Below are 57,671 nucleotides of genomic sequence, written 5' to 3'. Positions count from 1 at the left end.
TACGCCTTGTCGGCGGGGTGGTCATTGCTCGGGAAGACGCGGTGTGCGGCGTCGGCCTGGTTGGCCATGGCGAGGCCGTCGGAGGTACGGACCCAGCCGCCGTTGTTCTGGTCGCCGTTGGGATCGCTGGTGTGCCGGACCGTGATGTTCAGGGGCACTCCGGCCGGGAGACGGCCCGGTGCCCGGACGACCAGGTCCTCGTCCTTCATACCGAAGTCGGAGGTCAGGCCGTTGACCTCGACGCCGCGGACGGTGCCGTGCGTGAAGTCGAGGTTGATCCGCTCCAGTGGCGCGGTGGTCCGTGCCCTGATCCTGGTGACGGCGTCCAGGGGTTCGGTGTTGCTGCCGTGGTAGGTGAACGCGATGTCGTACGACAGGACGTCATAGCCGGGGTTGCCGAGCTCGGGAAAGAGCCGGTCGCCGATGCCGAGCGGCACGGGCGCGGGAAGAGTGGCGGCAACGAGGGTGACCGACGCGGTGGCCAGCAGGGCGGCGCGCAGTCGGCGGGAGGTGAGCGGCATGGACTACGGCTACCAGCGACCGCCGGTCGCGCGGGTACGGCGCGCGCCGCACCACCCGAACGAGGTCGGCCGGTCGAGGGCCGGAACCGGCGGGGCGCCTCCCGTCAGCCGGTGGGAGCCGGCTGCTGGGCACGGCTCACGTCGTACACCCCGGCGACATCGCGCATGGCACGCATGAGGGCGGGAAGACCCGCGGCATCCGGGAGCTGGAGGGTGTAGGTGTGCCGGACCCGCTGCTCGCTGGGGGGTTCGACGGTGGCGGAGACGATCGCCGCGTCGGCCGTCGCGATCGCCTCGGTGAGGTCGGCGAGCAGCCGGGGCCGGCCGAAGGACTCGGCGATCAGGGTGACCCGGCATTCCGAGGCGTCGCTCCAGTCGCCGCTCTCGTCCCAGCCCGCCGCCACCGGTGCGCGGCCGATCTCCCGCATATGGGCCGCGGCGGGGCACTCCTGGCGGTGCACGGTGACGGCGCCGCCGCGTACCAGGAACCCGACGATGGCGTCGGGCGGCACCGGGGTGCAGCAGCCCGCCAGGCGTACGGGTCCGCCCGGCCGGTCCAGCACGACACCGGCCGTACGGGCGTCCGTCCTGGCGCGCCCCGTCGGCGCGCCCTCCGGGGTGCCGGTCGCGGGGTCCGCCGGCTGCGGTCCCGGCCCTTTCGGACGTGCGGCGTCCGGGGTCCGGTCGTCATCCGGATGGGCGTCGAGCCAGCCGGTGATGGCGATCCGGGCGGCCGGGGTGCGGGCGTGGTCGAGCCAGTCGGGCGAGGGGCCGGACGCGGTGTCCTCGGTGAGCAGCGGCTGTACGGTGTCGCCGTCGCCGAGGACGGTGCTGAGGGTGGCGAGGCGGCCGTTGACGCGGGCCCCGATACAGCCGTGGGCCTCTTCGCCGTACTGCGCGTAAGCGGCGTCGACGCAGGTGGCTCCGGCGGGGAGTCCGAGCGTTCCCCCGTCGGTGCGGAACACCGTGATCTCGCCGTCCTGGGCCAGGTCGGCGCGCAGGGTCGTCCAGAAGGTGTCGGGGTCCGGGGCGGACTCCTGCCAGTCGAGGAGCCGGGAGAGCCAGCCCGGCCGGGTCGGGTCGGCGCGCTCGCCGTCGGCCGGTTCGGCCTGCAGCGGTGCGGTCGCGTTGTCCTGGGTGTACGGATTGCCGAGTGCGACGACGCCCGCCTCGGCGACCTTGTGCATCCGGTGCGTACGGATGAGGACTTCGGCGACCGCTCCGTCCGGGCCGACGACCGCGGTGTGGAGCGACTGGTACAGGTTGAATTTGGGGGCCGCGATGAAGTCCTTGAACTCGGAGATCACCGGGGTGAAGCAGGTGTGCAGTTCACCGAGGACGGCGTAGCAGTCGGCGTCCTCGCCGACCAGGACGAGCAGCCGCCCGAAGTCGGTGCCCCGCAGTTCGCCGCGTTTGGTCCCGGCGCGGTGCAGGGAGACCAAGTGACGGGGTCTGATCAGGACTTCGGCGGTGATGTCGGCCTCCCGCAGCGTGGCCCTGACGCTGTCGGCCATGGTGCCGAGCAGGTCGTCCTTGCCGCCCGCGGTGGCGATCACGGCCAGGGTACGTGCGTACTCCTCGGGGTTCAGGATCGCGAACACGAGGTCTTCGAGCTCGGTCTTGAGCGCCTGTACGCCGAGGCGTTCGGCGAGCGGGATGAGCACGTCGCGGGTGACCTTGGCGATCCTGGCCTGTTTCTCGGGTCTCATCACGCCGAGCGTGCGCATGTTGTGCAGCCGGTCGGCGAGTTTGATCGACATGACCCGGACGTCGTTGCCGGTGGCGACGAGCATCTTGCGGAAGGTCTCGGGTTCGGCGGCAGCCCCGTAGTCGACCTTTTCGAGTTTGGTGACGCCGTCCACGAGGTAGCGGACCTCTTCGCCGAACTGCTCGCCCACCTGATCAAGGGTCACCTCGGTGTCCTCCACGGTGTCGTGGAGGAGGGAGGCGGTCAGCGTGGTGGTCTCCGCGCCGAGTTCGGCGAGGATCAGTGTCACCGCGAGCGGGTGGGTGATGTACGGCTCGCCGCTCTTGCGCATCTGTCCCCGGTGCGACGACTCCGCCAGGACATAGGCCTTGTGCAGGATGGAGAGGTCGGCGTCCGGATGGTGGGCGCGGTGGGCCTCGGCGACATGTCCGATGGCGTCGGACAGCCGGTCGCGGGAGGCCGGCCCGAGCAGTGCCACACGTCCGAGTCTGCGCAGATCGATCCGGGGACGACCCCGTTTGCGAAGGGGAGCACCTGGGTTGGCGGCCTCTGCACTCATGGGGCACCTCCGGCAACGTCGACCGGCGGTGGGGAGAGGCGGATGCGCCTCCGGGCCGGTGCTTGATGCTACCGACCCCACCACGTGGCACAGTCCGGCTCTCGCCCAGCGTGAAACGGATCACCCATTCGAGCGAAGTTCCCGGCGTGTCCGTGAGGTCCCGTCGTACGCCCGAACGAGCAGCTCATGGGAAGGTCCCGCCAGGCACCCGGAGGGCACCGCGACGGTGTCCTAACCGATGGCCGTTTCGAGCCAGACCGGATCGATGAAGCCCTCGGCGACGATCACTGCGGGGCCGGTCATCTCGATCCCGCCGTCCGGGTTCTCGGTGATCACCAGCGTGCCGCCGGGCAGGTCCACCCGGTAGGTGACGGGGAGGCCGGTCCGCGCGGGGTCCACGCCGTCGCGGCGGGCGGCGGCGACCGCGACGGCGCAGGCGCCGGTGCCGCAGGAGCGGGTCTCGCCCGAGCCCCGCTCGTGGACGCGCATCGCGACATGGCCGGGGCCTCGGTCCACGACGAACTCGATGTTGACCCCGTCGGGGTAGACGTCCGCCGGGCTGAACGGCGGTGTGGAGCGCAGTTCACCGGCGTGCGCGAGGTCGTCGACGAATGCGACCGCGTGCGGGTTGCCCATGTTGACGTTGCGGGCGGGCCAGCCGCGTCCGTCGAGGGTGACCGTGACGCCCTCGTCCGGAAGCAGGGCGCGTCCCATGGAGACCGTGATGTCGCCGCCCTTGGCGAGGTGGACCCGCTTGACGCCGCCACGGGTCGCGACGGTGAGGTCGCCCTCCTCCACGAGGCCGGCGCGCCGGAGATGGGCGGCGAAGACGCGGACTCCGTTGCCGCACATCTCGGCGATCGAGCCGTCCGCGTTGCGGTAGTCCATGAACCACTCGGCCTCGGCCGCCATGGGCAGCGCCTCGGGGTGCGCGGCGGACCGTACGACGTGCAGCAGACCGTCGCCGCCGATACCGGCCCGGCGGTCGCAGAGCCGGGCGACGACGGCTGCGGGCAGGTCGATGGCGTTGTCCGGGTCGGGAACGATCACGAAGTCGTTCTCGGTGCCGTGACCCTTGAGGAAGGCGATCTGCGAGGTGCTCACAGGGCAACTGTACGAGGCCGCGCCGACAGCCCGCGAACCCGGAGCCGGGGTGGAACCGATACGAATTGCCGATCGGGTTCCGGTACCGGTGCTGGTGCTGGGGCCAGCGCTGGGGCCGGTGCTGGAAAGCGCCCGGCAGGTGAGCAATGGGGGCGGTCGGTCGTACGTCGGTCGTGCGTCGGCCGTCGCGTCGGCCGGTAGCGGTGCTGTCGGCCGACAGCACCGGTTCTCAGGAGCGGAGGCGGGCCACGCGCCAGACGGCCAGCGCGACCAGTCCGGCGCAGACGGCGACGTACAGGGCGATCACGCGCCAGTCGGGACGCTCTCCGGTGCCCCTGGCGGGCAGGCCGGGCCAGGTGTGGCCGACGCGGCGGGCCGCCATCATGCCCCAGCCGGCCGCGCAGCAGCTGATCAGAAGCCCCAGCATGGCGACGACCGCGCCGCCGCCGCCGAACTCGAAGGCGAGCGGGAAGGCGAACATCAGGGAGCCGACCGCGGCCAGCATGACGATCGGTGCGAGCTGCCAGATACGCAGTCGGCGCGCCGGGCGGAGCTCGACCTCCACCTCGGGGGTGACGTGCTCGTCGGGCCCGTCGGGGCTCAGGCTGCCCGCCGTGTGCCCCGTATCCGGTGCGTCTTGTTCTGTGTCGCGAGGGCCGGCCTCCATCGCCACGCGCCCTCCCAACTCGGACTGGTCGATCGATGCTCGATGATGGCACGATCACGGGTGCCGAAATGACGGCCGGAGCTTCCCGATGCCATCACGTGATCAGGCTGTAACCGCTCGTTCGACCAACGTCAGCGCCCGGTGCGGGAGTTCCCGGCGCTGGTCCTCCGTGCCACTGAGCCATTGCACACGCGGGTCGCGGCGAAACCAGGAGTCCTGACGGCGCGCGAAGCGTTTGGTGGCGCGCACCGTCTCGGCTCGCGCCTCGTCCTCGGTGCACTCCCCCGCGAGGGCCGCGAGCACCTGCTGATAGCCGAGCGCGCGGGAGGCGGTGAGCCCCTCCCGCAGCCCTTCGGCCTCCAGGGCGCGCACTTCGTCCACGAGGCCGGCCTCCCACATCCGGTCGACCCGCAGGGCGATGCGCTCGTCCAGTTCGGGACGGCCGACATCGACGCCGATCTGCACGGCGTCGTAGACCGCCTCGTCCCCGGGGAGATTCGCGGTGAAGGGCTTGCCGGTGATCTCGATGACTTCGAGGGCGCGGACGATGCGGCGTCCGTTGCTGGGCAGGATGGCGCGGGCGGCGTCCGGGTCGGAGGCGGCGAGCCGTGCGTGCAGTGCGCCGGGGCCGCTGTCGGCCAGTTCCCGCTCCAGCCGGGCCCGCACCTCGGGGTCCGTACCGGGGAACTCCAGGGCGTCGATGGCGCCCTTCACATAGAGGCCGGAGCCGCCGACGAGGACGGGGGTACGGCCTTCGGCGAGCAGCCGGTCGATCTCCAGCCTGGCCAGCCGCTGGTACTCGGCGACGCTGGCGGCCTCGGTCACGTCCCAGATGTCCAGCAGTCGGTGCACCACACCACCGCGCTCGGGGAGCGTCAGTTTGGCGGTGCCGATATCCATCCCACGGTAGAGCTGCATGGAGTCGGCGTTGACCACTTCGCCGTCGAGCTGCTGGGCAAGAAATACGCCCAGATCAGACTTTCCGGCTGCGGTGGGGCCGACGACAGTGATGACGCGGGGGGGTGAAGCGGGACTTGTCACCGGCACAGTCTCGCAAATCTCCGGCCTCTTCCCGAACGTGCCGAACGGCCCTCGGAGCAGCGCGACCGCCTGCCCCGCCGAGTAAAATCGGCGGTAACGGACAATGGGGTGGGAGAGAGCGCTCGTACACAGTCCCCTCTGCACGGAAGGTGCCCCATGGGTTTCCTGGACAACCTGAAAGCCAAACTGGCGCCGGCCAAGGACAAGGTCGGTGACCTCGCGCATCAGCACGGGGGCAAGATCGAACAGGGCCTCGACAAGGCCGCACGCACGGTGGATCAGAAGACCAAGGGCAAGTACAGCGACAAGATCGTGTCCGGTACGCAGAAGGCGAAGGACGCCGTGGACCGTCTGGGCCACAAGGACGAGGGTGGTAAGCCGCCCACTACCTGATCCGGACCTGATGTCGCCGTGATCGCGCACAGGGGACGGCCGTGGAGCGATGAACTCCCGGCCGTCCTCCGTGTGCGCTCGTTCCCCGCCGGTCCGGCAGGGGGCACGGCTGCCTACCGGCCCGGCCGTTTCACGACCAGGCGGCGACGGTGTAGCCCACGCCGTACGGGGCGTCCTCGTACAGCAGTTGCCCGCCCAGGCCCGCACCCTCGGCGGCGCCCGCGAGCACCTGCCACGGCGCGCGGCCCGCCACCTTCAGTTCGTACGCGAGGGACTCGTCGAGCCCCCGGAGCGCGGCGAGATCCGCGGACCCCAGGGCACGGGTCGCCCGCGCGTCGAAGTCCATGGCCCGCTCGTCCAGATATCCCGGCGCCTTCAGCGTGCGGCAGGCGCTGCCGTCGCCCATCACCAGGAGCGCGACGCGGTCGGCCCTGACGGCCAGCTCCCGCCCCGCCCGCGCGCAGCGGTCGCCGTCGAGGGGCTCACCCACGCCGAGTCCCTCGACCGGGGCGTCGGCCCATCGTGCCCGGTCCAGCAGCCACGCGCCCACGGCGAGCGAGGGCGGCAGCGGGCGGGCGGGCGCGATCGAGGTCTCCCCGGCCGCGCGACCGGGCGAAGACTCCGCGCCCAGGCGCACTTCGAGGTCGACGCCGAACCCCCTGAAGGACCCGGTGGCGCCTGCGGGATGCGCTCCACGGGACTCCTGCTCGGCGGGACCGACCACCACGAGCAGATCGGGCCGGGAGGCGGCGAGCACGCCCAGAGCGTCGAGGCACGCGGTCCTCGCGGCATCGAGCTCGGGTGCGGCTCCCGCCGCGACCTCGGGCACGAGGAGAGGCGGACAGGGGCACACGGCAGCGGCGACAAGCATGCCGATCAGCGTACTGCGGGGCGCCCCGACTCCTGGTGCACCGTCAGCCGAAGCCGAAGCCAGGGCCGAAGCCGGGGGCGGGGGCGGGGGCGGGGCCGGGGTCGCAGGTCCGGGCCGGGAGACGGAGGCCGGGGAAACCGGGGCAGGAAGCCGGGGCCCGGAGCCGCCCGGCCTCCCCGGTGTCGGTCTCAGCCGCAGCCGGGAGCCGCCGCGGCCGGCAGCGGCGCCGGGGCGCCGATGCCCGGCAGCCCGAGCATCACACCGGCGGGCTTGGCGGCCGCCGCCGAGGTGCGCCGCTCCCAGGCGTCCCCGGCACGTGTGCTCCGTACGCCCAGTGGCGCGCCCTCGGCCAGCAGGTGGTGCGGGGCGGCGTAGGTGATCTCGACGGTCACCACATCGCCGGGGCGGACCTCCTGCGAGGGCTTGGTGAAGTGGACGAGACGGTTGTCGGGGGCGCGGCCGGAGAGGCGGTGCGTGGCGCCGTCCTTGCGCCCCTCCCCCTCGGCGACCATGACCTCCAGGGTGCGGCCGACCTGCTTCTTGTTCTCCTCCCAGGAGATCTCCTCCTGGAGTGCGGACAGGCGCATGTACCGCTCCTGCACGACCTCCTTGGGGATCTGCCCCTCCATGTCGGCTGCCGGGGTGCCGGGCCGCTTGGAGTACTGGAAGGTGAAGGCGTTCGCGAAGCGCGCCTCACGCACCGCGTGCATCGTCTGCTGGAAGTCCTCCTCGGTCTCGCCGGGGAAGCCCACGATGATGTCGGTGGAGATGGCGGCGTCCGGCATCGCGGCACGCACCTTCTCGATGATCCCGAGGAAGCGTTCCTGCCGGTAGGAGCGTCGCATCGCCTTCAGGACGGTGTCCGAGCCCGACTGCATCGGCATGTGGAGCTGCGGCATCACGTTCGGGGTCTCGGCCATCGCCGCGATGACGTCGTCGGTGAAGTCGCGGGGGTGCGGCGAGGTGAAGCGGACGCGCTCCAGGCCCTCGATCCTTCCGCACGCGCGCAGCAGCTTGGAGAACGCCTCGCGGTCGCCGATGTCGGAACCGTACGCGTTCACGTTCTGGCCGAGCAGGGTGATCTCGGACACGCCCTCGGCGACCAGCGCCTCGATCTCGGCCAGGATGTCGCCGGTGCGACGGTCCTTCTCCTTGCCGCGCAGCGCGGGGACGATGCAGAAGGTGCAGGTGTTGTTGCAGCCCACGGAGATGGAGACCCACGCGGCGTAGGCGGACTCGCGGCGGGTGGGGAGCGTGGAGGGGAACGCCTCCAGGGATTCGGCGATCTCGATCTGTGCCTCCTCCTGGATACGGGCGCGCTCCAGCAGCACGGGCAGCTTGCCGATGTTGTGCGTACCGAAGACGACGTCCACCCAGGGCGCCCGCTTGACGATCGTGTCGCGGTCCTTCTGCGCGAGGCAGCCGCCCACGGCGATCTGCATCCCGGGCCGCTTGGTCTTCATCGGGGCGAGGCGGCCGAGGTTGCCGTAGAGCTTGTTGTCGGCGTTCTCCCGTACCGCACAGGTGTTGAAGACGACGACATCGGCGTCACCGTCGGCGCCTTCGGGTGCGCGTACGTAACCGGCGTCCTCCAGGAGACCCGACAGCCGTTCGGAGTCGTGAACGTTCATCTGGCACCCGTAGGTGCGCACCTCGTAGCTTTTCTTGACGTCCACTGCTTCGCTCCGGTTGCCGCTGCTCATGCGACAAGGGTAGGCGGTAGTCGCGCACCTCCCGGCGTCCCTCCCCTTCGCCCCTGTCCTCCCGCCCTCCGCGGAGCCCGTGTCCTCCCTCCGCCCGGCGGCGGCCGGGCCTGGCCACCACGGGTGTGAGCTGGCAGGATCGCGGCCATGCTCCACGCACTGTCCCGATTCGGCCGACGACGCACCCTTCAGGGGGGCGCCGCCGTCGTGGTCGTTCTCGGGCTGCTGCTGTGGTGGGTACTCCCCCTGGGGGAAAGGACGCCCACCGGCTCGCTGACCTTCTCCACCGGCGTACACAGCGGGGTCTACCAGCGGTACGGCGAGCGGCTCGAAGGAGCCCTGGCCAAGGACATGCCCGAGGTGTCCGTGCGGCTCCAGACCAGCGAGGGCTCGCAGCAGAATCTCGAACGGGTCGCGACGGGGAAGGCCGACTTCACGATCGCCACCGCTGATGCCGTCGCCACCTACCTGCGCGACGGCAAGCCCGGCGCACAGCGGCTGCGCGGCTGTGTACGGCTGTACGACGACTACGTACAGCTGGTCGTGCCCCGGGACTCCGGGATACGCAAGGTCTCCGACCTGCGGGGCAAACGGGTGGGCGTGGGGCAGCAGGGGTCCGGCGTCCGGCTGGTCGCCGACCGGCTGATGAACGCGGGGGGCATCGATCCGAGGACCGGGATCACTCCGGTGTCGGCGGGCATCGACACGATGCCGACCCGGCTGGCCAACGGACTGCTCGACGCGTTCTTCTGGTCGGGCGGTCTGCCGACCGGCGCGGTGCAGGAGCTGTCGGACCGGTTCGCCATCCGGCTGGTGCCGCTGGAGGATCCGCTGATCGCACAGTTGCAGGCGGCGGGCGGATCCACCCGCTACTACCGCTCTGCCGTGATGCCGGCCGACGCCTACCTGGACGCGCAGCAGGGACAGTCCGTGCCCACCGTTGCTGTCGCCAATCTGCTGGTCACCACGGACCGTACGGATCCGGCGATGACCGAGGCGTTCACCCGGACCGTGATCAACAGCAGGGACCGGATCGGGCGCGAGGTGCACGCGGCGCAGCTGGTGGACCTGCGGACGGCGATCTACACCGACCCGCTCCCGCTGCACGAAGGAGCGGGGCGCTACTACCGCTCGGTCAAGCCCTGAGCGCCCGGTCCTGCCATTCGGTCAAGCCCTGAGCACCCGGTCCCCCTAGGCGGCCCACCCGGTCAGCTGTGCGGAGTGTTCCGTGGCGCCGACACGGTCACCCGCAGCCCGTGCGGCTCGTGCGGGGCGTACGCGATCGAACCGCCGCCCGCCGCGAGCAGCACCCGTGAGATGGACAGCCCCAGGCCCGACCCCTTGACGTTCTGGTGCCGGTTGCTGCGCCAGAAGCGGTCGCCGATACGTTCCAGTTCCTGTTCGGTGAGCCCCGGTCCGCGATCGGCGACCACGACCGTGGCCCGGTCGGCCTCGGCGGCGACCGTGACGCGTACGTCCTGGTCCGGCGGCGTGAACTTCAGGGCGTTGTCGATCACGGCGTCGAGGGCGCTGGAGAGGGCGATGGGGTCGGCCCACGCGGTGACCGCCGCCGCGCCGTCCAGCGTCAGGATCACGCCCTTCTCCTCCGCGAGCGGGCGCCAGGAAGCGACCCGCTCGGCGGTGAGCGCGCCGATGTCGGTGAGCTGGAGGTCGGCCTCGGTGTGCTCGGCCAGCGCGAGGTCGAGGAGATCGTCGAGGACCTGGCCCAGGCGCTTGCCCTCCGTACGCACCGAGGCGATCTCCTCGTTCCCCTCGGGGAGTTCGAGGGCGAGGAGCTCGATGCGCAGGAGCAGCGCGGCCAGGGGGTTGCGCAGTTGGTGCGAGGCGTCGGCGACGAAGGCGCGCTGCTGCTCCAGCACGTCCTCCACATTGTCGGCCATCTCGTTGAACGAGCGGGCCAGGCGCCTGAGTTCCGGCGGCCCGCCGGAGGCCGCGACCCGTGACCGCATACGGCCGCTGGCGATGTCGTGGGTCGCCGCGTCCAGGATCCGTACGGGCAGCAGCACCCAGCCCGTGAGCCGGAACGCCGCGCCGACCGCCACCAGCATCGCGAGGGCCTCGCCGAGGGCGATCAGCAGCCAGCCGTTCAGCGTCCGGGACCTCATCTCACCGGTAGGTGAGTCGATGACGACGACGGCGACGACGTCACCGTCCCGTACGACGGGCGAGGCGACGACGACACGGCCGTTCTGCCACGGCCAGACCTGGGGCGGATCGTGGGAACGGCGGCCGAGCAGTGCTTCCTTGAACGCCGCACGCCCCTCCCCCTCGACGGGCAGGAGCCAGTCGGAGGGAGCCTTGGCCAGCGGTCTGTCGTCGCGGAAGAAGACGCCCACCCGTATCCCGTACACGGAGTCGTACGCCTCCAGCTCCGCCTGGAGGGTGCGTCTGCGTTCGTCGTTGTCAGGGATGGGCTCGCTGACAAACTGCGCCAGCGCGGCGAAGCGCGCCGTGTCATCGATCCGGTCGATGACGACGCGCTGCTGTTCGGCGGCGGCCACGCTCACGGCGAGCGGGAAGCCCAGGGCGAGCAGAACGGCTGCCATGAGGACGATGAGCAGCGGAAGCAGGCGGGTGCGCACCGGGAACGTACGCCCTTACGCGGACGGCGAGACGAGCCGGTAGCCGACGCCCCGCACGGTCTCGATCAGTGCGGGCAGCCGCAATTTGGAGCGCAGGGAGGCGACATGCACTTCCAGTGTGCGCCCCGTTCCCTCCCAGCTGGTGCGCCACACCTCGCTGATGATCTGCTCCCGGCGGAAGACCACACCGGGCCGCTGGGCCAGCAGCGCGAGGAGGTCGAACTCCTTGCGGGTGAGCTGGACTTCCTCGCCGTCGACGCTGACCCGGCGGGTCGGCAGCTCGATGTGGACCGGTCCGAGCCGCAGGGCGGCGACGGGTGTCGGCGCGGTGTCCTCGCCGGATGTGGTGCGCCGGGCGACGGCATGGATACGGGCGAGCAGCTCACCGGTGTCGTAGGGCTTGACGACATAGTCGTCGGCGCCGAGGTTGAGGCCATGGATGCGCGAGCGCACGTCGGCGCGGGCGGTCACCATGATCACCGGGGTCGCGGTCCGCTTGCGGATCTTGCCGCACACCTCGTACCCGTCCTGGTCGGGCAGCCCGAGGTCGAGGAGGATGACTCCGAAGGGCTCCTTCTCCGCGGGCAGCAGGGCGCGCAGGGCCTCCTCGCCGTTGCGGGCGTGCACCACCTGGAAGCCGTGCCGGGCGAGCACGGCGGACAGGGCCGCCGCGACGTGGTCGTCGTCCTCGACGAGCAGCAGTCTCATGGCCCTCCTTTCCGTCTCCCCAGGCTTTACGGGCCTCCGGGCTACTTGCTGATGTCGCGTGGCGTTACGTGCTGTTACGTACCGATACATGGCGTTTCACTCCGCGTGGCCTCTGTGAGGCTTCCCGTTCAGCGGCGTTTCACGTCCGATCTCTTCAAGGCATCCACTCCGATGACGGGCACGTCAGTCAAGGGCCTGCCGGTTACAGCAGGGTTTCCGTTATGCACCCGGTACGCCCCGGCGCTGCTCCAGGCGTCCCGTTCACGCGGAGTGTCCGGTTGCCGCCGGATCGTTATGCTCAATTTCCGCTCAGATGTAATGACTCTGGTCGCACTGCGTCACTAGTGTCCTTGCCAACCGAGGAGGACGGAGCAAGAAGCCGATGAGCGGAGTTTCAGTGACCAAGGCCGCCGAGGATGCCGCGCCTGCGGCGAACGACCTTGTCGTACTGAGCAACGTCAACAAGCACTTCGGCGCGCTGCATGTGCTCCAGGACATCGACCTGACCATCGCCCGTGGCGAGGTCGTGGTCGTCATCGGGCCTTCCGGGTCCGGCAAGTCCACGCTGTGCCGCACCATCAACCGCTTGGAGACGATCGACTCGGGCGCGATCTCGATCGACGGCAAGCCGCTGCCCCAGGAGGGCAAGGAGCTCGCCCGGCTGCGCGCCGACGTGGGCATGGTCTTCCAGTCGTTCAATCTCTTCGCGCACAAGACCGTGCTGGAGAACGTCATGCTGGGCCAGACCAAGGTCCGTAAGACGGAAAAGAAGGCCGCGGAGGAGAAGGCCCGGGCCCTGCTCGACCGGGTGGGCGTCGGGGTGCAGGCCGACAAGTACCCGGCGCAGCTCTCGGGCGGTCAGCAGCAACGCGTCGCCATCGCGCGGGCGTTGGCGATGGACCCCAAGGTCATGCTCTTCGACGAGCCCACTTCGGCGCTCGACCCCGAGATGATCAACGAGGTCCTCGAAGTCATGCAGCAGCTGGCCCGGGACGGGATGACGATGGTCGTCGTCACCCATGAGATGGGCTTCGCCCGTTCGGCCGCCAACCGTGTCGTCTTCATGGCGGACGGGAAGATCATCGAAGAGGCCGTGCCCGACCAGTTCTTCAGCAATCCGCGCAGCGACCGGGCCAAGGACTTCCTGTCGAAGATCCTTCACCACTGACGACAACGACCTACGACATAAGGAATGTTCACATGAAGCTCCGCAAGTCGGCCGCTGTCGCGGCCATCGCTGTGCTCGCCCTGACCGCGACCGCCTGTGGTGGCAAGGAGGGTTCGGCCGGCGACAAGCCGTCCGGGACCAAGCCCGGTTCCTCCGAGGCCCCGAAGCTGCCGACGTACACCGTCGCGACGGGTGTCGACCTGGACTCTCCGGCCTTCAAGGAGGCGAAGAAGCGGGGCAAGCTGGTCATCGGCGCCAAGGCCGACCAGCCGTACCTGGGCTTCGAGGACCAGTCGACGAAGGAGCGTTCCGGCTTCGACATCGAGATCGCCAAGATGATCGCCGCCGACCTCGGCTTCTCCGACAAGCAGATCGAGTGGAAGACCGTCGACTCCGGCATCCGCGAGACGGCGATCTCCAAGGGCCAGGTCGACTACTTCGTCGGTACGTACACGATCAACGACGAGCGCAAGAAGCAGGTCGGCTTCGCGGGCCCGTACTACAAGGCGGGCGCCGACCTGCTGGTGCGCAAGGGCGACACCTCCATCACCGGCAAGGAGTCGGTGAAGGGCAAGAAGGTCTGCTCGATCGTCGGCTCCACTCCCCTCCAGGAGATCAAGAAGCCCGAGTACGGTGCGAGCGTCGTCGAGCTCGCCAAGTACTCGGACTGCGTGCAGCAGCTGCTGACGAAGCAGATCGACGCCGTCACCACCGATGACTCGATCCTCAAGGGCTACGCCGCCGCGAACTCCGGCAAGCTCCAGGTCGTCGGCAAGCCGTTCACCGACGAGCCCTACGGCGTCGGCATGAACAAGGACGACAAGGCGCTGCGCGAGGCGATCAACAAGTCGCTGGAGAAGCACGTCACGGACGGCACGTACAAGAAGATCTACGAGGCCACGCTGGGCCTGTCCGGCTCGGACTACACCGAGCCGCCGGCCATCGAGCGCTACTGACCGCTGCCTCGTCGCCGAAAGCGTCCTGCCCCATCGCCGGTTCCGCGCTGCTGACGTCTCGTCACCGATGCGGCACGTGTGACCGGCCCTGACGCCGTACGCGTGATCGAAGCGTCCCGTACGCCACCGCTGCCGCCCCTCGCGGACGCGGTGTGCGTACGGGGCGCCCCTTCCCCTGCCCTGATGCCGCTGACCGCCGACGCGGAGACCTCATGAACGTACTGCTCGACAATTTCCCAGAGTTCCGCGACGGCTTCATAGGAACAGTGTCGATCACCGCCGTCAGCTCGGTTATCGCCCTGGTCCTCGGTGTCGCCATCGCCGGTTTCCGGGTCTCGCCCGTGCCGCCGCTGCGGATCTTCGGCACCGCCTGGGTGACGCTGCTGCGCAACACCCCGCTGACCCTGCTCTTCCTGATCTTCTACTTCGTCGTCCCGGAGATCCTCTTCCCGGGCATGAGCCCGTTCCTGCTCGGATCGCTGGCGCTCGGCTTCTACACCTCCTCGTTCGTCTGCGAGGCGGTCCGTTCGGGCATCAACACCGTTCCGCTGGGACAGGCCGAGGCCGCGCGCTCGATCGGCATGACGTTCGCCCAGACACTGCGGATCGTGGTGCTCCCGCAGGCCACCCGGACCGTGATCCCGCCGCTGAGCAGCATCTTCATCGCCCTCACCAAGAACTCGGCGATCGCGGGCGCCTTCAGCGTCACCGAACTCTTCGGCTGGCAGAAGCTGATGAGCGACAGGGGTTACGAGATCACTCCCGTCTTCATCTGGGTGGCCCTGGGCTACCTGGTCGTCACCTTTGTCATCAGCGGCCTCTTCCGGCTGCTGGAGCGTCGCATGGAGGTCGCCCGATGAGCGCCAGCGTTCTCTACGACGCACCGGGACCCAAGGCCGCCGCCCGCAACCGGATCTACGCGGTCCTCGGCAGCCTCGCCATCCTGGCGCTGCTCGCCGTCAGCATCATGCGGCTGTCCGACAAGGGCCACCTCGCCCCCGAGATGTGGGACATCTTCAACTACTCGGGCATCCGGCAGAACATCGCCGACGCCCTGGTCGCCACCCTCAAGGCCTTCGGCCTGGCCGCGATCGGCTCGCTGATCCTGGGTGTGGTGCTCGCCGTCGGACGGCTTTCCGACCACAAGCCGGTCCGCTGGGTGTCCGCCACGTTCATCGAGCTGTTCCGCTCGATCCCGCTGCTGATCACCATCTACGCCATCTGGGTCGGCTTCCTCACCGACTACTCGATGTGGGCCCTGGCGCTCGGACTGTCCGTCTACAACGGCTGTGTGCAGGCCGAAGTGCTGCGGGCCGGCATCAACTCGGTGCCCAAGGGACAGAGCGAAGCGGCGTACGCCCTGGGCATGAGCAAGACCCAGGTCATGGTCAGCGTGCTGATCCCGCAGGCCGTCCGGGTCATGCTGCCGACGATCATCAGCCAGCTCGTGGTGACCCTCAAGGACACCTCGCTGGGCTTCATCATCCTGTACCCGGAGCTGCTTCAGACGGCCCGTCTGATCGCCTCCAACACTCAGGTCAACGGCCAGTACCCGTACGTCTCGACGATCGCGGTCATCGGCACCATCTACGTCGCGATGTGTCTGCTGCTGTCGGCGCTCGCGACCTGGATCGAGAAGCGCGGGCGGCGCGCCAAGACCGGCATCCCGGTGGCCGCCGCCACCGGGACCACGGACGTGCTCGACGCACCCGGCGGCCCGTCCGCCCCCGGCACGGGGGGCATCGGAACGGGCACGGGGGGCGCAGGGGGCGCAGGCATCGCGAAGACCACCGCAACGGATGGTACGGACGGGATCGGTGGTGGTGACGGGGCCGGAGTGGGCAAGGACTGACCCTTCCCACCAGGAGCATTCGAGGCAGCGGCGCACGCGCCGCTGCCTCGGTCACTTGACGCAAGCACCCCCAGTGGGTTGCATACGTTCTGTGATCACGCACCCGGCTTCGACCGCCACGTTCCGCACGACCGTACGGGCCGGAGGGCACGCGCCGTGGACCCGGTGATCGTCGTCGGCGCCGGACCCGTCGGTCTGACCCTGTCGCTCGCCCTCGCCGCGCAGGGCGTCCCCTCCGTCCTCCTGGACGAAGGTCCGGGCAAGGAGGAGCCGCGCCCCGCACGCACCGTCGTGCTGCGCGAGGACACCGCCGACCTGGTGGAACGGCTCGGTTGCACCAACCTGGACGAGTCGGGCCTGCGGTGGACCGGCTGGCGTTCGATGCGGCGCAAGCAGCTGGTGCGTGACGTACCGCTCGGCGGGGAAGAGGGCGGAGCGCAACCGTCCGCCCCGGTCCATCTGCCGCAGCACGCCCTCACCGCCGGCCTGCGGGACGCGATCCGCGCGCAGGATCTGGTGCGGCTGGTGCCGTTCAGCCGGATCGACACCCTTGAGCAGGACCCCGGCGGGGTCACGGTGCACACCAGGGAGCCCGGTTCGACGTGGTGGCGCGGGAGCTATCTGGTCGGCTGCGACGGCGCCCGTTCCACCGTACGCAAACTGCTCGACATCAGGTTTCCCGGCCGTACGGCGGTGGAACGGCACGCTGTCGCCGCGCTGCGCGCCGAACTTCCGTGGCCGGACCACGCCGTACTGCACCGGATGCCGCCCTGGCGCAACGGCGGCGCCGAAGTGACCGCGCGACCGCTGCCGGACGGCGTCTGGCGGCTGGACTGGCTCCTTCCGCCACGCGGCGAACTGGTCACCCCCGATGCTCTGATCACCCGGATCCGGGACACCCTGGCGGGGTGGTGCGGCGAGACACCGGCGTACGAACTGCTGGACACCGGGGTGTACACGCTGCATCACCGGCTCGCCCGGCGCTGGCGGGCGAAGCGCGCCTTCCTGGCGGGCGATGCCGCCCACCTGCTGGGGGCGCTGGGCACCCAGGGTCTTGACGAAGGGCTCCGGGACGCCGAGAACCTCGCCTGGAAGCTGGCCCAGTCCTGGCACCAGGGCGCCGGTGACCTGCTGCTGGACAGCTACCAGGCCGAGCGCAGGGCCGCGGTCGCCGCACGGCTGCGCGCCGCCGACCAGTCGCTGCCGATACTGCGCGGCGGTGGCGGGCTGCGGACACTGGTGCCGGGCGGTGCGCGAGGACACGACACCCTGCTCGCCGACGGTCATCTGGGGTGCGGACCGCTGGGCGCACCCCCTTCGTACACGCACTCCCCCCTTTCTCCGCAGCGCGACGAGGCGCACACCCCCGTGGGTACGCCCCCTGGTGCGCCGGTCACCGATGTCGGGGTGACGGCGCCCGACGGGAAGACGGTGCGCTTGCGCGAACGGCAGGGGCGCGGGCACTTCCTGGTGATCCTGATCGCACCGGGCACCGGGGTGTGGGACCGGCGCCACTGGCTGACCGCGGGTGTCATGCCGCGGCTCGTGGAGGCCGTCGACGCGCTGCCGGTCAGGAGTGAGCTGCTGGTGGCCGAGAGCTATCCGGGGGCGTCGGCCCACACGGTGCTGCTGGTCAGGCCGGACGGGTACCTGGTGGCGGCCTTCGGCGGTGTGCGGCCCGCGGAGCTGTACGCGGCGGCGGACGCGGCACGCGGCGGCGGGCACTCCGAGGACGGGACCGGCGACGACACGGAGACGGCGCACTCGGTACGTGCCTCCGTCGGCTCCGACCGGACCGCCGACATCAATTGACCCTCGCAGGCGCACATGGTGTACTCCAGATCATGACCGACACCGATGTGCGCCTGTGGCGGAGGGTCCATATGGACCTCGTCCGTTACGCGGGCTGCGTGTGTCGCCCGTCCTGCTGAATCGCCTTCCCCTGCCGGCCCGTGCCGCTTTCCGCACGGCTGTGCCTTCGCGCGAACTCTCAGGACGGTCCCTGTGTCTGCACCCTCCCCTTCCGTAACCACGGCTGCCTCCGATTCCTCCTCCGGTGCCGGTTCCTCCTCCGGTGCCGATTCTCCCTCCGGTGCCGGTTCGCCCTCCGGTGCCGGTTCCCCCTCCGGTGCGGGCTCCTCGCACGTCTCCGATTCCTCCTCCGGTTCCGCCGGCTTCTCCGGTTCCGCTTCCGGAACCCCCGCCGGGCCGGGCGTCACAGAGCTGCTCGACTTCGTCCGCCGTACCGCTCAGGACACGGCCCTCATCGGCTCCCTGCCCCTCGACCCCGAGGGCCGTACCTGGGTCCGGCTCGCCGGTCCCGGCGGCAGCGAGGCATGGCTGATCGGCTGGCCCCCCGGCACCGGCACCGGCTGGCACGATCACGCCGACTCGATCGGCGCCTTCACCACCGCGGCGGGCACCCTCAGGGAACACTCGCTGGCCGCACGGCTGCCCACCGACGGCTGGAAGACCCTGGAGTTGAGCGAAGGGGTCGATCGGTCACGTGAGTTGACGACAGGTCAGGGCCGGGCGTTCGGGCAGCACCATGTGCATGAGGTGCTGAACGAGTCCGACCGTGAACACGCCGTCTCGGTGCATGCCTACTACCCGCCGCTGCCGCAGATCCGCAGGTACAGCCGGGCGGGCGCGGTACTCCGCCTTGAGCAGACCGAACGTCCGGAGGACTGGCAGTGAGCACCGGTGGCAGCAGCGATACCGACAGCGGCACGAACCGTACGGAACGGGTGGGCATCGACGCGTTGCTGGAGCGGGTCAGGACCGGTTATGACCGGATCGGCCCGCAGGACGCGGCGGCGGCAGCGGCGGACGGCGCACTCCTGGTGGACATCCGCTATGCGGCACTTCGCGAGAAGGACGGCCTCATTCCGGGAGCGCTGGTCGTGGAGCGCAACGAACTGGAGTGGCGGCTCGATCCGCGGGGAAGCCACCGTGCCGCCGAGGCGGTCAGCCACGACCTCCGGATCGTGGTGATCTGCAACGAGGGGTACGCGTCGAGCCTCGCGGTCGCGTCGCTGCGGCAGTTGGGACTGCACAGGGCCACCGATCTGATCGGCGGATTCCAGGCATGGCGCGCGCAGGGGCTCCCGGTCGACGCCCGACCGGGAGCACCCTCCTGACCGGGAGCACCCTCGTGACCAGGGGCATCCTCGTGACCAGGAGCATCCTCCTGATCGGTAGCACCCTGACCAGGAGCACCCTCGCGTGTCCGAAGGGGGTGGCTACTGCCTGGATGCGGCCACCTCCACCGGTCGGGTCTTCAGCGCCAGCCGACCGGAAAGAGCGGTGGCGACCAAGGTCAACAGGGCGGCCGCGCCCACCACTTCCGCGTACACCAGGGGCAGCACACTGGGGGCCGCGCTGCCGGTCATGCCGACGCTGAACGCGGTCAGTACGGCCAGGGCGATACCGGTGCCGAGGACGGTGGCCAGGAGCAGCACCGCCAGAGCTTCGATCCGGAGCATCCGCAGGACCTGTCGGCGGGTCGCCCCGGCCAGCCGGAGCATCGCGAACTCCCTGATCCGTTCGGAGACCGACATGGCGAGGGTGTTCACGACGGCGATGGCGGTGAAGGCCAGCACAAGGCCCATGGCCAGATAGTTGACTTCGGCGTTCGCCTGAGTGCGGTCGGCCTGGAGCCGGTCGACCGCGGCCGGTTCGAGAACGGCGATCCCGGGAAACTCCGCGATCCCGGTGGCGAGTTCGTCGCGTCCCAGCTCCGAGGCCACCAGGACCGTGGCGGCCAGCGGGTTGTCCATGTGGCGGGCGACCTGGTCGTACGGCAGGGTCAGATCGCCGAAGCCCAGGCCACGGGCGTACACGGCGACGACGGTGAAGGTCGCCGGGGTCCCGTCGCCCAGGTGCAGCGTCAGCCCGTCGCCGGGACCGAGACCCAGCCGGTCGGCGGCGAGTTCACTGATCGCCGCTGGATGAGCGGTCGTGGTGAAACCGGTGAGCGAACCACTGGTGACATCGGGGTCCCAGGTGCGGCTGAGACCGGCGGGGGTGACGCCCTGGGCCGTGTACTTGTCGAGGCCCACCCGCACGGTGGTGCGTACGACTTCGGTGGCGGCCGAGACCCCGGGCGTCGCCCGGATCTTCCGGGCGGCGGCGGACGGGACTCCGAGGCCCTGACCCACCAGGACCGCGCCGGCGCGGGTGCCTTCGCGGGCCTGCGTACGGGCGGCGTCACCGAGCGTCGGCTGGACGAAGAGAACGGTGCAGGTCATCCCGATGAGCAGGGTGAGGGGGGTGACGACAGCGGCCATCCGGGCGGCGTGGCCACGCAGGTTGGCGGTGGCGAGGCGGCCGCCCGGACCCGCCTGCCGCAACGGTCCGGCGAGCAGCGCGGCCGTCGCCCTGACCAGGAGCGGCCCCAGCAGGGACACGGCGGTGGCCAGCACGACCACCGCGAGGAAGGTGACCGGGGTCGACGCCGCCTCGGTACGCAGGATTCCCAGCACGGCGACGAGGACGAGACCGCCCGCCAGCAGCACCAGCCCCGCGACGATCCGGCCCCACGCCGGGCGGTCACCCTCGACCGCGGACTCGGCCATGGCCTCGGCGGGTCGGATACGGGAGATCCGGCGACCGGAGATCCGCGCGGCCGCCCAGGCTCCGACGAGAGTGATGGCGACCGCGGCGAACAACGGGAAGATGCCCGTGGTGCGTTCCAAGGAGGCGGGGACGGCACCCATGTCGATGAATCGACTGTGCAGCCAGCCCGCGAGCGGCAGCCCGGCGAACGATCCCAGCACCCCGGCCACGGCTCCCACCAGCAGCGCTTCACGGCCGAGCAGCCGGCGGACCTGGCGCGGAGTGGCGGCGATGGCGCGCAGCAGGGCCAACTCACGGTGGCGCTGCTGGATGGAGAGCGCGAATGTACCGACGACGACCAGGACGGCGACGAGGAGCGCGGTACCGCCCATCGCGCCTCCCATGGAGATGAGTTTGATACGGGCGCCCGCGGCGTCCAGGAACTCGACCGGCCCTCGGTCGTCTCCCGTGGCGACCTGCGCCGTCGTGCCCTTCAGCGCCTGCTCGACCCGCTGTTCCAGCCGGCCGAGGTCCGTGCCGGGCTCGGGGATCACGCCGAGGGCGGATACCTGGCCGGGGCGGGCGGCGAGCCGTTCGGCCTCTGCGGCGGCGAAGAAGAGTGAGGTCTGCTGCTTGAGATCGGCGCGATGCACGTCGTCGGCACGGTCCGTGACGCCTGTGGGGACACCGGAGCCGGTGGAGCTCTTTGAGGTGTGGGAGACACCGGAGGCGCGGGAGGCACCGGGGCGCAGGGAGGCATCGGCCGACGTGGGAGCGGCGATTCCGCTGACGCGGTACGGGCGCGGAGCGCCGGTGGACTGCACGGTGAGCCGGTCCCCGGGCTGAAGTCCGGCCCGCTCGGCGAGCCCGCGGTCGATCACCACGTCGTCGGCCGAGGACGGAGCCTTGCCTGCGATGATCCCGAACGGCGTGAGCGGCGCGGAGGCCCAGGAGTGGCCGTACGACAGCCGGTCGGCGGACAGGTGCTTCCGGCCGTCGGACAAAGGCTGGGCGAGGAAGGTGAGTTCGGGGACCACCGTGTGGACACCGTCGAGGGCGCGTACCCGGTCGGCGGTGGCGGCGGGCAGCCAGGCGCGCTCGGCGACGGGCTTCGCCTTGTGTTTGGTCTTCGTCTTCCCGTTGCCCTTGTGCTTGACCGTGGTCCGGTGGACGTTCTGGTCGGCCGAGACGATCAGCGGGGTGGCCGCGTACCGCTCGGTGGTGATCCTTCCGCGCAGACCGGTCTCCAGAAGAGTGCCGCAGGCGGTGATGAGCGCGGCAGCGCACATCAGGGCCAGCAGGGCACCGAGGAACCCGCCTTCCCGGTCCCGGATCGTCTGGAGTGCGTAGCGCAGCATCATCGTGCGTCCGTCTCGGTGCGGTCGATCGTGGAGTCGGGGGCCGGGAAGGCGAGCAGGCGGGTGTGGACCGTGCGGGAGGCGGGCGGGACATCGCCCTCGGGCCGCTTGTAGCGGTTCATCAGGGCGATGTACTCCTCGAAGAACTCCCGGAGTTCGGGGAGAGTCAGCCGCAGGGAACCGCGCGAGTACGCGAAGGCATCGGCCCACTCGCCCTCGTCCGGCTCTCCCGCCTCTTCCGCCTGCCCTGGGCCGCTCGGCCGACCGCTCTCACGGGCGGGCAGCGGGGCGTCGCGCTGGAGCCGTTCGAAGAGGGCGAGGTCCTCGGCGTACGCGTGGTGGTTGAGCTCGTCCATGACGAGCCGCGTCTCGAGGTTCTGGCGGGACCTGGGCGGGAAGCGCCGGTCGCCCGGAATCGCACGCCACCATCTGCGGCGGTGGGCCCCGGGTGCTTCCGCCCCGGAACCGGATCCTCCCGCGTCTCGGTTCCCGGTGCCCTCGGGCCCGGTGCCCTCGGGTCGGGTGTCCTCAGGCTCGGTGTCCTCGGGCTCGGTCTCCTCAGGCTCGGTCTCCTCGACGAACCCGTACCGGGCCAGTTCACGCAGGTGATAGCTGGTGGCCCCGGTGTTCAGACCGAGGGCACGGGCCAGGCTCGCGGACGTCGCCGGGCCGTGCAGGGTGAGGTGCTGAAAGATCCGCTGGCGTCGCGGCTGGGCAAGCGCCTTGAGCGCCGCCAGTTCGGTGATCTCGGTACCGCCGGGCTTCTCTGCCATGGCGTACACACTGCTCTGTGCACAGATATCTGTGCACTGGAGCATGCCTGCGTCTTGATACGGGGGTTAGCCCCCCCGTTCGACGCGCTTCTCACGCACTCTCCGGTCCGCCCCTACGCCCTTCACCACACCCGAACGCCACACTCCAGTGGAGCAATCGCCGTGCGCGACCGACATTCGCCTCATACAGAGGACCGAAATGTACGGAGATGTCGCACTGATGGAAGCCACTGCCCTCACCCCTGATCAGCTCGACCTCCAGGCGGCCCGCCTTCATGAGACGGAGGCGTGGCAGCAGATCGTCACCGGCTGGGAGTACACCGCCCCCGCGCCCACGTTCCCCCCGGCGTCGACCCCGTCGGCACAACCGGCCGAGGAATCAGCGGAGGAACCGGCAGAGGATCCGGTTGCGGCGGGGAACCCGCCCCGGAGCGCGGCGCAGGGCTCGGCCGACTGGCGAAGCCTGCTGTCCGTACCCGTCGGTCAGCTCATCGACGACTCGATGCGGACGCTGCCCGCCGCCCCGCCGTACGAACGCCCGCTCCCCGGACGGCTGGGTGCGGTCCTGCCCGACCGTGTCCATGCCTGGCGGCGCGTCGGACAGCCGGACCTCCGCCCCTCCACCCAGCTCGGCTACGCACGGCAGGTCCTGACCGAGTGGGGCTGGCAGAACACCCCGTACCGGCTGCGCAACGCCCGTGGCGCCCGCTGCATCTGCGGCGCCCTGCTCACCGCGCACCGACTCGGTTACGGATCCCTCAGCACCGTGAACCGGGCCGGGGCCTGGCTGATCACCGAACTCCGCTCCCAGGGCTGGCCAGGACTGATCGGCCCCTGGAACCGGCACCCCGGCCGCACCGCCACCGACGCCCTGGCCCTGATCGACGCCACCATCCGCCGGGCATCGTCCGCCGGACACTGAGCCGCCCCGCCACCCACGAAGGCGGCCCCCCGACCGCCGACCGGAAACCCCGCCCCGCCCCATCCTGGCCGTGTCCCTCCCCCGCCTGGCCGTGTCCCTCCCTCGCCCCCGTGGACGGACCACCGCCCGGTTCAGAAGGGCTCGTCCAAGCCTTCCGTGTCCTCGCCCTCTTCCTCCAGCGCCTGTCGCACCACGCGCAGGGCCATGCCTTCCCCGTACCCCTTGCGCGCGAGCATGCCCGCCAGGCGGCGCAGACGTTTGTCGCGGTCCAGGCCCCGCGTGGAGCGGAGCTTGCGTGCCACGAGCTCGCGGGCGGTCTCCTCCTCCTGCTCCGAGTCGAGTCGGCCGACCGCCTCGTCGATAAGGGCGGAGTCCACCCCTTTGGTGCGCAGTTCGCGGACGAGGGCGCGGCGTGCGAGCCCCCTGCCGTGGTGCCGGGACTCCACCCAGGCGCCCGCGAACGCCGCATCGTCGATCAACCCGACGTCCTCGAAGCGCGACAGCACTTCTTCCGCCGCCTCGTCCGGGATCTCCCGCTTACGCAGGGCGTCCGCGAGTTGTTTGCGCGTTCGAGGGGTCCCGGTGAGCAGACGCAGACAGATGTTGCGCGCCTGCTCGACCGGGTCTCGCGGCTCCCCCTTCTCGGCCCTCGACGAGGAAGGGGAGCCGCTGCTTCTGGTGCCGGAGCGGCCACGTCGGCCCGCCCCTTCGCCGAACCCCGTTCCCGCTCCCCCGCGGGACCGGGTACGGGAACGTCCTGCGGGACCGTCCCCCGACTCGGACACGAACCCTTCGCCGGGTCCGCCGGTGAACTCGGGACCGGGTCCCGCGCCGGATTCATCGGCGCTGCCCGGCCACTCCGTACGGCGCGTCACGGTCTAGCTCTTTGCCGCCGCGGCCTTGGTCGGCTTGGCCTTGGTGGCCGACGCGGGTGCCGCCTTCGCCGCACCGTCGGTGGTCGCCGCCGCGTCCGCGGCCGGCTCGGCCTCCGTCTTGGCCTTGTCCTTGTCCTTGTCCTTGTCCGGCCGGACGCCGACACCCAGCTTGTCCAGGATCTTCCTCTCGATCTCATTGGCGAGATCGGGGTTGTCCTTGAGGAAGTTGCGGGAGTTCTCCTTGCCCTGGCCGAGCTGATCGCCCTCGTACGTGTACCAGGCGCCGGCCTTGCGGACGAAGCCGTGCTCCACGCCCATGTCGATCAGGCCGCCCTCGCGGCTGATTCCCTGGCCGTAGAGGATGTCGAACTCGGCCTGCTTGAAGGGCGGCGCGACCTTGTTCTTCACGACCTTGACGCGGGTGCGGTTACCGACGGCGTCGGTACCGTCCTTCAGCGTCTCGATCCGGCGGATGTCGAGGCGCACCGAGGCGTAGAACTTCAGGGCCCGGCCACCGGTCGTGGTCTCCGGGGAGCCGAACATCACACCGATCTTCTCGCGGAGCTGGTTGATGAAGATCGCGGTGGTCTTGGACTGGTTGAGCGCGCTGGTGATCTTACGGAGGGCCTGGCTCATCAGACGGGCCTGCAGACCCACGTGCGAGTCACCCATCTCGCCCTCGATCTCCGCACGGGGCACCAGGGCCGCGACGGAGTCGATGACGATGAGGTCGAGGGCACCGGAGCGGATCAGCATGTCCACGATTTCCAGCGCCTGCTCACCGTTGTCCGGCTGGGACAGGATGAGGTTGTCGATGTCGACGCCGAGCTTCTTCGCGTACTCGGGGTCGAGGGCGTGCTCGGCGTCGATGAACGCCACCGTGCCGCCGAGCTTCTGCGCGTTCGCCACGGCGTGCAGCGTCAGCGTCGTCTTGCCGGAGGACTCCGGCCCGTACACCTCCACCACACGGCCACGCGGCAGGCCGCCGACGCCGAGTGCGACGTCGAGTGCGGTCGACCCGGTGGGGATCACCTCGATCGGCTCGTTCGGCCGCTCACCGAGGCGCATCACCGCGCCCTTGCCGAATTGCCGTTCAATCTGTGCGAGTGCGGCGTCCAACGCCTTCTCGCGGTCGTTTCCTGCCATGGGTTCCACCCGATTTGCTTGAGTCGATCGCTTCACGTCAAAGACGCTAACCCCTGCCACTGACAATGGGCCTCGACGTCCTCCCGGCCTGTGGACAACTCCACGGTCGGGCCCGGGAAAACCCGGCCGGAATCCCATGAGAATGGATGTTCGATTTTAGTGTCAAGCGCACCACGCCGGGCCCACGCAACCGAGAGTAGCGCCTTATAACAGTCGTCATTCCGTAAGTCAATGAAGAGTGTCGAGTCTCATGCTAAATTCCTGCCATATACGGACATCTCATTCAAGACTTTCGGATCCCGGCGGTCCACGTTCCGGCGGCCCACGTTGCGGCGCTACCGGTTCCGGGCTCGCCGGAAAGGTCGCGCTGGTCGCGGGGGCGACCCGCGGCGCGGGCCGGGGAATCGCCGTTCAGCTGGGCGCCGCCGGGGCGACCGTGTACGTCACCGGTCGTACCACCGGGTCCGAGCGTTCCGAGATGGACCGGCCCGAGACGATCGAGGAGACAGCGGCTCTCGTCGACACACGCCGGGTGGTCTGGTCATCGAGGTGACCGACGGGACGGACGAGTACAACGCCGTCAACTACCGGGTCTCGTTCTTCTACGACCTGGCGAAGGCCGCGGTGAACCGGATGGCCTTCGCACTCGCGCACGGACTGGCACCGCACCGCGCGACCGCCGTGTCGCTCACGCCCGGCCGGCTCAGGTCCGAGGCCATGCTCCAGGCCCACGGGGTCACCGAAGCCACCTGACGTGACGCGATCGCGCACTCGCTCCATTTCGCCATCTCCGAGACCCCGTCCTTCGTCGGCCGGGCCGTGGCCGCCCTCGCGCAGGACCCCGAGGTGGCGCGCTGGAACGGGACGTCCCTGTCCAGCGGGCAGCTGGCGCGGGTCTACGGCTTCACCGACCTGGACGGCAACCGGCCCGACGCCTGGCGGTACATGACCGAGGTCCAGGACCTGGGGCGGCCCGCCGACGTCACCGGACACCGCTGAGACACCCCAGGCCCGCTCCGGGCCGCGAGGTGTCAGCTACGGTCGTCCGTCCCCGCGGCACCACCCGAGCCGCCGACGCTCTCCGGCCAGTCGGACCCCCCGGACCGGTCCGAACCGTCGGATCCGGCCCGCCGGTCCGGTCCGCTGTTTCCGTCGCCGCTGCCGGGGGCGGACACAGCACGGCGAATCCGTGAGCGCACCGATTCGCCCCGCTGCCCGCCATGGCGGCCGTGGACTCTCGGGTCGTCCGTCACGTCGTACCGCTTCACATAGGCGCCGAGGAACGCCTGGAGCGTGGCCACGGCCGGGATCGCGATCAGCGCACCGACCGCGCCCATCAGCGCCGTACCCGCGATCACCGAGCCGAAGGCGACCGCAGGATGGATGTCAACGGTCTTGGAGGTGAGCTTGGGCTGGAGCACATAGTTCTCGAACTGCTGGTAGACCACGACGAACCCGAGCACCCACACCGCGTACCAGGGGTCGACGGTGAAGGCGATCAGCATCGGCAGGGCGCCCGCCAGATACGTACCGATGGTGGGGATGAACTGCGAGACCAGTCCGACCCAGACCGCGAGGGCCGGGGCGTAGGGGACTCCGAGGATCACCAGCAGGATGTAGTGCGCGATGCCGGAGATCAGGGCCATGAGACCGCGCGAGTAGAGATAGCCGCCGGTCTTGTCGACCGCGATCTCCCAGGCCCGCAGTACCTCGGCCTGCCGGGCGGGCGGGAGAACGGAGCACAGAGCGCGCCGCAGCCGGGGGCCGTCGGCCGCGAAGTAGAAGGAGAACAGGAAGATCGTCAGCAGCCGGAACAGCCCGCCGAGCACCGTCGTGGACACATCCAGCACGCCGGTCGCGCTGTTCTGGACGTACTTCTGCAGCCAGTCGGAGTGCAGCAGGCTGTCCTGCACCTCGACCCGCGAGAGGTCGGTGTTGAAGGTCTGGTTGACCCAGCTGATCACCGAGTCGAGGTACTTGGGAAATTCGTCGACCATGTCGACGATCTGACCGGCGAGCATCGAACCCAGCAGCACGATGAAGCCGACACCGGCGATCAGCACACCGAGGAAGACGAGGAACGTGGCAAGGCCGCGGCGCATGCCGCGGGCCGACATCCGGCTCACCGCGGGCTCGATGGCGAGCGCGAGGAAGAACGAGATGAGCACGTTGATCAGCAGCCCGATGAGCTGGTCGAACGCCCAGCTGCCGAGCCGGAAGCAGGCATAGAGCGCCAGTGCCAGCACCATCGCGCGCGGCAGCCAGCCGGGCATGCGGACCGACCCCGTGCCGGACGGCGGCGTCGGTGGCGCGGCCGGCGGGACGGGCGGGGAGGTGGACGGCTGGGTCTGGGCGGTCTCGTCTGTCGGTGCCACGGAACAAGTCTCGCCTACGCCGGTGACAGCCTGCCGCCCACCCCGTCAGCGCTGGTCGCGGGGATGTCCACGGGCCCGTCAGCGCTGGTCGCGGCGATGTCCACGGGCCTGCGTCGGCGACTGTGGCCGGGTCGTCCACGGGCCTCTCAGCGCTTGTGGGCGGGGATGTCCACGGCCTTGCAGATTCCTCGCCAGACGTCTTTGGCATCCCATCCGGCAGCGAGTGCCTGGTGCACCGTACGACTGCCCAGTTCGGCCATCACATGGTCGCGCGCGAACGAATCCGCGTACCCCTCACCGAAGTGGTCCGCCATCCGTTCCCAGAAAATCGTCAACCGCATGCCACCAGTATCCCGCTCCTGAGAGTGCAGCCGGGCCGCTACGCATCTGCCAACGGCACTTTCCGTTCTACGGTCGGTTCATGGCTGGAACCGGAGCAAACCCACTCGCCCGCGCCGAGCAGTTCATCTGGCTCACCGCCCGCGTCCTCGAACAGCGGCGGTTCGCCCACGACTTCCTCGAAGGAAATACGGACGCGGTCGAGACGGCACTCGCCGCCTATCTGAACGAGGACGGCGGCTACGGCCACGCCCTCGAACCCGACCTCCGCGGCCCTGTGAGCCAGCCGCTGCACACCGCCCACGCGCTGAACGTTCTCGACTCGATCGGCCGCTGCAACGGACCGCGGGTAGAACGGATCTGTCGCTATCTGACCGATGTGTCGACCAAGGAGGGCGCGCTGCCCGCGCTCCTGCCCACACAGCGCGGCTATCCCGCCGCGCCGTTCATCCCGATCGTCGACGACCCGCCCGCCGAGCTGCTGGCCACCGGCCCGATCGTCGGGCTGCTGCACCGCAATCAGGTGTGGCACGCCTGGCTGTTCCGGGCCACGGACTTCTGCTGGGATGCCGTCGACACCCTGGAGCAGTCACATCCGTACGAGATCGAGGCCGCGGTCGCCTTCCTGGACGGGGCCCCGGACCGCGCCCGCGCCGAGGCCGCGGCGGGCCGGCTGGGACGGCTGGTGCGCGAGCAACGGCTGGCGGTGCTGGACCCGGAGCGGCGGGCGGAGTACCCGGGGTCGCCCGGCTACGCGCCGGGTGAGCACCACTTCCCGTACGACTACGCCCGTACACCCGGGTCGCTGGCGCGGCGCTGGTTCACCGACGAGGAGCTGGACCGCTCGCTCGACCACTTGGCGGCCGAGCAGCAGGAGGACGGCGGCTGGCCGGTGAACTGGCGCCGGTGGGCACCGGGCACGGAGCTGGAAGGCCGTCCCCTGGTGACGCTGAAGGCACTGCACACCCTGCGGGCGTACGGTCGCAGGCTCGGCTGACCGGGCCGGTGCCGTTCAGCCCAGCGCCCGTACGCCCGCCGTCACCACGACGGCGGCGCCGACCACGACCAGGAAGGGGGCCCGCAGAGCCAGCGCGAGCGCTGCCGCGGCGAGGCCCACGCCCCGGGCGTCGAGCACCAGCTGCCGGCCGTCCCCGAAGGTCTGCTGTGCGGTGAGGGCGGCGAGCAGCGCCACCGGGAGGAGCGCGGCCAGGCGCTGCACCAGTGGCCGTTCCAGCACTCCGGCCGGTACGACCAGCCCCAGGAGTTTGGCCAGGTAGCAGCCGACGACGGTCAGTCCGATGGCGATCCAGACGTTCATCGGAGCTCCTCGGCCTTCTTCGGGCGCCCCGTCAGGAACAGGACCACGAGTGCGGCGAGCGCGGACAGGAGAACCGGCAGTCCCGCGGGCAGTACGGGCAGCAGGCCCAGGGCCAGCAGCACCGCGAGTGCCGCCGTGACGCGTTCCGTGGTGCTCTTCAGCATCGGCGCGAGCAGCGCCAGGAACACCGCGGGACTCGCCGCGTCCAGCCCCCAGGCGTCGGTGTCGCCGAGCGCCTCGGCACCCAGCGCGCCCACCAGCGTGGTCAGGTTCCACAGCACGTACAGGGTGAGCCCGGTGACCGTGAAGCCGATCCGCGCGGCCCGCCGGGTGGGCTGGGGCAGCGTGACAGCCGTCGTCTCGTCGATGACCCACTGCGCGGCGAAGGGACGTAGGGCGCGCGGCAGGGAGAGCAGCTGCGACAGGCGCAGGCCGTAGAAGACGTTGCGTACGCCGAGGAAGAACGCTCCGGCCGCCGCGGTGTACGGATTCCCGCCCGCCGCGAGCGCGCCCACCAGGGCGAACTGCGAGGCTCCGGTGAAGACGAGGAGGCTGAGCGCGCAGGTCTGGAGAAGCGTGAGTCCGGATCCTGCCGAGGTGACGCCGAACGCGAAGCCGGAGAGCCCGACGGCGATGCCGACGCCGAGCGCGTCCCGTACGACCGCCGCGTCCGGCTTCTCCCGCCCGGCGCCGACGTCCGCGCTCTGAGGGGGTGCTGTCTGTTCTGCCACGTCCGGAACGTTACGGGGAGCGGTCCGGGCCGGTCTTGTACGTTCTTGCGCGCTCGCGCCGGTACGCGCCCGGTGGCACCCCCACGATCCGGGTGAAGTGACGGTTGAGATGCGGCTGATCGGTGAAGCCGACGGCCGCCGCGGCGTCGGCGGGGGTGACACCCGCGTCGAGCATGCGTCGCGCCCGGCGCACACGCGCATCGGTGAGCCAGGTGTGCGGCGGCATCCCGTAGCGCTTCTTGAAGGCCCTCAGCAGCGCGAACGGGCTGGTGCCCAGTTCGGCGGCCAGCGTCTCCAGGGTGGGCGGCCCGGTCATCCGTTCCTCCAGCACGGCACGGGCACGGGCGGCGTCGCCGGCGCCCGCGGCGTGCGGCGCCAGGGAGGGCAACGGGCTGCCGTGCCGGTTCAGCAGCCGGGCCACCATGACCCGCAGCAGGCTGTCGGCGGCCAGCGCGTTGCCCTCCTCCGCGGCACGGTGTATCTCGGTGATCAGCCGGGCCGCCCGGGGGTCGGCCGCGCTGGTCTCGGCGAACCCGACGGTCCCGCGCAGGCTCGTCACGTCGGCAGCGATGTCGTTGATCACCTGGGCCGACGGATAGAGCGTGGCGTACACCCAGCCCTCGGGGACTCCGGCGCGGGCGGTGTGCGGCACCTCCGGATTGATCATGACCACCATGCCGGGGCCCGCGTGCACCGTGCCGCCGGGCAGTCCGACGTCCTCGACGCCGCGGGTGATCGTGCCGAAGACGTAGCCCTCGTGGCTGTGCCGGGGGAACGTGTGGCGGACGTACCGGGCGCGCAGAAGATCGAGGTCGGGCAGCTCCGCGTGCTGCCAGTACCTCGCCCACTCCTTCGTCCCGTCCACTCCCGCCATAGGCGAATTCTCGCAGGTCCCGGCTGCTTTCCGCAGGCCCGGCAAGATCGCCGCGCCCCCGCCGCACGCCTTCCGCACGCACGTGCGGACCGCCTTCCGCACGCCCGGACGGCCGTCATGGACGCACGCCGTCACCGGCTGTTGTCAGTGGCGGGGTGCACGATGGGGACATGGTCGGCTCCGCACTCGATTCGTTCTCGCCCGCGACCCGCAGCTGGTTCGCCGGTGCCTTCAGCGCGCCGACGGCCGCGCAGGAGGGCGCCTGGCGCGCCATCGGTGAAGGCAGCGATGTGCTGGTCGTCGCGCCGACCGGCTCCGGCAAGACCCTCGCCGCGTTTCTGGCCTCGCTGGACCGGCTGGCCGCCGTCCCGCCGCCCGCCGAGGCGAAGAAGCGCTGCCGTGTGCTGTACGTGTCGCCGCTCAAGGCGCTCGCCGTCGATGTGGAGCGCAATCTCCGCTCACCGCTGACCGGTATCCGCCAGGAATCGGTGCGGCTCGGACTGCCCGAGCCAGAGGTGCGGGTGGGGATCCGGTCCGGCGACACCCCGCCGGCCGAGCGGCGTTCCATGGTGACCAAGCCCCCGGACATCCTGATCACCACACCCGAGTCGCTGTTCCTGATGCTCACCTCCTCGGCCCGGGACGCCCTCGCGGGTATCGAGACCGTGATCCTCGACGAGGTGCACGCCGTCGCCGGTACGAAGCGCGGTGCCCATCTCGCCGTCTCCCTGGAGCGGCTGGACGAGCTGCTGCCCAGGCCCGCCCGGCGGATCGGCCTGTCCGCGACGGTCCGGCCCGTCGACGAGGTGGCGCGCTTCCTGTCACCGCAGCGGAAGGTGGAGATCGTCCAGCCTCCGTCCACCAAGGAATTCGACCTGTCGGTGGTCGTCCCCGTCGAGGACCTGGGCGAGCTGGGCGGCTCCCCCGCCACCGACGGCGGTGCCGACCAGGCGGAGAAGCCGTCGATCTGGCCGCATGTCGAGGAGCGCATCGCCGATCTCGTCCAGTCGCACCGCTCCACCATCGTCTTCGCCAACTCCCGGCGACTGGCGGAGCGGCTCTGCAACCGGCTCAACGAGATCGCTTACGAGCGCGCGACCGGAGCCGTGTTCGATGAGCACGGATCCGGCACACCCCTCCCGGAGCCCCTGCCGGAAGCCCACTCCCCCGCGGAGGTCATGGCCCAGTCCGGCGCGGCGAAGGGCGCCCCCGCGCTGCTCGCCCGCGCGCACCACGGCTCGGTCTCCAAGGAGCAGCGGGCCCAGGTCGAGGAGGACCTCAAGGCGGGACGGCTGCCGGCCGTCGTCGCCACTTCCAGCCTGGAGCTGGGCATCGACATGGGCGCGGTCGATCTGGTGGTCCAGGTCGAGTCACCGCCGTCCGTCGCCTCCGGGCTGCAGCGGGTGGGCCGGGCCGGGCACCAGGTGGGCGCGGTCTCGACCGGAGTCGTCTTCCCGAAGTACCGCGGCGATCTGGTGCAGGCCGCCGTCGTCACCGAGCGGATGCGCCAAGGCGCCATCGAAGCCCTGCGCATCCCGGCCAATCCCCTGGACGTGCTCGCCCAGCAGCTGGTCGCCATGGTCGCGCTGGACACCTGGCAGGCCGACGACCTGCTGGCCCTCGTCCGCCGGGCGGCCCCGTTCGCCTCGCTCCCCGAATCGGCGTTCACCGCCGTGCTCGACATGCTCGCCGGACGCTATCCGTCCGATGCCTTCGCGGAGCTCCGGCCGCGGGTGGTGTGGGACCGCGTCGCCGGAACGGTCACCGGCCGCCCCGGCGCACAGCGGCTCGCCGTCACCTCCGGCGGCACCATTCCCGACCGCGGGCTCTTCGGCGTCTTCCTCGCCGGGGCGGACCCGAAGAAGGGGGGCGGCCGGGTCGGCGAGCTGGACGAGGAGATGGTCTACGAGTCCCGGGTCGGTGATGTCTTCACGCTGGGCACCACGTCCTGGCGGATCGAGGACATCACCCGCGACCGGGTCCTCGTCTCGCCCGCGCCGGGCGTTCCGGGACGGCTGCCGTTCTGGAAGGGCGACCAGTTGGGCCGTCCGCTGGAGCTCGGCCGCGCGCTGGGCGCGTTCCTCCGGGAGATCGGCGGGCTGTCGCAGGAGGATGCCCGGCTCCGGCTGCTCGCCGCCGGGCTCGACGCCTGGGCCGCGGACAACATCCTGTCGTACCTGGACGAGCAGCGCCGTGCCTGCGGCCATGTCCCGGACGACCGGACGATCCTGGTCGAGCGGTTCCGGGACGAGCTGGGTGACTGGCGGGTCGTGGTGCACTCCCCCTTCGGTGCCCAGGTGCACGCCCCCTGGGCACTGGCCCTGTCCGCCCGGCTGGGTGAGCGGTACGGGATGGACGCCCAGGTCATGCATGCCGACGACGGCATCGTGCTGCGGCTGCCCGACGCCGATCTGATGGGTCTGGATCTGCTCGACTTCGATCCCCCCCAGGGCCCGGACGCGGCGGGCGGCGCGGTCGGGCCGGGACCGGCACTGCCCGATGGCGCGTTCGACAGCGAGCAGGCCCCGGTCGGCGCGGCCGACGTCGTGTTCGACAAGGGCGAGATCCAGCAGATCGTCACCGATCAGGTGGGCGGCTCGGCACTGTTCGCCTCCCGGTTCCGCGAGTGTGCGGCGCGTGCTCTGCTGCTGCCCCGGCGCAGCCCCGGCAAGCGCACCCCGCTCTGGCAGCAGCGCCAGCGCGCCTCCCAACTGCTCCAGGTCGCGTCCGAGTTCGGTTCGTTCCCGATTGTTCTCGAAGCGGTCCGCGAATGCCTCCAGGATGTCTTCGACGTTCCCGGACTCACCGAACTGATGGGCGACCTGGAAGCGCGTCGTATCCGGCTGGTCGAGGTGACCACACCGGAGCCCTCGCCGTTCGCCCGCTCGCTCCTCTTCGGCTATGTCGCGCAGTTCCTGTACGAGGGCGACTCCCCGCTCGCCGAGCGACGGGCCGCCGCGCTCTCCCTCGACTCCCATCTCCTGGCCGAACTGCTCGGCCAGGCAGAGCTGCGCGAGCTGCTCGACGCCGATGTGCTGACCGAGCTGGAGCAGGAGCTCCAGTGGCTCACCGAGGACCGGAAGATCAAGGACGTCGAGGGCGTCGCCGACCTCCTTCGCGTCCTCGGCCCGCTCACCGAAGCCGAGTTGGCCGACCGGGGCGCCCAGCCCCCATGGGCTCCGGAGCTGATGTCGGCCCGCCGCGCCATCAAGGTCCGCATCGCCGGCGCCGACCACTGGGCGGCGATCGAGGACGCGGGCCGGTTGCGCGACGCCCTGGGGACCGCCCTTCCCGTCGGCGTCCCGGAGGCGTTCACCGAACCGGTGAAGGACCCTCTCGGCGACCTCCTCGCCCGCTTCGCCCGTACCCACGGCCCGTTCACCTCGACCCGGGCCGCCGAGCGCTTCGGGCTCGGCACCGCCGTCACCGACGGAGCGCTGCAACGGCTGTCGGCGTCGGGCCGGACCGTCCAGGGCGAGTTCCATCCGGCGGGCATCGGACAGGAGTGGTGCGACGCGACCGTTCTGCGCCGACTGCGCCGTCGTTCGCTCGCCGCGCTCCGCCACGAGCTGGAGCCGGTACCCCCGGCCGCACTCGCCGCCTTCCTCCCGCAGTGGCAGCACCTGGGCGGCAACAGCCTGCGCGGGATCGACGGACTGGCCCGCGCCATCGAGCAGTTGCAGGGCGCCCCCGTTCCCGCATCCGCACTGGAGAAGCTGATCCTGCCGAGCCGGGTCACGGGCTACACCCCCGCGATGCTCGACGAGCTGACGACGACCGGCGAGGTCGTCTGGGCCGGTGCGGGGGCTCTTCCGGGCAAGGACGGCTGGCTGTCCCTCTATCCGGCGGACAGCGCGCCCCTGCTGCTGCCGCCACCGCATCCGCTGGAGCAGTCCGCGCTGCACGAATCGGTCCTCACCGTCCTGTCCGGCGGTTACGGCCTCTTCTTCCGGCAGATCGCCGACCAGGTCCGTGCGACCACCCACCCGGACTGCACCGACCCGCAGTTGGCCGACGCCCTCTGGGACCTGGCCTGGTCCGGGCGCCTCACCAACGACACCCTCGCCCCGCTGCGCTCGCTCCTGGGCTCGGGACGCACGGCGGGCTCGACCGCCCACAGGGCCAGACGCAGCGTTCCGCGAGGCCGCTACGGATCACTCACCGCGGCCGCCCGGCCGGCGTCCCGTACAGGCCCGCCCACCGTCTCGGGCCGCTGGTCCCTGCTGCCCCCGGCCGAACCGGAGCCGACCCACCGCGCCCACGCCCTCGCCCGTACCCTGCTCGACCGCCATGGCGTGGTGACCCGTGGAGCGGTGCAGGCGGAAGGCGTCGAGGGCGGCTTCTCCGCGACGTACCGCATCCTCGCCGCCTTCGAGGACAACGGTCAGGCGCGGCGCGGCTATGTCGTCGAGGGGCTGGGAGCCGCCCAGTTCGCGATGGACGGAGCCGTCGACCGGCTGCGGGCCGCGTCCACCGCCCGCGACCGTACGGACCCGGGGACCGCGCCCCGCGCCCTGGTTCTCGCGGCGGCCGACCCGGCCAATGCCTACGGGGCCGCCCTGCCCTGGCCCGAACCCCCGGACGGGGCAGGCCACAAACCGGGCCGCAAGGCGGGGGCGCTCGTGGTGCTCGTGGACGGTGAGCTGACGCTCTACATGGAGCGCGGTGGCAAGACGCTGCTGGCCTGGCCCTCGGACCCCGACTCCCCCGCACTGAGAGCGGCGGCCGAGGCGCTGGCCTCGGCCGCGCGCGCGGGCGCTCTCGGCACCGTCACGGTGGAGCGCACCAATGGCACCTCCTCCCTCACCTCACCCCTGGGCCGCACCCTGGAAGCCGCCGGATTCCTCGCCACCCCGAGAGGGCTGCGCCTGCGCGCCTGACCGGCCCGAGGCAGCTACCGACCGCCTGCACCGCCCCACGAGTCCCGCGGTCGCCCCCCCGCGTCCACCATCCGTACCGCGCATCATGGAGGCATGCCTGAAGGAGACACCGTCCTGCAGACCGCCAAGCGTCTGCACACAGCGCTCGCAGGGCGGGCCCTCACCCATGCCGACCTGCGCGTTCCGAGATTCGCCACCGCCGACCTCACCGGCCGCACCGTTCTTGACGTCACCGCGCGCGGCAAGCACCTCCTCACCCGTCTCGACGACGGTCTCACCCTTCACAGCCACCTCCGGATGGACGGCGCCTGGCGCGTCTACGCCCCGGGCGAGCGCTGGCGCGGCGGCCCCACGCATCAGATCCGCGCCGTCCTGGCCAACACCGAACACACCGCCGTCGGCTACCGGCTCCCCGTGCTCGAACTTCTGCGTACCCGCGACGAGGACAAGGCCGTGGGCCACCTCGGCCCCGACCTGCTGGGACCCGACTGGAACCCCGACACCGCTCTGGGTAACCTGCTCGCCGACCCGGACCGCCCGCTCGGCGATGCCCTCCTGGACCAGCGCAATCTGGCCGGCATCGGCAATGTCTACATGTGCGAGCTCTGTTTCCTGGCCCGACTCACCCCCTGGACCACCGTGGGCGCGCTTCCGGACACCACCGCGGCCCGTCTGGTGGCCACCGCCAAACGACTCCTCGAAGCCAACCGTGACCGCCCCAACCGCACCACCACCAACTTCAGTACCACCGCGGCCCTCACCCGGGCCCACGCCCATGACCGCCTCCATGTCTACGGCCGGGCGCAGCGCCCCTGCCTGCGCTGCGGCACACCCATCCGCGTCGCCGAGCGGAACGGCCGCCCCGTCTACTGGTGCCCACGCTGCCAATCGGGCCCCACCCAGTAGTTGACGCATCGTCAGATCCAGTCGTACGGTCCGGTCATGCCCCTCACCGCGTACGACCTCACCGGCCGGTCCGCGTTCGTCACCGGCGCCGCGAGCGGCATCGGCCGGGCAAGTGCGGTCCTGCTCGCCGAGGCGGGGGCCACGATTCACTGCGCGGACCGCGATGAGGAGGGCCTGTCGGAGACCTGTGATCTGATCACCGCGTTCGGGGGCACGGCCCGCGCCCATCGTCTCGACGTAACGGACCGTAGCCAGATCAACGGCGCCGTGACCGAAGCGGGAGCCCTCGACATCCTGGTCGCCGTCGCCGGAATCATGCACACGAGCAGCGTCCTGGAGACGGCCGACGAGGATCTGGACCGCGTCATGTCGGTCAACTTCAAGGGCGTCCTGTACGCCTGCCAGGAGGTGGCCCGCGGCATGATCGCGCGTTCCGCCCCCGGTTCACTGATCACCATGGCCTCGGGCGCGGTGGACGCCGCGAGTCCGGGCCTGCTCTGCTACAGCGCCGCGAAGGCGGCCGTCGTCCAGCTGACGAGGACTCTCGCCACGGAGCTCGGTCCCCACTCCATTCGCGTGAACGCCGTCGCTCCCGGCTGGATCCGCACGCCGATGACCGACCGCCACGACGCGGACCAGCAGCATCGGGCAGAGGCCGCGATGGTGCGGATCTCCCCGCTCGGCCGGGTCGGCGAGCCCCAGGACGTCGCGCACACCGTGCTGCATCTCGCGTCGGACGCGTCGTCCTTCACGACCGGTCAGATCCTCCGCCCGAACGGTGGCGTCGCCATGCCCTGGTAGACCACACGGCCGACGCCACCGGCCGGCCCGCCACCGACCGACCGGCCCGCCACCACCGACCGGCCCACCGCCACCACCACCGGCCCGGCTGCCACCAACACCGCGCCACCGGCACCACCGGCCGGACTACCACCACCGGCACCGCTCCGAGCTTCGGCGGGCCGTGTCACGGCCGACGTCGTCCGCCCTGCCCGCGTCCCCCGTACCGGCACGCCCCGAGCCGCCACCTGCCCCACCTGCCCCCTCCTGCGGCGGCGCATCAGCCGCCCCGGAAAGGACTCTGCCGGGCCGCACCACCGCCCCCACATGGATGGGCAGCAGGCTCAGCCCCCATCCGCCCGCCGCCACCGCCCCCTCCACCAGCCCGGCGTGCTCCGGCTCCAGCACCAGCCGGAGCACCGCCCACCACCACAGCCCGCCGAGGACGAACGCCGGCACCCATCGACGCACCATGGCTGCCTCCTCCGGCCGACGCTAGACCGGCTCGCTCACCCGACGGGAGGGCGTACCGGTGCAGTACCGGTGCAGTACCGGCGCGCATGGCACGGCCAGGCACGAACCCGCACTCCCCGCAGCAGGCGCACCGCTCGAAAGGGGGCCCCGATGACCGGGGCGCCTTTCCGGCAGTTTCCCCTGGCACCGGCCCCGCTGCATCCAGAGCAAGCGGCCGGAACGACCGGATGAAGGTAACCGGATGAAGGCGGCGAACCAGAACACGGGCAGCCGCACCACCCCGCACCTACCCGTGCCCGTACCCCGCACCCCACCGCGGTCCGGCTCCCTCACACGCAAAAGCCCCGGCCGACCCCTCCAGGGGTCGACCGGGGCTCCCGATCACACCGAACCGCGCAAATCAGGCGGCGACGACATCCACCGCTTCCGCGGGCGCCTTGATGGTCACCCGTCCCGTCGGCACACCTGCCACCGACGACACAGAGACGGAATTGAGCCTTGGTCGTACCGGTACAGGTACCGGATCGCCGGCCGCTGCCGACTCGGCCAGCTCAGCCAGGGACAGCTCATCGCTCACTTCACGCATGAGCTCGGACATCCGTACGTCAAGCGCGTCGCAAATCGCGGAGAGCAGTTCGGAGGATGCCTCCTTCTGCCCCCGCTCCACCTCGGAGAGATAACCGAGCGAGACCCGGGCGGACGAGGAGACTTCGCGCAGAGTACGGCCTTGGCGCTGGCGCTGCCGACGCAGCACGTCACCAAGCAGGCGACGGAGCAGAATCATCGGTGGCTCCCTCCTCGGACCGCGTAGCCGCATCCTTCACGCCCTACCGTACCGCCTTGTGCTGCGGCCGTGCGGGGAGCGATGTCGTGTTCACTCAGGGCTGCAAACATCAATTCCCCCCGTTCTGTTCCGTATCCTGTGCCCCTACATTTTCACCGAGTTCGCTCGAAAGCAGCTCAAGCACGCTTCGCACAGTCTCTCTACGGATGTCCGCGCGCCCGCCGTGCAATCGCAGCGCGGTGACTTTCTCGATGCCGGACGGCCCCGAAAGTGCCACGTACACCGTTCCGACGGGCTTGCCTTCCTGCGCCTCGGGGCCCGCGACGCCGGTGGTCGACACACCCCAGTCCGCTCCCAGGAGCCGCCGCGCCCCGGCCGCCATCCCCCGGGCCACATCGGGATCGACCGCCCCGCGCTCCGCCAGAAGGGTCCCGTCGACGCCGAGCACGTCCCTCTTCAGGGGCGTGGCGTACGCCGTCACGGCCCCTCGGAAGGACTGCGAGGCTCCGGGTACGGAGGTGAGCTCCGCAGCGACGAGACCGCCGGTCAGCGATTCGGCGACGGCAAGCGTCTCACCGCGCTCCACCAGCCGACGCAGTACGCGGGCCGCAACTGTCACCGTTCGGCCTCCGCGCCACCACGCGCATCGGCGGTGGTGCGCGCATTCCTCGCCCCACCCGAGACGTCCGCCCCACCCGCGCCGGGGACGTCCACCGCACTCACCCCACCGGAGGCGTCCGCAACGTCTGCGGCACCCGCCCCACCGGAGGCATCGGCCCCGGCCCCTGCGGCACGCTCGGCAGCGACTCCCCTGCGGCGCAGGACGACGGCCTGGCGTACGTAGTCGAGCCCGGTCGCGACCGTCAGCACGACGGCGGCCATCATCACCCAGAAGCGCAAGGTGGCCAGGGGACCGGTCAGCGCCAGCACATACATGCCGGCCGCGACGCCCTGCGTGAGCGTCTTTATCTTCCCGCCACGGCTGGCCGGGATCACCGCGTGCCTGATCACCCAGAACCGCATCAGCGTGATCCCCAGCTCACGGGCGAGAATCACACCGGTGATCCACCACGGAAGATCACCGAGCGAGGAGAGGCAGATCAGCGCCGCACCCATGATCGCCTTGTCGGCGATCGGGTCGGCGATCTTCCCGAAGTCCGTGACGAGGTTGTACGTACGCGCCAGATGCCCGTCGAACACATCGGTGATCATGGCCACGGCGAACGCCGCCCAGGCGAAAGCTCGCCAGACCGGGTCGTCACCACCGTTGTGCAGGAGCAGCATGACGAAGCCGGGGACGAGCAGCAGCCGCAGCATCGTGAGGATATTGGCGATGTTCCAGAGGCTGGCCTGGTTGACGGCCGCAGTGCCCAGCTTGCCGCCGCGGACCGGCTTCGCGCCGGTGCCGCCTGCCGCGGATGCCGGGACTCCGGTCATCTGGCCACCTCCGCAAGCTCATGGTGTTCGGCCACCAGGTCCACGCCCTCGGTGCCCACCACCTTTGCCTCGACCATACGGCCAGGCACGAGCCCCTCGCGTGTGGTGAAGACCACCTGTCCATCCGTTTCGGGGGCCTGGTGCGCCGCGCGGCCCACCGCGACCGGGCCGTCCTCCTCGGACTCGACGGACTCCACGAGAACCTGGAGGGTCTCGCCGAGCCGCTCCTCGGCCCGCTGCGAAGTCAGCTCCTCGGCCAGCTGCGAGATGTGCGCCAGCCGCTCCGCGATGACATCGGCGTCCAGCTTGTTCTCGTAACCGACCGCTTCGGTGCCCTCCTCGTCGGAGTAGCCGAAGACGCCGATGGCGTCCAGCCGCGCTCCGGTGAGGAAGCGTTCCAGCTCGGCGAGGTCGGCCTCGGTCTCGCCGGGGAAGCCCACGATGAAGTTGGAGCGGGCACCGGCCTGCGGAGCCTTGTTACGGATGGTGTCCAGGAGTTCCAGGAAACGGTCCGTGTCGCCGAACCTGCGCATCGCCCTGAGCACGCCGGGGGCGGAGTGCTGGAAGGAGAGGTCGAAGTACGGGGCGACCTTCGGCGTCGAGGTGAGGACGTCGATCAGCCCGGGGCGCATCTCGGCGGGCTGGAGATAGCTGACCCGGATCCGCTCGATCCCCTCGACGTCCGCGAGCTCCGGCAGCAGCGTCTCCAGGAGGCGGATGTCGCCGAGGTCCTTGCCGTACGAGGTGTTGTTCTCGGAGACCAGCATGACCTCCTTGACCCCCTGCTCGGCCAGCCAGCGGGTCTCCCCCAGGACGTCCGAGGGACGCCGCGAGATGAAGGAGCCGCGGAAGGACGGGATGGCGCAGAAGGAGCAGCGGCGGTCGCAGCCGGAGGCGAGCTTCACCGAGGCGACCGGGCTGGTGCCCAGTCGCCGCCGCAGGGGTGCCCGCGGACCGGAGACCGGTGCCACGCCGTCCGGAAGGTCCTCGGGGGCGGGAGCGGCCTCCTGCGCGTGGCCCGGCAGGGCGACCGCGGCGTCCTGCCGCTCGGCGGGGCTGATCGGCAGGAGCTTGCGCCGGTCGCGCGGGGTGTGCGAGGCGTGGATGCCACCGTTGAGGATGGTCTGGAGCCGGTCGGAGATATCGGCGTAGTCGTCGAATCCGAGGACTCCGTCCGCCTCCGGCAGGGCCTCGGCGAGATCCTTGCCATAGCGCTCGGCCATGCAGCCGACGGCGACCACGGCCTGGGTCTTGCCGTGATCCTTCAGATCATTGGCTTCGAGCAGGGCGTCGACGGAGTCCTTCTTGGCGGCTTCGACGAACCCGCAGGTGTTGACGACGGCGACATCGGCGTCGGAGGCGTCCTCGACGAGCTCCCAGCCGTCCGCTGCCAAGCGGCCTGCAAGCTCCTCCGAGTCCACCTCGTTACGGGCGCAGCCGAGAGTGACAAGGGCGACGGTACGGCGTTCGGGCATGGACTCAAGACTACTTCGTCGCGGCACGCCCCCTGCCGTGCAGGGTTACCTGCTACAGGGAGTAACAGAGAATGGGCGCCCGGCAGGGGTGCCGGGCGCCCATCCAAGCGGATCGAGAACCGAGAAGCGGATCGAGAAAGCGGAGAACCGGGAACCCCACGACACCACGGAACCCGCGGGGCCCGAAGGCCCCGGGAGCACCCGGGCGCCGGGCCGACGGTCAGCCGACCTCGGGGTCGCCCTTCGTGTACGAGAGCCGCTCGACCTGACCCGGCTCGAACTGGTCCTCGACCTTCTTGCCGTTCACGAAGAGCTCGATCGCCCCGGCGTCGCCGAGGACGAGGTCGATGCGCTCCTTGTCCTGGAAGGTCTTGGACTCGTCCTGGAGCAGAAGGCCGTCGAAGAGCAGGCGGCCGTTGTGGTCCTTGGCGGAGATCCAGCTCTTGCCCTGGGTCGCGCTGAGCTTGACCGTCACCTTGTCCCTGGGGGCCGCGGCGATGGCACTCTCGGAGGGCACGGGCTTGGGGTCGGCCGGCTTGCTGGCGGCCGGTTTGGCGGTGGCCTTGTCGGGGGTCGAGCCCTCGGCCACCTGAGCGGTGTTCGCGGGTTCGTCGTAGCCGTTGAAGAGCGTGAAGCCGACGAAGCCGACCACGGCGACGATGGCCGCGACCATGGCCGCGGTCCAGTTGGGCCGTCGGGGTTCGGAACGGATGCGTTCCGCCTCGAACAGCGGTGCCGCCGGGGTGGGCGCAGGACGGCCGCCATGTTCGGCGTCGTACTGCTCGACCAGGGGTTCCGGGTCGATACCGACGGCACGGGCGAGCGTACGGATGTGGCCGCGCGCATAGACGTCGCCGCCACAGCGCGAGAAGTCGTCCTGCTCGATCGCGTGCACGATGGGGATGCGCACCCGGGTGGAGCTGCTGACTTCCTCGACCGTCAGACCTGCGGCGATACGAGCCTGCTGAAGCACGCGACCGATCGAAGGCCGGTCGTCTTCGGGGGAGTTGCCGATGGACACGGGGGCGCCTTTCGAGCGTGAGCCACCTGCTGGATGTTCAGTCTAGGGGGGGTACGAAAGGGTGGGGCAACCGGGAGCGACGACTTTGTACGCCATCGGGTTCGCCGGACAGCCCCGCCGACAGCTCCGCGGACGGAGCGGGAGGCGGAGCACGGAACTGATCGTTCGACTGAGCAACGGGCGGAGCGGGGGATGAAGCGACGGGCGGAGCGGAGGATCGGGCCGAACCAGCGGAAACCGCTGTAGGAGAAGCATCCGCTGTCCCTCCCTCAACTTGACGTACGACCGGCCGAAACGGTTGCCCACAGAACCTCTACGGAGCAGTTTCCCCCCGGATTACCGCCAACACCCCGTCGAGCTCGTCCGGTTTCACCATCACATCGCGCGCCTTGGACCCCTCGCTGGGTCCGACGATGTTGCGGGACTCCATCAGGTCCATCAGCCGGCCGGCCTTGGCGAAGCCGACCCGGAGCTTTCGCTGGAGCATCGAGGTCGACCCGAATTGCGTGGAGACGACCAGCTCAGCGGCCTGGCAGAGCAGATCCAGGTCGTCGCCGATGTCCTCGTCGATCTCCTTCTTCTGCTTCGTTCCGACCACGACGTCCTCGCGGAAGACCGGGGCCATCTGGTCCTTGCAGTGCTGGACGACGGCCGCGACCTCGTCCTCGGTGACGAAGGCGCCCTGCATACGGGTGGGCTTGTTCGCCCCCATCGGCAGGAACAGTCCGTCACCCTTCCCGATGAGCTTTTCGGCCCCCGGCTGGTCGAGGATGACGCGGCTGTCGGCGAGGGAGGAGGTCGCGAAGGCCAGCCGCGAGGGCACATTGGCCTTGATCAGACCGGTCACCACGTCGACCGAGGGCCGCTGGGTGGCGAGCACCAGATGGATACCGGCGGCGCGGGCCAGCTGGGTGATGCGGACGATGGAGTCCTCGACGTCACGCGGGGCGACCATCATGAGGTCGGCGAGCTCGTCGACGATGACCAGCAGATACGGGTACGGCGACAGCTCCCGCTCGCTGCCCTCGGGCGCCTTGGCCTTGCCGTTGCGCACGGCCTGGTTGAAGTCGTCGATGTGCCGGTACCCGTACGCCGCGAGGTCGTCGTAGCGCAGGTCCATCTCCCGCACGACCCACTGCAGGGCCTCGGCGGCCTTCTTCGGGTTGGTGATGATGGGCGTGATCAGGTGCGGGATGCCCTCGTACGCCGTGAGCTCGACCCGCTTGGGGTCGACCAGGACCATCCGGACGTCGTCCGGCGTCGCCCGCACCATGACCGAGGTGATGAGGCAGTTGATGCAGGAGGACTTGCCGGATCCGGTCGCACCGGCTACCAGGACGTGCGGCATCTTCGCGAGGTTGGCCATCTCGTAGCCGCCCTCGACGTTCTTGCCGAGCGCCACGAGCATCGGGTGGTCGTCCTCCGCCGCGTCCGCGAGACGCAGTACGTCACCGAGGTTGACCATCTCGCGGTCGGAGTTCGGGATCTCGATGCCGACCGCGGACTTACCGGGGATCGGGGAGATGATCCGGACGTCCGGGCTGGCGACGGCGTACGCGATGTTCTTGGTGAGCGCGGTGATCCGCTCGACCTTCACGGCCGGGCCGAGCTCGACCTCGTACCGCGTGACCGTCGGGCCGCGGGTGAAGCCGGTGACGGCCGCGTCGACCTTGAACTCCGTGAACACGTTCGTCAGCGAGGCGACGACCACGTCGTTGGCGGCGCTGCGGGTCTTCCCCGGCCCGCCGCGCTCCAGCAGGTCGAGCGAGGGCAGCGCATACGTGATGTCGCCGGAGAGCTGGAGCTGCTCGGCGCGGGCGGGCAGCGGCTGGGAGTGCTCCGGAGCGGGCTTCGTCAGATCGGGTACGCCGCCGGAGGGCGACCCCGTCCTCTCGGTGCCCCGGCCCTTCGCCCCGGCACCGCTCTTCTCCGCCTCCCGGGCGCCGGGTACGGGTGTCCCCGTCCGCTCCCGGTCCGCGGAGACGCCCTGGGTCAGGTCGGCGACGATCGGCGAGGGCGGCATTCCGTTGAGCACCGCTCCGTCGAGCGCCGCCGCGGCGGCGGCCGCGACATCCACGGCGTCCATGGGCCGGTTCATCGCGGGCTGTACGGACGGCCTGCGCGGCCGCCTGCGCCGGGAGAGCGCTTCCGACTCGGCGTCGTCCGGGTCGTACTCCCCGTCCGCCTCCGAACGGCGCGCGGAGCCGCGGCGCGAGCGGTCGGGGAGCGCCTCGCGCCACTGCTCGTCGTAGCGGTCGTCGTCGCTGTCGTCCGCGCCGGGCTCGTACACCGGGTCGACGATGCCCAGCTTGACGCCGAGCATCCGCAGCCGCTGAGGAATGGCGTTGACGGGGGTGGCCGTGACCACGAGAAGCCCGAAGACGGTGAGCAGCAGCAGCAGCGGTACGGCGAGGACCTCACCCATCGTGAAGATGAGCGGTTTGGAGGCGGCCCAGCCGATCAGACCGCCCGCGTCCTGCATCGCCTCGGTGCCGTCCTCGCGCCCCGGCGCTCCACAGGCGATGTGGACCTGTCCGAGGATGCCGATGACGAGGGCGGAGAGCCCGATGACGATCCGGCCGTTGGCCTCCGGCTTCTCCGGATAGAGGATCAGCCGTACGGCGATGGCGCCCAGCAGTATCGGGACGAGCAGATCCAGCCGGCCGAACGCTCCGGTCACCAGCATCTGAACGAGATCGCCCACCGGTCCGCGCAGATTCGACCAGGTGCCCGCGGCCACGATCAGCGCCAGGCCGAGGAGGAGCAGCGCGAGGCCGTCCTTGCGGTGCGCGGGGTCGAGGCCCTTCGCACCACGCCCTATCGAGCGGAACAGCGCGCCGACGCCGTGCGCGGCACCGAGCCACACGGTGCGCAGGATCCACACCACGCCCCCGGTGGGAGACGGGGCGGGCTTGGGCACGGGCTTCTTGGCCGCCGCCTTCTTGGCGGGAGCCTTCTTCGTGGGCGCGGACTTCTTCGCCGGGGGCTTGTTCGGCACGGACTTCTTGGCGGGCGCGGCTTTCTTCGCCGGCCCCGGGGTACGGCCGACGCGCTTCCCGGTGCCCGCCGTGCCCTGGGAACCCTTGCCGGACGTACGTGAGGCCATGGGTCCGAGGTTACCGTTGTCGACGCCGGTGAACACGCGTGCCTACTGGTTCACCCGACCGTGTCGCCTTACCGGGGCGCGAAACTGACGCACACTCACTCCGCAGGCGCCGCCGGGCAGCGCGGAAGCACCCGGCATCCCGGACGGGAAGCGGCGAATGCCCCTGACAGATCCCCCGCGAGGGATCCCCCGCAAGGGCCGCCGCCCGCCCGGTTCTCCGAGCGCCGACGTCCCTTGCGCCGGGCCGTGTCCGCCTAGTTCTGCGCGGGCTAGTTCTGCGCGGGCAGGGCACCGGCGTTGCCGCCCGCGCCCGGCTCCAGTGCGTCGAGCGCGCGACGCAGCCCGGTGAGCTTGCGTTCGAGATGGGCCGCGGTCGCCACGGCACCGGCGTCCGCGGACTCGTCGTCGAGCTGCTTGGAGAGGGCTTCCGCCTGCTCCTCCACCGCCGCGAGCCGCGCGGAGAGTTCGGCCAGCAGACCCGCCGGCTCCCTCTCGTGCTCGCCGCCCGCGTGGCCGCCGCCTTCGAGCTGGAGCCGCAGCAACGCGGCCTGCTCACGCAGCTGACAGTTCTTCATGTACAGCTCGACGAAGACCGAGACCTTGGCACGCAGGACCCACGGGTCGAACGGCTTGGAGATGTAGTCCACCGCACCGGCCGCATAACCCCGGAAGGTGTGGTGGGGACCGTGGTTGATCGCGGTGAGGAAGATGATCGGGATGTCCCGGGTCCGCTCCCGGCGCTTGATGTGCGCGGCGGTTTCGAAACCGTCCATGCCTGGCATCTGGACGTCCAGCAGAATGACCGCGAAGTCGTCCGTCAGCAGCGCTTTGAGCGCTTCCTCCCCTGACGATGCCCGTACCAGTGTCTGATCGAGCGCAGAGAGGATGGCCTCCAGCGCCAGCAGATTCTCCGGCCGGTCATCGACCAGGAGGATCTTGGCCTTCTGCACCATGGCCCGTCCTCCTCGCCCCGGAATCGCACCGGGTGCCGCCCCAGGGGACGACTCCCTTACGCCGTCCGTCCTTGTGCCGGTCATGGTAGCCGCACCCCGCCCGTCACCACACCCTGTCACCGCGATGTCACTGTGCACGTAGCGCAAACGCGGTGGGAGACCAGAAGGTTCCCCGGAAATCCCGCGCTCACACCCGCTCGGCCACAGTCGGTCAGCAATTTACTGTGATTCACCCAATCCCCGATCACTCTCCGTGCATCCATTGCTCCATGACCGCAAGAAGATGATCAGGATCGACGGGCTTGGTGACATAGTCGGAAGCCCCGCAGTCGATGGCCTTCTCCCGGTCACCCTTCATCGCCTTCGCGGTGAGCGCGACGATCGGCAGCCCGGCGAACTGCGGCATCCGGCGGATCGCCGTCGTCGTCGCGTAGCCGTCCATCTCCGGCATCATGATGTCCATCAGTACGACCGTCACATCGTCGTGCTGTTCCAGGACTTCGATGCCCTCGCGGCCGTTCTCCGCGTACAGAACCGAGAGTCCGTGCTGCTCCAGCACGCTGGTGAGCGCGAAGACATTGCGGATGTCGTCATCGACGATCAGCACCTTCTCACCCCGGAACCGGAACGTCCGCCGGGCCTCCGGCTCCTCCTGCCCTCCCTGCACCCACTCCTCCTGCGCACCGCCCCCGCCGACGCCGCCCGCACTTCCACGGGCGGGCGTACCGGCCGGCAGTGCGGGCCGTCGCGCCGTGTCCCCCAGCGCCTTGCGGCGCCGCCGGAACATCCCCGCCGAGTTGGCCGGATCGCCCAGCGGAGCCTGACCGGCCCCCCGGGCGGCCTCCGCGTGCAGGGCGTGCTCGGCCGCGATGCCGTGGACCTCGATGGGGCCGGGGCCCAACTGCGGGTAACCCTGCGGCGGCAGCTCGCTGGTGGCGTGCAGCGGCAGATACAGCGTGAACGTCGAACCCCGTCCGGGCTCGCTCGCCGCATGGATCTCGCCGCCGAGCAGCCGGGCGATCTCGCGGCTGATGGAGAGGCCCAGGCCCGTACCGCCGTACTTGCGGCTGGTCGTCCCGTCCGCCTGCTTGAACGCCTCGAAGATCACCAGCATCTTGCTGGACGCGATGCCGATACCGGTGTCCGTGACCGAGAAGGCGATCAGATCGGCATCCGCGTCACGCAGCGATCCCGCCTCCAGCAGATGCTCCCTGATCGCGTTCGGCACATCGGGACCGGCCGGCCGGATCACCAGCTCCACGGCACCGCTGTCGGTGAACTTCACCGCGTTGGACAGCAGGTTGCGCAGCACCTGGAGCAGTCGCTGCTCGTCCGTGTGGAGCGTGGCGGGCAGCTCCGGGGACACCCGTACGGAGAAGTCGAGCCCCTTCTCCGCCGTGAGCGGCCGGAACGTCGCCTCCACGTAGTCGACCAGCTGGACCAGCGCGATCCTGGTCGGGCTGACGTCCATCTTGCCCGCCTCGACCTTCGACAGGTCGAGGATGTCGTTGATCAGCTGGAGCAGGTCGGAACCCGCTCCGTGGATGGTCTCGGCGAACTCCACCTGCTTCGGCGAGAGATTGCCCTCGGCGTTGTCCGCGAGCAACTTGGCGAGGATCAGCAGCGAGTTGAGCGGCGTACGCAGCTCGTGCGACATGTTCGCCAGGAACTCGGACTTGTAGCGCATCGACACGGCGAGCTGCTCGGCGCGCTCCTCCAGGACCTGCCGGGCCTCCTCGATCTCGGTGTTCTTCACCTCGATGTCCCGGTTCTGCTGGGCCAGCAGTTCGGCCTTTTCCTCCAGTTCGGCGTTGGACGCCTGGAGCGCCTTCTGCCGGTTCTCCAACTCCTGCGAGCGGTCACGAAGTTGTTCGGTCAGCTCCTGGGACTGTTCGAGGAGCTTCTCGGTCTTCGTGTTGACGCTGATCGTGTTGACACTCGTCGCGATCATCTCGGCGAGCTGGTTGAGGAAGTCCCGCTGAATGTGCGTGAACGGCTGGAACGAGGCCAGTTCGATCACGCCGAGAACCTTGCCCTCGAAGAGCACCGGCAGCACGATCACATGCGCGGGCGGCGCCTCACCGAGCCCGGAGGAGATCTTCAGATAACCCGGCGGCACGTTGTCCACCTGGATGGTCCGCTTCTCCTCGGCCGCCGTACCGATCAGCGTCTCGCCGGGGCGGAAGGAGGTCGGCATCGAGCCCGCCGAGTATCCGTAACTGCCGCGCATGCGCAGCACGTACGAACCGTCCTCCCCGCTGTCCGAGCCGACCTCTCCCGTGTCGCCCGGCACCATGGCCAGGAAGAACGCGCCGTGCTGCGCGGAGACGACCGGGGTCAGCTCGCTCATGATCAGCGAAGCGACATCGTCCAGATCGCGGCGGCCCTGCATCAGACCGGAGATCCGGGCGAGGTTGCCCTTGAGCCAGTCCTGCTCCTTGTTGGCGAGGGTGGTGTCGCGCAGGTTGGCGATCATCGTGTTGACGTTGTCCTGCAGCACCTGGATCTCGCCGGCCGCGTCCACATCGATCTTGAGGTTCAGATCGCCGCGGGTCACCGCGGTGGCGACGGCCGCGATGGCGCGCACCTGACGGGTCAGGTTCCCGGCCATCTCGTTCACCGACTCGGTGAGGTCGCGCCAGGTGCCGTCCACGTCACGGACGCGGGCCTGACCGCCCAACTGCCCCTCCGTGCCCACCTCACGGGCCACCCGGGTCACCTGCTCGGCGAACGACGACAACTGATCGACCATCGTGTTGATGGTGTTCTTCAGCTCCAGAATCTCACCGCGGGCGTCGATGTCGATCTTCTTGGTGAGATCGCCCTTGGCGATCGCCGTGGTGACCGTGGCGATCTGGCGCACCTGGCCGGTCAGGTTGGAGGCCATCGAGTTCACGGACTCGGTGAGGTCCTTCCACGTACCGGCGACTCCCGGCACCCTGGCCTGACCGCCCAGCTCGCCCTCCGTACCCACCTCGCGGGCGACCCGCGTCACCTCGTCGGCGAACGAGGACAGCGTCGTCACCATCGTGTTGACGGTGTCGGCGAGTTCGGCGACCTCGCCGCGCGCCTCGACGGTGACCTTCTTCGTCAGATCGCCGTTGGCGACCGCCGACGAGACCCGGGAGATGTTGCGCACCTGGCTGGTGAGATTGCTGGCCATCAGGTTGACGTTGTCGCTGAGGTCCTTCCAGATGCCGGTCGCGCCGCGCACCCTGGCCTGACCGCCGAGGATGCCCTCGGTACCCACCTCGCGGGCGACCCGCGTCACCTCGTCGGCGAAGTTCAGCAGCTGGTCGACCATCGTGTTGACCGTCGTCACCAGTTCGAGCATCTCGCCCTTGGCGTCAACGGTGATCTTCTTGGAGAGATCACCCTTGGCGACCGCGGTGGTGACCTCGGCGATATTGCGGACCTGCAGGGTGAGGTTGTTCGCCATGCCGTTGACGGACTGGGTGAGGTCCTTCCATGTACCGGACACACCCTGCACCTCGGCCTGACCGCCGAGGATGCCTTCCGTACCCACCTCACGGGCGACCCGGGTCACCTGCTCGGCGAAGTTGGAGAGCTGGTCGACCATGGTGTTGAGGGTGTTCTTCAGCTCCAGGATCTCGCCCCGGGCATCCACGTCGATCTTCTGCGACAGGTCACCCCGCGCCACCGCCGTGGCGACCTGCGCGATGTTACGGACCTGAGCGGTGAGGTTGCCCGCCATGCCGTTCACCGAGTCGGTCAGATCACGCCACACCCCGGCCACACCGGGCACCTGCGCCTGTCCGCCGAGCCGCCCGTCCGTGCCCACCTCACGGGCAACCCTGGTCACCTGCTCCGCGAAGGCGGACAGCTGGTCGACCATCGTGTTGATGGTGTTCTTCAGCTCCAGGATCTCGCCCCGGGCATCCACATCGATCTTCTGCGACAGGTCACCCCGCGCCACCGCCGTGGTCACCTGGGCGATCTGGCGGACCTGTGACGTCAGGTTTCCCGCCATGAAGTTGACGGAGTCGGTGAGTTCCTTCCAGGTCCCCAGGACGCCGTCGACCCGCGCCTGGCCACCGAGACGGCCCTCCGTGCCCACGTCCCGCGCCATCCGCGTCACCTGGTCGGCGAAGGACGACAGCTGCGCCACCATCGTGTTGACGGTGTTCTTCAGCTCCAGCATCTCGCCCGCGACATCGACGGTGACCTTCTGCGACAGGTCGCCGTTGGCGACCGCCGTCGTCACCTGGGCGATGTCCCGCACCTGACCGGTCAGGTTCCGGAACGCCGTGTTGACGGAGTCGGTCAGGTCCTTCCACGTCCCCGCCGCCCCCGGCACCTCGGCCTGACCGCCCAGCCGGCCCTCGACACCGACCTCCCGGGCGACCCGGGTCACCTCCGAACCGAACGACTGAAGCTGGTCCACCATCGTGTTGACGGTGTTCTTCAGCTCCAGCATCTCGCCGGCCACATCGACGGTGACCTTCTGCGACATGTCCCCACTGGCCACCGCGGTGGTCACCTGGGCGATGTCGCGCACCTGCGTCGTCAGGTTCCGGAAGACCGTGTTCACCGAGTCGGTGAGGTCCTTCCACGTCCCCGCGGCCCCCGGCACCTGGGCCTGACCGCCCAGCAGACCTTCACCACCGACCTCGCTGGCCACACGCGTCACTTCGTCCGCGAAGGTCCGCAGCGTCTCGGTCATCTGGTTGATCGTCTCGGCGAGCTGGGCGACCTCGCCGCGCGCGCTCACCGTGACCTTCTGCGACAGGTCACCATTGGCGACCGCCGTCGTCACCTCCGCGATGCCACGCACCTGCGAGGTGAGGTTGCCCGCCATCGTGTTGACGGAGTCGGTCAGGTCCTTCCACACCCCGGCCACACCGGGCACCGTCGCCTGGCCGCCCAGTTCACCCTCGGTACCGACCTCACGCGCGACACGGGTCACCTCGGAGGAGAACGAGGACAGCTGGTCGACCATCGTGTTGACGGTGTTCTTCAGCTGGAGCATCTCACCGGCCACATGGACGGTGACCTTCCGTGACAGATCCCCCTTGGCGACCGCCGTCGTCACCAGCGCGATGTCCCGCACCTGCGCCGTCAGCCGGTACGCCATGGTGTTGACGGAGTCCGTGAGGTCCTTCCACGACCCGGACATGCCCCGTACCTGGGCCTGCCCGCCCAGCTTGCCCTCGGTCCCCACCTCGACCGCGACCCGCGTCACCTGCTCGGTGAACGCCGACAGCTGGTCGACCAGGTTGTTGACCGTACGGGCGACCTTCAGGAACTCGCCGCGCAGCGGCCGAACCGTCTCGTCCGCCGTGTGCGAGCGCAGCTCCATCCGCTGCTCAAGATCACCTTCGGCGACCGCCGAAAGCACCCGGCCGACCTCGGACACCGGTCGCGCGAGATCATCGACCAGCTCGTTGGACGCATCGATCGCGGCCGCCCAGGAACCTTCGCAGGCCCCCGTCTCCAGCCGTTCCGTGAGTTTTCCCTCACGTCCCACCACACGCCGTACGCGTGCCAGCTCACCGGTGAGATGAAGATTCCGGTCGGCGACCTCGTTGAAGACCGCCGCGATCTCCGTCATCACGCCGTCGCCCGAGACGGTCAGCCGCCTGCGGAAGTTGCCGTCCCGCATCGCCACGAGGGCCGCGAGCAGTCTGTTCAGAGCCGCCGCATCCACATCGATGGTCCCATTGCGCTGTTTTTTCACGGACTGTCCGCCTTTTGTGCGCGTTCCTGAACCCCGCGCCGCCACGCCAGACTCCACCGTGTCCCTCCCGCAGGGTTTGACCGTATCGCTCGGGCCTATCCGGAAAGCTTGCCCAGTTCTACTTTGACTCACCGCCACAGCACACCGTTGACGGGTGACCATGCGGACGTCAAATCGTTGAAACGTACCAGGCCGGAACTGGTCGGGGTGGAACCTCCAACGGTTCCCGCACATCCCTCCCTCGGGAGCCCGTGGTTGTGCGCCCGCGCACAACTGCCGGGGTATCGGTCCCGAAGTCGGCCCTCGTGTACCCGCGACAGTGAACGAGCGTCTAGCCTGGCAGGCGAATCGAAGTGGCGAGAATCGGGCACAGGACTCGGGGAAGCGACGAGACACCATATGGGGAGTGCTGTGATCACCGCGCGCGCGGCTGCCACCTTCGACCCGGTCGGGCGCTCGGTCGCGACCGCCCGCGCCTTTGTCCGGGACACCCTCCAGGGGTGGGGCTACAACGATGTCGTCGACGACGCGGTCGTCCTCACCAGCGAGCTCGTGACCAACGCCGTCGTGCACGCGGGGACCGCGGCCGACGTGCTGTGCCTGCGCACCGAGGACGGCGTACGCGTCGAGGTCTCCGACCACTATCCGGAACGCGAGGTCCCGCTCCAGAGCAGCGCTCTGGACTTCGGCAGCCCCGACCGCGAGAGCGGCCGGGGCCTGCTGCTCTGCGCCGCGCTCGCCGTCCGCTGGGGCGTCGAGTACACCCCGACGCGCAAGCACGTCTGGTTCCAGCTCGACCTCCCCGAACGCCCGGTGGGCATCCGCTCCGCGGGCCCGGTGCTGCCGATCGCGCTCCTCCCCGTCACCGACGAACGCGTACGCGTCGCCGTCGTGCAGATCGACCGCTCCGGCTCCATCTCCGCGTGGAACGACGACGCCGGGTTCCTCTTCGGTTACGCGGCCGACCAGGTCACCGGGAAACAGCTCACCGACTTCGTGGCCTGGCCGCACACCCCGGGCACCAACACCGGCATCGCCGACGCACTCCAGCTCTCCCGCTGGGAGGGCAGCTACGGAATCCGCGGCTCCGACGGCCGCGTCATCCCGGTCTACGCCTCGCACCTGCGGGTACGCGACACCGAGGGCGAACCGTCCACCGTCTGCCTCCTCGTCCGCGAATACGAACGTGCCGTACTCCTGTCCCCCGTACGCACCCCCGTCTCCGACACGACCGCCGAGAACCGTGCCGCGGACCCGTTCGAGGTCTTCATCGGCTCCCCGGCCCCCGACGACCTCGACGGCCTGCTCCAGCGCACCGTCGAACGGGCCCGGGACATGCTCGACGCCGACGCCGCCTTCCTCCTTCTGGCCACCGACGACGAGACCGAACTGGAGGTCCGGGCCACGACCGGCCTCCCCTCGGCCCGCCAGCGCTTCGCCCGGGTCCCCGTCGAAGCCGGAACGGGACGGTACGGCTCCGCCCGGATGCCCGCCGTCCACGAAGACCTCACCGCGGTCCCCGGCGCCGTCCCCCTGCTCGGCGACACCGGCATGCGCTCCGTCGTCACGGTCCCGCTGAAGGTCGAGGGCCGCCTCACCGGCTCCCTCGGCGTCGCGGCCGAAGCGGCGGGCCGGTACTCCAACGAGGAAGCCCTGCGCCTCCAGTTCGCCGCCGACCGCATCGCGCTCGCCGTCGAATCCGCCCGCCTGGGCGAGCTGGAGCGCCTGCGCCGCGGCTCCCTGTCCTTCCTCGTCGAGGCGTCCGACCTCCTCGCCGGCACCCTCGACCGGGACCAGACCCTCGCACTCATGGCCCAGATGACGGTGCCCACGCTCGCCACCTGGTGCGCCGTCTACACCATCGCGGACCAGTCCTCGGAGCCGTACCTCTCCTATGTCCTCCACGAGGACGAGGACCTCATCGACGGGCTCAAGGCCCTGCTCTCCAAGATCGACCCGCCGGATCCGGTGCCGACCCCCGGCGCCCGCGTGTGGGCCGCCCCGTCCGAAGCGGCTCACCGGGCGGCGCTCCTCACCTCCACGCGCAGCCTCGACCGCGACGCGCCGCCGAGCATGGGAGTGGCCACCCGCACCACCCTGGCCACGGCCTCGGCCGTGGGCGGGGAGACGGTGGTACTCCCCCTGGTCGCCCGCAACCGCGTCATCGGCATGCTCACGCTCGGGAAGCCCTCCGACGACCACTTCCGCCAGGAGATCCTGGAACTGGCCGAGGACCTCTCCCGACGGGCCGCACTGGCCCTCGACAACGCCCGCCTGTATTCGGAACGCACGGCGATCAGCCAGTCCCTGCAGCGCAGCCTGCTGCCTCCGGGCCTGCCCGACGTACCCAATGTCGAGATCGAAGTCATCTACCGCGCGGCGGGCGAGGGCAACGAGGTCGGCGGCGACTTCTACGACGTCTTCCCCATCCGCGACGGCGCGTACGGCTTCGCCATCGGCGACGTCTGCGGTACGGGACCGGAAGCCGCGGCCGTCACCGGCCTGGCCCGGCACGCCCTGCGTCTGCTGGCCCGCGAGGGCTTCGGCGGTCCGGCCGTGCTGGAACGGCTCAACGCCGCGATCCTCGACGAGGGCACACGCAGTCGCTTCCTCACGCTGCTGTACGGGGAGCTGTGGCCCCAGGAGGACGGCAGCGCTCTCCTGAAGGTGGTGTGCGCGGGGCACCCCCTGCCGCTGCGTCTGCGTCAGGACGGCTCCGTCGAGGCGGCCGCCGAGCCTCAGCCGCTGCTCGGCGTCATCGAGGACCTCGAACTGTACGAGCAGGAGGTCACCCTCGACCCGGGCGATGTCCTGCTGTGCGTGACCGACGGTGTCACCGAACGCCGTGAGGGCGCCCGCATGCTCGGCGACGACGGCCTCGCGGACGTCCTCGCCACCTGTACGGGCCTGACGGCCGGGGCGGTCGCCGCCCGCATCCTGCGCGCCGTCGAACGCTTCGCGGCCGAGCCGGCCTCCGACGACATGGCCATCCTGGCCATGCGCGTCCCCGAACCGCCACTCGTCTGACGGTCGGCGCTCAGGAGCCGAACGGGCCGTCCAGGGCTGCCCATTGCAGCAGCATGATGGTCTTCGCGTCGGCGATCTCCCCGGCGCGGATCATCGCGAGGGCCTCGGTGAAGGGCAGCTCGACGGTGGCGATGTCCTCGCCCTCGGCGGCGATGCCACCTCCACTGCCGGTGGCGGTCGCCGGGGTGTACGGGGCGGCGAAGAAGTGCAGCCGCTCGGTGACGGAGCCGGGGCTCATGTAGACGTCGAAGACGTGCTCGGCCGCGCCGACGGTGTGCCCCGTCTCCTCGGCCGCCTCCCTGCGGATGGCCTCCTCGGGACTGTCCCCGTCCAGCAGGCCCGCAGCCGTCTCGATGAGCATTCCGTCGGGGTGGCCGTTGACGTAGGCCGGGAGACGGAACTGGCGGGTCAGCAGCACCGTACGGCGGTCGGGATCGTAGAGCAGGATGGTGGCGCCGTCGCCCCGGTCATGGGTCTCACGCTGTTCCCGGCTCCAGTGTCCGTCGCTGTGCCGGTAGTCGAAGGTCGTCCTGCGCAGGACGTACCAGTCGCAGGAGAGCACCTCCACATCGACGATCCGCACCCGCGGGTTGCCGGTCAGGTCACGGCCCTGCCGGTCGAGGCCGGTGCGGCCCCGGCGGTCGGGGGTATCGATGCCGGCGGTCATCGCGGGGCCGGAGCGGCGTCGAGGTTGATCAGCGGGCGGGGAACAGCGTTCATGGCGTCACCTCAGTGGCGATGTGCGGGTCAGTGGCGATGTGCGGGCTTCGGAGGACGGGCTTCGGAGGGCGGGATGCGGAGGGCGGGGGCCTCAGGCCAGGAGGACGGGCACGCCCGCCGTCCTGAGCGCCTTCAGCGTGTGCGGGCCGTTGGGATGGGTGTCGGAGTCCTCGGCACCGGTGTCGGTGACGAAGCTGTCCACCGCACCGAGCGGGGCGACCTGGCTGAACGCCCGGACCCCGAGCTTGGTGGCATCGGCCACCGCGACGGTCCGGGCGGACTGCGCCAGTCCGGCCTGTTTGACGGCCGCGTCGTCCAAGGAGAACTCGGACCAGCCGTGCTCGGCGTGCACACCCCCGATGGACATGACGAAACAGTCGAAGGCCAACGACTCCAGCGTGCGCAGGGCCAACGGACCGACCAGGGACCGTTCTCCGGCCCGTGAACGCCCGCCGACGACGAGCAGGTCGATGCCGGGGCGGTCCGCCAGACACATCGCCGCCTGGAGGCTCAGCACCGCCACCGTCAGGGGCCTTCGGGCGGCGAGGTGCTCGGCGACGTGCACGGTCGTGGTTCCGGCGTCCAGCAGCACACGGGACCCCGGCTCGACCATCGCGGCCACCCGGGCACCCAGCCGGTCCTTCGTGGCGGACTGCCAGGCTTCCCGTGCAACAAAGCCCGCGCCCTCTTCACGCGCCTTCGTGGCCACGGCGCCGCCATGGACTCGGCGGACGAGCTCCTGGCGCTCCAGCGCGTCGAGGTCCCTGCGGACCGTCATCTCGGACACCCCCAGACGCTGGGAGAGTTCCGAGACGGAGACACGGCCGGAGCCCTGCACCAGCCGCAGCGTCAGGTCCAGACGATCAGCAACACCCATGAACCATTTCTATCATGCTGATGTTCATGTGAACATCAGCATGTGATGGGCTGGAACACAAAAAAGGCCCCCGCCGAATGGCGGGAGCCTTTCTTCTGACTGAGCCCCAATGCGGAATCGAACCGCAGACCTTCTCCTTACCATGGAGACGCTCTACCGACTGAGCTATTGGGGCCTGTCGCGCTGTGCAACGAGATAAAGCATACCCTGAATCCCAGGGTGCTGTTAACCATCGGACGCGCCGATTCCCGGCGGATTCTCACGAGCCTCACGGAACTCCCCCACAGACCGGCCGCGCGCCGGCCCGGCCCCTGGTAGCGCCGCGAACAGCATCGGGAGGAAGGTTACGAGCATCGGCGAAAGGCCGGTGAACGCAGAAAAGCCCCGTACCTTGCGGTACGGGGCTTTCCC

Annotated in this window: 46 protein-coding genes, 1 tRNA gene and 1 pseudogene (1 of these 48 running past the window's edge); 18 read left to right on the top strand and 30 right to left on the bottom strand. The window is 70.2% G+C overall.

What is annotated here, in order from left to right; all coding sequences use genetic code 11:
* From A6A29_RS20910 to miaA, 5 genes are all read right to left on the bottom strand, one after another.
* Positions 1 to 521 carry the start of a M1 family metallopeptidase gene (locus tag A6A29_RS20910; protein ID WP_073721892.1) on the bottom strand. 931 nt of this gene lie to the left of the window's left edge, so the window shows 521 of its 1,452 coding nt (coding positions 1-521); the start codon lies at positions 519 to 521; its stop codon lies off the left edge, out of view.
* Positions 522 to 625: 104 nt separating this feature from the next.
* Complete coding sequence (locus A6A29_RS20905; protein ID WP_073721890.1) at positions 626 to 2,788, bottom strand: RelA/SpoT family protein; 2,163 nt, start codon at positions 2,786 to 2,788, stop codon at positions 626 to 628.
* 231 nt (positions 2,789 to 3,019) lie between these two features.
* Complete coding sequence (dapF, locus tag A6A29_RS20900; RefSeq protein ID WP_073721888.1) at positions 3,020 to 3,892, bottom strand: diaminopimelate epimerase; 873 nt, start codon at positions 3,890 to 3,892, stop codon at positions 3,020 to 3,022.
* Positions 3,893 to 4,121: 229 nt separating this feature from the next.
* On the bottom strand, positions 4,122 to 4,559 hold the full coding sequence (locus A6A29_RS20895; RefSeq protein WP_073721886.1) for a hypothetical protein: 438 nt from the start codon (positions 4,557 to 4,559) through the stop codon (positions 4,122 to 4,124).
* 102 nt (positions 4,560 to 4,661) lie between these two features.
* Positions 4,662 to 5,600: a tRNA (adenosine(37)-N6)-dimethylallyltransferase MiaA gene (gene miaA, locus A6A29_RS20890; protein ID WP_073722017.1), complete on the bottom strand. Its 939-nt coding sequence runs from the start codon at positions 5,598 to 5,600 to the stop codon at positions 4,662 to 4,664.
* Between the two features lie 156 nt (positions 5,601 to 5,756).
* On the opposite strand from miaA, the gene A6A29_RS20885 reads away from it, so the two are divergent.
* Positions 5,757 to 5,993 (top strand): antitoxin, encoded by a 237-nt coding sequence (locus tag A6A29_RS20885; RefSeq protein ID WP_073721884.1) that lies wholly within the window; start codon positions 5,757 to 5,759, stop codon positions 5,991 to 5,993.
* A gap of 130 nt (positions 5,994 to 6,123) precedes the next feature.
* On the opposite strand, the gene A6A29_RS20880 is transcribed toward A6A29_RS20885, so the two are convergent.
* Both A6A29_RS20880 and miaB read right to left on the bottom strand, forming a co-directional pair.
* Entirely contained in the window at positions 6,124 to 6,864 is a 741-nt protein-coding gene (locus A6A29_RS20880; protein ID WP_073721882.1) for a class III extradiol dioxygenase subunit B-like domain-containing protein, read from the bottom strand.
* A 188-nt stretch (positions 6,865 to 7,052) separates the two neighbouring features.
* Complete coding sequence (gene miaB / locus A6A29_RS20875) at positions 7,053 to 8,567, bottom strand: tRNA (N6-isopentenyl adenosine(37)-C2)-methylthiotransferase MiaB (protein ID WP_198953126.1); 1,515 nt, start codon at positions 8,565 to 8,567, stop codon at positions 7,053 to 7,055.
* Between the two features lie 147 nt (positions 8,568 to 8,714).
* Between miaB and A6A29_RS20870 the strand changes: the two genes are divergently transcribed.
* Complete coding sequence (locus A6A29_RS20870) at positions 8,715 to 9,713, top strand: TAXI family TRAP transporter solute-binding subunit (RefSeq protein WP_073721878.1); 999 nt, start codon at positions 8,715 to 8,717, stop codon at positions 9,711 to 9,713.
* A gap of 62 nt (positions 9,714 to 9,775) precedes the next feature.
* Here the strand turns inward: A6A29_RS20870 and A6A29_RS20865 are convergent, their stop codons facing one another.
* Both A6A29_RS20865 and A6A29_RS20860 read right to left on the bottom strand, forming a co-directional pair.
* Positions 9,776 to 11,170: a sensor histidine kinase gene (locus tag A6A29_RS20865; protein WP_073721876.1), complete on the bottom strand. Its 1,395-nt coding sequence runs from the start codon at positions 11,168 to 11,170 to the stop codon at positions 9,776 to 9,778.
* Positions 11,171 to 11,185: 15 nt separating this feature from the next.
* Positions 11,186 to 11,878 (bottom strand): response regulator transcription factor, encoded by a 693-nt coding sequence (locus A6A29_RS20860; protein ID WP_073721874.1) that lies wholly within the window; start codon positions 11,876 to 11,878, stop codon positions 11,186 to 11,188.
* 382 nt (positions 11,879 to 12,260) lie between these two features.
* Between A6A29_RS20860 and A6A29_RS20855 the strand changes: the two genes are divergently transcribed.
* From A6A29_RS20855 to A6A29_RS20825, 9 genes are all read left to right on the top strand, one after another.
* Complete coding sequence (locus A6A29_RS20855; RefSeq protein ID WP_073721872.1) at positions 12,261 to 13,046, top strand: amino acid ABC transporter ATP-binding protein; 786 nt, start codon at positions 12,261 to 12,263, stop codon at positions 13,044 to 13,046.
* A gap of 32 nt (positions 13,047 to 13,078) precedes the next feature.
* A complete protein-coding gene (locus A6A29_RS20850) occupies positions 13,079 to 14,002 on the top strand; it encodes a glutamate ABC transporter substrate-binding protein (protein WP_073721871.1) in 924 nt (307 codons plus the stop codon).
* Between the two features lie 78 nt (positions 14,003 to 14,080).
* Complete coding sequence (locus tag A6A29_RS45315) at positions 14,081 to 14,218, top strand: hypothetical protein (protein WP_158074432.1); 138 nt, start codon at positions 14,081 to 14,083, stop codon at positions 14,216 to 14,218.
* Entirely contained in the window at positions 14,215 to 14,862 is a 648-nt protein-coding gene (locus A6A29_RS20845) for an amino acid ABC transporter permease (protein ID WP_073721870.1), read from the top strand. Before A6A29_RS45315 ends, A6A29_RS20845 begins: the two co-directional genes overlap by 4 nt.
* Positions 14,859 to 15,854: an amino acid ABC transporter permease gene (locus A6A29_RS20840; protein WP_079182923.1), complete on the top strand. Its 996-nt coding sequence runs from the start codon at positions 14,859 to 14,861 to the stop codon at positions 15,852 to 15,854. The genes A6A29_RS20845 and A6A29_RS20840 overlap by 4 nt, the downstream gene beginning before the upstream one ends.
* A 156-nt stretch (positions 15,855 to 16,010) precedes the next feature.
* A complete protein-coding gene (locus A6A29_RS20835; protein WP_073721869.1) occupies positions 16,011 to 17,666 on the top strand; it encodes an FAD-dependent monooxygenase in 1,656 nt (551 codons plus the stop codon).
* Between the two features lie 32 nt (positions 17,667 to 17,698).
* Positions 17,699 to 17,785: a putative leader peptide gene (locus A6A29_RS48100; RefSeq protein WP_311605579.1), complete on the top strand. Its 87-nt coding sequence runs from the start codon at positions 17,699 to 17,701 to the stop codon at positions 17,783 to 17,785.
* A 73-nt stretch (positions 17,786 to 17,858) separates the two neighbouring features.
* Positions 17,859 to 18,551 carry a cysteine dioxygenase gene (locus A6A29_RS20830; RefSeq protein WP_073721868.1) on the top strand — a complete coding sequence of 231 codons (693 nt, stop codon included), beginning with the start codon at positions 17,859 to 17,861 and terminating at the stop codon, positions 18,549 to 18,551.
* Entirely contained in the window at positions 18,548 to 18,994 is a 447-nt protein-coding gene (locus A6A29_RS20825; protein WP_107468274.1) for a rhodanese-like domain-containing protein, read from the top strand. The genes A6A29_RS20830 and A6A29_RS20825 overlap by 4 nt, the downstream gene beginning before the upstream one ends.
* A gap of 102 nt (positions 18,995 to 19,096) precedes the next feature.
* On the opposite strand, the gene A6A29_RS20820 is transcribed toward A6A29_RS20825, so the two are convergent.
* On the bottom strand, positions 19,097 to 21,772 hold the full coding sequence (locus A6A29_RS20820; protein WP_073721866.1) for an ABC transporter permease: 2,676 nt from the start codon (positions 21,770 to 21,772) through the stop codon (positions 19,097 to 19,099).
* The gene (locus tag A6A29_RS43210; RefSeq protein ID WP_107468273.1) at positions 21,769 to 22,542 is read right to left on the bottom strand and encodes an ArsR/SmtB family transcription factor; all 774 of its coding nucleotides are present in this window, start codon (positions 22,540 to 22,542) and stop codon (positions 21,769 to 21,771) included. The genes A6A29_RS20820 and A6A29_RS43210 overlap by 4 nt, the downstream gene beginning before the upstream one ends.
* A 220-nt stretch (positions 22,543 to 22,762) precedes the next feature.
* Between A6A29_RS43210 and A6A29_RS20810 the strand changes: the two genes are divergently transcribed.
* On the top strand, positions 22,763 to 23,464 hold the full coding sequence (locus A6A29_RS20810) for a DUF6197 family protein (RefSeq protein WP_073722015.1): 702 nt from the start codon (positions 22,763 to 22,765) through the stop codon (positions 23,462 to 23,464).
* Positions 23,465 to 23,595: 131 nt separating this feature from the next.
* Here A6A29_RS20810 and recX read toward each other — a convergent pair whose 3' ends face one another.
* Both recX and recA read right to left on the bottom strand, forming a co-directional pair.
* Complete coding sequence (recX, locus tag A6A29_RS20805; protein ID WP_073721865.1) at positions 23,596 to 24,339, bottom strand: recombination regulator RecX; 744 nt, start codon at positions 24,337 to 24,339, stop codon at positions 23,596 to 23,598.
* Between the two features lie 3 nt (positions 24,340 to 24,342).
* On the bottom strand, positions 24,343 to 25,485 hold the full coding sequence (gene recA / locus A6A29_RS20800) for a recombinase RecA (protein ID WP_073721864.1): 1,143 nt from the start codon (positions 25,483 to 25,485) through the stop codon (positions 24,343 to 24,345).
* A gap of 250 nt (positions 25,486 to 25,735) precedes the next feature.
* On the opposite strand from recA, the pseudogene A6A29_RS47575 reads away from it, so the two are divergent.
* Positions 25,736 to 26,484 (top strand): annotated as a pseudogene (locus A6A29_RS47575) (hypothetical protein).
* A gap of 32 nt (positions 26,485 to 26,516) precedes the next feature.
* On the opposite strand, the gene A6A29_RS20790 reads toward A6A29_RS47575, so the two are convergent.
* Entirely contained in the window at positions 26,517 to 27,758 is a 1,242-nt protein-coding gene (locus A6A29_RS20790; protein WP_241838587.1) for an AI-2E family transporter, read from the bottom strand.
* A 248-nt stretch (positions 27,759 to 28,006) separates the two neighbouring features.
* Positions 28,007 to 28,201, bottom strand: a complete 195-nt coding sequence (locus A6A29_RS20785; protein ID WP_073721863.1) for a DUF3046 domain-containing protein — start codon at positions 28,199 to 28,201, stop codon at positions 28,007 to 28,009.
* Positions 28,202 to 28,281: 80 nt separating this feature from the next.
* Between A6A29_RS20785 and A6A29_RS20780 the strand changes: the two genes are divergently transcribed.
* Entirely contained in the window at positions 28,282 to 29,196 is a 915-nt protein-coding gene (locus tag A6A29_RS20780) for a hypothetical protein (RefSeq protein WP_073721862.1), read from the top strand.
* Positions 29,197 to 29,211: 15 nt separating this feature from the next.
* Here the strand turns inward: A6A29_RS20780 and A6A29_RS20775 are convergent, their stop codons facing one another.
* Genes A6A29_RS20775 through A6A29_RS20765 form a run of 3 tightly spaced genes read right to left on the bottom strand, consistent with a single transcriptional unit; the run spans position 29,212 to position 31,122 of the window.
* Positions 29,212 to 29,517: an AzlD domain-containing protein gene (locus tag A6A29_RS20775; RefSeq protein ID WP_073721861.1), complete on the bottom strand. Its 306-nt coding sequence runs from the start codon at positions 29,515 to 29,517 to the stop codon at positions 29,212 to 29,214.
* Complete coding sequence (locus A6A29_RS20770) at positions 29,514 to 30,248, bottom strand: AzlC family ABC transporter permease (RefSeq protein WP_073721860.1); 735 nt, start codon at positions 30,246 to 30,248, stop codon at positions 29,514 to 29,516. The genes A6A29_RS20775 and A6A29_RS20770 overlap by 4 nt, the downstream gene beginning before the upstream one ends.
* A gap of 10 nt (positions 30,249 to 30,258) precedes the next feature.
* Positions 30,259 to 31,122, bottom strand: coding sequence for a helix-turn-helix transcriptional regulator (locus tag A6A29_RS20765; RefSeq protein ID WP_073721859.1), 864 nt, complete (start codon positions 31,120 to 31,122; stop codon positions 30,259 to 30,261).
* Between the two features lie 170 nt (positions 31,123 to 31,292).
* On the opposite strand from A6A29_RS20765, the gene A6A29_RS20760 reads away from it, so the two are divergent.
* The 3 genes from A6A29_RS20760 to A6A29_RS20750 all read left to right on the top strand — a co-directional run bounded on the left by A6A29_RS20760 (position 31,293) and on the right by A6A29_RS20750 (position 37,709).
* On the top strand, positions 31,293 to 36,002 hold the full coding sequence (locus A6A29_RS20760; RefSeq protein WP_073721858.1) for an Lhr family helicase: 4,710 nt from the start codon (positions 31,293 to 31,295) through the stop codon (positions 36,000 to 36,002).
* Positions 36,003 to 36,095: 93 nt separating this feature from the next.
* Entirely contained in the window at positions 36,096 to 36,908 is an 813-nt protein-coding gene (locus A6A29_RS20755; RefSeq protein WP_073721857.1) for an Fpg/Nei family DNA glycosylase, read from the top strand.
* 36 nt (positions 36,909 to 36,944) lie between these two features.
* On the top strand, positions 36,945 to 37,709 hold the full coding sequence (locus A6A29_RS20750) for an SDR family NAD(P)-dependent oxidoreductase (protein ID WP_073722013.1): 765 nt from the start codon (positions 36,945 to 36,947) through the stop codon (positions 37,707 to 37,709).
* Between the two features lie 126 nt (positions 37,710 to 37,835).
* Here the strand turns inward: A6A29_RS20750 and A6A29_RS20745 are convergent, their stop codons facing one another.
* From A6A29_RS20745 to A6A29_RS20705, 9 genes are all read right to left on the bottom strand, one after another.
* Positions 37,836 to 38,162: a hypothetical protein gene (locus A6A29_RS20745; protein WP_073721855.1), complete on the bottom strand. Its 327-nt coding sequence runs from the start codon at positions 38,160 to 38,162 to the stop codon at positions 37,836 to 37,838.
* Between the two features lie 400 nt (positions 38,163 to 38,562).
* Positions 38,563 to 38,946, bottom strand: coding sequence for a helix-turn-helix domain-containing protein (locus tag A6A29_RS20740; protein WP_073721853.1), 384 nt, complete (start codon positions 38,944 to 38,946; stop codon positions 38,563 to 38,565).
* Positions 38,947 to 39,055: 109 nt separating this feature from the next.
* Positions 39,056 to 39,565: a CinA family protein gene (locus tag A6A29_RS20735; RefSeq protein WP_073721851.1), complete on the bottom strand. Its 510-nt coding sequence runs from the start codon at positions 39,563 to 39,565 to the stop codon at positions 39,056 to 39,058.
* Positions 39,562 to 40,383 (bottom strand): CDP-diacylglycerol--glycerol-3-phosphate 3-phosphatidyltransferase, encoded by an 822-nt coding sequence (pgsA, locus tag A6A29_RS20730; protein WP_073721849.1) that lies wholly within the window; start codon positions 40,381 to 40,383, stop codon positions 39,562 to 39,564. The genes A6A29_RS20735 and pgsA overlap by 4 nt, the downstream gene beginning before the upstream one ends.
* A complete protein-coding gene (rimO, locus tag A6A29_RS20725; protein ID WP_073721847.1) occupies positions 40,380 to 41,858 on the bottom strand; it encodes a 30S ribosomal protein S12 methylthiotransferase RimO in 1,479 nt (492 codons plus the stop codon). Before rimO ends, pgsA begins: the two co-directional genes overlap by 4 nt.
* A gap of 220 nt (positions 41,859 to 42,078) precedes the next feature.
* The gene (locus A6A29_RS20720; protein WP_073721845.1) at positions 42,079 to 42,879 is read right to left on the bottom strand and encodes a helix-turn-helix domain-containing protein; all 801 of its coding nucleotides are present in this window, start codon (positions 42,877 to 42,879) and stop codon (positions 42,079 to 42,081) included.
* 313 nt (positions 42,880 to 43,192) lie between these two features.
* Positions 43,193 to 45,985, bottom strand: a complete 2,793-nt coding sequence (locus A6A29_RS20715; RefSeq protein ID WP_073722011.1) for a DNA translocase FtsK — start codon at positions 45,983 to 45,985, stop codon at positions 43,193 to 43,195.
* 269 nt (positions 45,986 to 46,254) lie between these two features.
* A complete protein-coding gene (locus tag A6A29_RS20710) occupies positions 46,255 to 46,938 on the bottom strand; it encodes a response regulator (RefSeq protein ID WP_073721843.1) in 684 nt (227 codons plus the stop codon).
* A gap of 244 nt (positions 46,939 to 47,182) precedes the next feature.
* A complete protein-coding gene (locus A6A29_RS20705; protein ID WP_073721841.1) occupies positions 47,183 to 52,636 on the bottom strand; it encodes a HAMP domain-containing protein in 5,454 nt (1,817 codons plus the stop codon).
* 399 nt (positions 52,637 to 53,035) lie between these two features.
* Here A6A29_RS20705 and A6A29_RS20700 point away from each other — a divergent pair, with 399 nt between their 5' ends.
* Positions 53,036 to 55,663: a SpoIIE family protein phosphatase gene (locus A6A29_RS20700; RefSeq protein WP_073721839.1), complete on the top strand. Its 2,628-nt coding sequence runs from the start codon at positions 53,036 to 53,038 to the stop codon at positions 55,661 to 55,663.
* A 10-nt stretch (positions 55,664 to 55,673) separates the two neighbouring features.
* Here A6A29_RS20700 and A6A29_RS20695 read toward each other — a convergent pair whose 3' ends face one another.
* The 3 genes from A6A29_RS20695 to A6A29_RS20685 all read right to left on the bottom strand — a co-directional run bounded on the left by A6A29_RS20695 (position 55,674) and on the right by A6A29_RS20685 (position 57,435).
* Positions 55,674 to 56,330 (bottom strand): NUDIX domain-containing protein, encoded by a 657-nt coding sequence (locus A6A29_RS20695; protein ID WP_073721837.1) that lies wholly within the window; start codon positions 56,328 to 56,330, stop codon positions 55,674 to 55,676.
* Between the two features lie 144 nt (positions 56,331 to 56,474).
* Entirely contained in the window at positions 56,475 to 57,260 is a 786-nt protein-coding gene (locus A6A29_RS20690) for a DeoR/GlpR family DNA-binding transcription regulator (protein WP_073721835.1), read from the bottom strand.
* Between the two features lie 102 nt (positions 57,261 to 57,362).
* Positions 57,363 to 57,435: transfer RNA gene (locus A6A29_RS20685), tRNA-Thr, on the bottom strand.
* Between the last annotated feature and the right edge of the window lie 236 nt (positions 57,436 to 57,671).

The organism is Streptomyces sp. TSRI0281, assembly GCF_001905125.1.
Classification (GTDB): Bacteria; Actinomycetota; Actinomycetes; order Streptomycetales; family Streptomycetaceae; genus Streptomyces.
The sequence above is the reverse complement of the archived record's forward strand: the minus strand, read 5'-3'. Positions and strand labels throughout refer to the sequence as shown.

Bases quoted from the DNA above. Each gene is read 5' to 3' on its own strand.
- A6A29_RS20810 (WP_073722015.1), top strand. From the start codon at position 22,763: ATGGAAGCCACTGCCCTCACCCCTGATCAGCTCGACCTCCAGGCGGCC.
- A6A29_RS20845 (WP_073721870.1), top strand. From the start codon at position 14,215: ATGAACGTACTGCTCGACAATTTCCCAGAGTTCCGCGACGGCTTCATA.
- A6A29_RS20750 (WP_073722013.1), top strand. From the start codon at position 36,945: ATGCCCCTCACCGCGTACGACCTCACCGGCCGGTCCGCGTTCGTCACC.
- A6A29_RS20740 (WP_073721853.1), bottom strand. From the start codon at position 38,946: ATGATTCTGCTCCGTCGCCTGCTTGGTGACGTGCTGCGTCGGCAGCGC.
- A6A29_RS20850 (WP_073721871.1), top strand. From the start codon at position 13,079: ATGAAGCTCCGCAAGTCGGCCGCTGTCGCGGCCATCGCTGTGCTCGCC.
- A6A29_RS20745 (WP_073721855.1), bottom strand. From the start codon at position 38,162: ATGGTGCGTCGATGGGTGCCGGCGTTCGTCCTCGGCGGGCTGTGGTGG.
- A6A29_RS20860 (WP_073721874.1), bottom strand. From the start codon at position 11,878: ATGAGACTGCTGCTCGTCGAGGACGACGACCACGTCGCGGCGGCCCTG.
- A6A29_RS20885 (WP_073721884.1), top strand. From the start codon at position 5,757: ATGGGTTTCCTGGACAACCTGAAAGCCAAACTGGCGCCGGCCAAGGAC.
- A6A29_RS20755 (WP_073721857.1), top strand. From the start codon at position 36,096: ATGCCTGAAGGAGACACCGTCCTGCAGACCGCCAAGCGTCTGCACACA.
- recA (WP_073721864.1), bottom strand. From the start codon at position 25,485: ATGGCAGGAAACGACCGCGAGAAGGCGTTGGACGCCGCACTCGCACAG.
- A6A29_RS20905 (WP_073721890.1), bottom strand. From the start codon at position 2,788: ATGAGTGCAGAGGCCGCCAACCCAGGTGCTCCCCTTCGCAAACGGGGT.
- A6A29_RS20855 (WP_073721872.1), top strand. From the start codon at position 12,261: ATGAGCGGAGTTTCAGTGACCAAGGCCGCCGAGGATGCCGCGCCTGCG.
- A6A29_RS20715 (WP_073722011.1), bottom strand. From the start codon at position 45,985: ATGGCCTCACGTACGTCCGGCAAGGGTTCCCAGGGCACGGCGGGCACC.
- A6A29_RS20785 (WP_073721863.1), bottom strand. From the start codon at position 28,201: ATGCGGTTGACGATTTTCTGGGAACGGATGGCGGACCACTTCGGTGAG.
- rimO (WP_073721847.1), bottom strand. From the start codon at position 41,858: ATGCCCGAACGCCGTACCGTCGCCCTTGTCACTCTCGGCTGCGCCCGT.
- pgsA (WP_073721849.1), bottom strand. From the start codon at position 40,383: ATGACCGGAGTCCCGGCATCCGCGGCAGGCGGCACCGGCGCGAAGCCG.
- A6A29_RS20700 (WP_073721839.1), top strand. From the start codon at position 53,036: ATGGGGAGTGCTGTGATCACCGCGCGCGCGGCTGCCACCTTCGACCCG.
- A6A29_RS20790 (WP_241838587.1), bottom strand. From the start codon at position 27,758: ATGCCCGGCTGGCTGCCGCGCGCGATGGTGCTGGCACTGGCGCTCTAT.
- A6A29_RS20870 (WP_073721878.1), top strand. From the start codon at position 8,715: ATGCTCCACGCACTGTCCCGATTCGGCCGACGACGCACCCTTCAGGGG.
- A6A29_RS20765 (WP_073721859.1), bottom strand. From the start codon at position 31,122: ATGGCGGGAGTGGACGGGACGAAGGAGTGGGCGAGGTACTGGCAGCAC.
- A6A29_RS20780 (WP_073721862.1), top strand. From the start codon at position 28,282: ATGGCTGGAACCGGAGCAAACCCACTCGCCCGCGCCGAGCAGTTCATC.
- A6A29_RS20840 (WP_079182923.1), top strand. From the start codon at position 14,859: ATGAGCGCCAGCGTTCTCTACGACGCACCGGGACCCAAGGCCGCCGCC.
- A6A29_RS20895 (WP_073721886.1), bottom strand. From the start codon at position 4,559: ATGGAGGCCGGCCCTCGCGACACAGAACAAGACGCACCGGATACGGGG.
- A6A29_RS20760 (WP_073721858.1), top strand. From the start codon at position 31,293: ATGGTCGGCTCCGCACTCGATTCGTTCTCGCCCGCGACCCGCAGCTGG.
- A6A29_RS20775 (WP_073721861.1), bottom strand. From the start codon at position 29,517: ATGAACGTCTGGATCGCCATCGGACTGACCGTCGTCGGCTGCTACCTG.
- A6A29_RS20820 (WP_073721866.1), bottom strand. From the start codon at position 21,772: ATGATGCTGCGCTACGCACTCCAGACGATCCGGGACCGGGAAGGCGGG.
- miaB (WP_198953126.1), bottom strand. From the start codon at position 8,567: ATGAGCAGCGGCAACCGGAGCGAAGCAGTGGACGTCAAGAAAAGCTAC.
- A6A29_RS20710 (WP_073721843.1), bottom strand. From the start codon at position 46,938: ATGGTGCAGAAGGCCAAGATCCTCCTGGTCGATGACCGGCCGGAGAAT.
- A6A29_RS43210 (WP_107468273.1), bottom strand. From the start codon at position 22,542: ATGGCAGAGAAGCCCGGCGGTACCGAGATCACCGAACTGGCGGCGCTC.
- A6A29_RS20695 (WP_073721837.1), bottom strand. From the start codon at position 56,330: ATGACCGCCGGCATCGATACCCCCGACCGCCGGGGCCGCACCGGCCTC.
- A6A29_RS20690 (WP_073721835.1), bottom strand. From the start codon at position 57,260: ATGGGTGTTGCTGATCGTCTGGACCTGACGCTGCGGCTGGTGCAGGGC.
- A6A29_RS48100 (WP_311605579.1), top strand. From the start codon at position 17,699: ATGACCGACACCGATGTGCGCCTGTGGCGGAGGGTCCATATGGACCTC.
- A6A29_RS20880 (WP_073721882.1), bottom strand. From the start codon at position 6,864: ATGCTTGTCGCCGCTGCCGTGTGCCCCTGTCCGCCTCTCCTCGTGCCC.